The organism is Maritalea myrionectae DSM 19524, assembly GCF_000423365.1.
Classification (GTDB): Bacteria; Pseudomonadota; Alphaproteobacteria; order Rhizobiales; family Devosiaceae; genus Maritalea; species Maritalea myrionectae.
In genome coordinates this window covers 170,156-227,826 of record NZ_AUHV01000004.1, presented here as the reverse complement: position 1 = coordinate 227,826, position 57,671 = coordinate 170,156, and the positions used below count along the sequence as shown (strand labels likewise).

At 52.1% G+C, this 57,671-nt stretch carries 51 protein-coding genes (2 of these 51 running past the window's edge); 15 read left to right on the top strand and 36 right to left on the bottom strand.

What is annotated here, in order from left to right:
• Positions 1-64 carry the final stretch of a response regulator gene (locus G549_RS20185; protein WP_051213750.1) on the top strand. The gene continues 1,157 nt to the left of window position 1, outside the view, so the window shows 64 of its 1,221 coding nt (coding positions 1,158-1,221); the start codon falls outside the window, past its left edge; the stop codon is at positions 62-64.
• Between the two features lie 11 nt (positions 65-75).
• Here the strand turns inward: G549_RS20185 and G549_RS0112430 are convergent, their stop codons facing one another.
• The 5 genes from G549_RS0112430 to tpiA form a co-directional block, all read right to left on the bottom strand.
• Entirely contained in the window at positions 76-450 is a 375-nt protein-coding gene (locus G549_RS0112430) for a rhodanese-like domain-containing protein (RefSeq protein WP_027835302.1), read from the bottom strand.
• A 181-nt stretch (positions 451-631) separates the two neighbouring features.
• Positions 632-814, bottom strand: coding sequence for a DUF4169 family protein (locus tag G549_RS0112420; RefSeq protein ID WP_027835301.1), 183 nt, complete (start codon positions 812-814; stop codon positions 632-634).
• Positions 814-2,442, bottom strand: coding sequence for a CTP synthase (gene pyrG, locus G549_RS0112415; protein WP_027835300.1), 1,629 nt, complete (start codon positions 2,440-2,442; stop codon positions 814-816). The genes G549_RS0112420 and pyrG overlap by 1 nt, the downstream gene beginning before the upstream one ends.
• A 113-nt stretch (positions 2,443-2,555) precedes the next feature.
• Positions 2,556-2,969, bottom strand: a complete 414-nt coding sequence (gene secG / locus G549_RS21705; protein WP_084634161.1) for a preprotein translocase subunit SecG — start codon at positions 2,967-2,969, stop codon at positions 2,556-2,558.
• Positions 2,970-3,070: 101 nt separating this feature from the next.
• Complete coding sequence (gene tpiA, locus G549_RS0112405) at positions 3,071-3,823, bottom strand: triose-phosphate isomerase (protein ID WP_027835299.1); 753 nt, start codon at positions 3,821-3,823, stop codon at positions 3,071-3,073.
• Positions 3,824-3,962: 139 nt separating this feature from the next.
• Here tpiA and G549_RS0112400 point away from each other — a divergent pair, with 139 nt between their 5' ends.
• The 7 genes from G549_RS0112400 to G549_RS0112370 are packed head-to-tail and all read left to right on the top strand — an operon-like array spanning position 3,963 to position 11,494.
• Positions 3,963-5,834 (top strand): peptidylprolyl isomerase, encoded by a 1,872-nt coding sequence (locus G549_RS0112400; protein WP_036222579.1) that lies wholly within the window; start codon positions 3,963-3,965, stop codon positions 5,832-5,834.
• Positions 5,835-5,848: 14 nt separating this feature from the next.
• Positions 5,849-7,357: an anthranilate synthase component I gene (gene trpE / locus G549_RS0112395; RefSeq protein WP_027835297.1), complete on the top strand. Its 1,509-nt coding sequence runs from the start codon at positions 5,849-5,851 to the stop codon at positions 7,355-7,357.
• Entirely contained in the window at positions 7,354-7,959 is a 606-nt protein-coding gene (locus G549_RS0112390) for an anthranilate synthase component II (protein WP_027835296.1), read from the top strand. Before trpE ends, G549_RS0112390 begins: the two co-directional genes overlap by 4 nt.
• Before the next feature lie 17 nt (positions 7,960-7,976).
• Positions 7,977-8,999 carry an anthranilate phosphoribosyltransferase gene (trpD, locus tag G549_RS0112385; protein WP_027835295.1) on the top strand — a complete coding sequence of 341 codons (1,023 nt, stop codon included), beginning with the start codon at positions 7,977-7,979 and terminating at the stop codon, positions 8,997-8,999.
• Positions 8,996-9,799, top strand: a complete 804-nt coding sequence (trpC, locus tag G549_RS0112380; protein WP_036222575.1) for an indole-3-glycerol phosphate synthase TrpC — start codon at positions 8,996-8,998, stop codon at positions 9,797-9,799. Before trpD ends, trpC begins: the two co-directional genes overlap by 4 nt.
• Positions 9,799-10,281, top strand: a complete 483-nt coding sequence (moaC, locus tag G549_RS0112375) for a cyclic pyranopterin monophosphate synthase MoaC (RefSeq protein ID WP_027835293.1) — start codon at positions 9,799-9,801, stop codon at positions 10,279-10,281. Before trpC ends, moaC begins: the two co-directional genes overlap by 1 nt.
• A gap of 1 nt (position 10,282) precedes the next feature.
• Positions 10,283-11,494, top strand: coding sequence for a molybdopterin molybdotransferase MoeA (locus G549_RS0112370; protein ID WP_027835292.1), 1,212 nt, complete (start codon positions 10,283-10,285; stop codon positions 11,492-11,494).
• On the opposite strand, the gene G549_RS21445 is transcribed toward G549_RS0112370, so the two are convergent.
• A complete protein-coding gene (locus tag G549_RS21445; RefSeq protein ID WP_027835291.1) occupies positions 11,489-12,958 on the bottom strand; it encodes a GGDEF domain-containing protein in 1,470 nt (489 codons plus the stop codon). The two genes, G549_RS0112370 and G549_RS21445, sit on opposite strands and share 6 nt — an antisense overlap.
• A gap of 290 nt (positions 12,959-13,248) precedes the next feature.
• Between G549_RS21445 and G549_RS0112355 the strand changes: the two genes are divergently transcribed.
• The 5 genes from G549_RS0112355 (at position 13,249) to lexA (ending at position 18,167) form a co-directional block, all read left to right on the top strand.
• Entirely contained in the window at positions 13,249-14,142 is an 894-nt protein-coding gene (locus G549_RS0112355) for a metal ABC transporter substrate-binding protein (protein WP_051213748.1), read from the top strand.
• Positions 14,139-15,032, top strand: coding sequence for a manganese/iron ABC transporter ATP-binding protein (locus G549_RS0112350; protein ID WP_027835289.1), 894 nt, complete (start codon positions 14,139-14,141; stop codon positions 15,030-15,032). The genes G549_RS0112355 and G549_RS0112350 overlap by 4 nt, the downstream gene beginning before the upstream one ends.
• A complete protein-coding gene (locus G549_RS0112345; RefSeq protein ID WP_027835288.1) occupies positions 15,025-15,879 on the top strand; it encodes a metal ABC transporter permease in 855 nt (284 codons plus the stop codon). Before G549_RS0112350 ends, G549_RS0112345 begins: the two co-directional genes overlap by 8 nt.
• The gene (locus tag G549_RS0112340) at positions 15,876-16,721 is read left to right on the top strand and encodes a metal ABC transporter permease (protein ID WP_027835287.1); all 846 of its coding nucleotides are present in this window, start codon (positions 15,876-15,878) and stop codon (positions 16,719-16,721) included. Before G549_RS0112345 ends, G549_RS0112340 begins: the two co-directional genes overlap by 4 nt.
• 732 nt (positions 16,722-17,453) lie before the next feature.
• Positions 17,454-18,167, top strand: coding sequence for a transcriptional repressor LexA (lexA, locus tag G549_RS0112330; RefSeq protein WP_027835286.1), 714 nt, complete (start codon positions 17,454-17,456; stop codon positions 18,165-18,167).
• 27 nt (positions 18,168-18,194) lie between these two features.
• Here lexA and G549_RS0112325 read toward each other — a convergent pair whose 3' ends face one another.
• The gene (locus tag G549_RS0112325) at positions 18,195-20,339 is read right to left on the bottom strand and encodes a ComEC/Rec2 family competence protein (protein ID WP_027835285.1); all 2,145 of its coding nucleotides are present in this window, start codon (positions 20,337-20,339) and stop codon (positions 18,195-18,197) included.
• Positions 20,340-20,421: 82 nt separating this feature from the next.
• Between G549_RS0112325 and gltX the strand changes: the two genes are divergently transcribed.
• Together gltX and gltA are read left to right on the top strand one after the other, a co-directional pair.
• A complete protein-coding gene (gene gltX / locus G549_RS0112320) occupies positions 20,422-21,840 on the top strand; it encodes a glutamate--tRNA ligase (protein ID WP_027835284.1) in 1,419 nt (472 codons plus the stop codon).
• Positions 21,841-21,992: 152 nt separating this feature from the next.
• A complete protein-coding gene (gene gltA / locus G549_RS0112315) occupies positions 21,993-23,282 on the top strand; it encodes a citrate synthase (RefSeq protein ID WP_027835283.1) in 1,290 nt (429 codons plus the stop codon).
• A gap of 6 nt (positions 23,283-23,288) precedes the next feature.
• Here gltA and G549_RS20170 read toward each other — a convergent pair whose 3' ends face one another.
• The 29 genes from G549_RS20170 to nuoF all read right to left on the bottom strand — a co-directional run.
• The gene (locus G549_RS20170) at positions 23,289-24,389 is read right to left on the bottom strand and encodes a lipid-A-disaccharide synthase (RefSeq protein WP_051213746.1); all 1,101 of its coding nucleotides are present in this window, start codon (positions 24,387-24,389) and stop codon (positions 23,289-23,291) included.
• The gene (gene lpxI, locus G549_RS21440; protein ID WP_051213745.1) at positions 24,389-25,180 is read right to left on the bottom strand and encodes a UDP-2,3-diacylglucosamine diphosphatase LpxI domain-containing protein; all 792 of its coding nucleotides are present in this window, start codon (positions 25,178-25,180) and stop codon (positions 24,389-24,391) included. The genes G549_RS20170 and lpxI overlap by 1 nt, the downstream gene beginning before the upstream one ends.
• Positions 25,177-25,983, bottom strand: coding sequence for an acyl-ACP--UDP-N-acetylglucosamine O-acyltransferase (gene lpxA, locus G549_RS0112300; RefSeq protein WP_027835282.1), 807 nt, complete (start codon positions 25,981-25,983; stop codon positions 25,177-25,179). Before lpxA ends, lpxI begins: the two co-directional genes overlap by 4 nt.
• Before the next feature lie 3 nt (positions 25,984-25,986).
• Entirely contained in the window at positions 25,987-26,445 is a 459-nt protein-coding gene (fabZ, locus tag G549_RS0112295) for a 3-hydroxyacyl-ACP dehydratase FabZ (protein ID WP_027835281.1), read from the bottom strand.
• 22 nt (positions 26,446-26,467) lie between these two features.
• Positions 26,468-27,490, bottom strand: coding sequence for a UDP-3-O-(3-hydroxymyristoyl)glucosamine N-acyltransferase (gene lpxD, locus G549_RS20160; RefSeq protein ID WP_051213743.1), 1,023 nt, complete (start codon positions 27,488-27,490; stop codon positions 26,468-26,470).
• Between the two features lie 74 nt (positions 27,491-27,564).
• A complete protein-coding gene (gene bamA / locus G549_RS0112285) occupies positions 27,565-29,889 on the bottom strand; it encodes an outer membrane protein assembly factor BamA (protein WP_027835280.1) in 2,325 nt (774 codons plus the stop codon).
• A 220-nt stretch (positions 29,890-30,109) separates the two neighbouring features.
• Positions 30,110-31,210, bottom strand: coding sequence for an RIP metalloprotease RseP (rseP, locus tag G549_RS0112280; protein ID WP_027835279.1), 1,101 nt, complete (start codon positions 31,208-31,210; stop codon positions 30,110-30,112).
• Between the two features lie 23 nt (positions 31,211-31,233).
• Positions 31,234-32,025 carry a phosphatidate cytidylyltransferase gene (locus G549_RS20155; RefSeq protein WP_169449648.1) on the bottom strand — a complete coding sequence of 264 codons (792 nt, stop codon included), beginning with the start codon at positions 32,023-32,025 and terminating at the stop codon, positions 31,234-31,236.
• 56 nt (positions 32,026-32,081) lie between these two features.
• Positions 32,082-32,831, bottom strand: a complete 750-nt coding sequence (uppS, locus tag G549_RS0112270) for an undecaprenyl pyrophosphate synthase (protein ID WP_027835278.1) — start codon at positions 32,829-32,831, stop codon at positions 32,082-32,084.
• 11 nt (positions 32,832-32,842) lie between these two features.
• A complete protein-coding gene (frr, locus tag G549_RS0112265; protein WP_027835277.1) occupies positions 32,843-33,400 on the bottom strand; it encodes a ribosome recycling factor in 558 nt (185 codons plus the stop codon).
• Between the two features lie 24 nt (positions 33,401-33,424).
• Entirely contained in the window at positions 33,425-34,138 is a 714-nt protein-coding gene (gene pyrH, locus G549_RS0112260) for a UMP kinase (RefSeq protein WP_027835276.1), read from the bottom strand.
• 65 nt (positions 34,139-34,203) lie between these two features.
• The gene (gene tsf, locus G549_RS0112255) at positions 34,204-35,127 is read right to left on the bottom strand and encodes a translation elongation factor Ts (protein WP_027835275.1); all 924 of its coding nucleotides are present in this window, start codon (positions 35,125-35,127) and stop codon (positions 34,204-34,206) included.
• An 89-nt stretch (positions 35,128-35,216) separates the two neighbouring features.
• Positions 35,217-36,281, bottom strand: a complete 1,065-nt coding sequence (gene rpsB / locus G549_RS0112250) for a 30S ribosomal protein S2 (protein ID WP_027835274.1) — start codon at positions 36,279-36,281, stop codon at positions 35,217-35,219.
• Positions 36,282-36,467: 186 nt separating this feature from the next.
• Complete coding sequence (gene dnaE, locus G549_RS0112245) at positions 36,468-39,932, bottom strand: DNA polymerase III subunit alpha (RefSeq protein ID WP_027835273.1); 3,465 nt, start codon at positions 39,930-39,932, stop codon at positions 36,468-36,470.
• A 382-nt stretch (positions 39,933-40,314) separates the two neighbouring features.
• Complete coding sequence (locus tag G549_RS0112235) at positions 40,315-41,001, bottom strand: ABC transporter ATP-binding protein (RefSeq protein ID WP_027835272.1); 687 nt, start codon at positions 40,999-41,001, stop codon at positions 40,315-40,317.
• The gene (locus G549_RS0112230) at positions 40,994-42,349 is read right to left on the bottom strand and encodes an ABC transporter permease (RefSeq protein WP_027835271.1); all 1,356 of its coding nucleotides are present in this window, start codon (positions 42,347-42,349) and stop codon (positions 40,994-40,996) included. The genes G549_RS0112235 and G549_RS0112230 overlap by 8 nt, the downstream gene beginning before the upstream one ends.
• 3 nt (positions 42,350-42,352) lie before the next feature.
• Complete coding sequence (proS, locus tag G549_RS0112225) at positions 42,353-43,702, bottom strand: proline--tRNA ligase (protein ID WP_027835270.1); 1,350 nt, start codon at positions 43,700-43,702, stop codon at positions 42,353-42,355.
• A gap of 362 nt (positions 43,703-44,064) precedes the next feature.
• Positions 44,065-44,313, bottom strand: coding sequence for a DUF1467 family protein (locus G549_RS0112220; RefSeq protein WP_027835269.1), 249 nt, complete (start codon positions 44,311-44,313; stop codon positions 44,065-44,067).
• 5 nt (positions 44,314-44,318) lie between these two features.
• The gene (locus G549_RS0112215; protein WP_027835268.1) at positions 44,319-45,983 is read right to left on the bottom strand and encodes a ribonuclease J; all 1,665 of its coding nucleotides are present in this window, start codon (positions 45,981-45,983) and stop codon (positions 44,319-44,321) included.
• A gap of 15 nt (positions 45,984-45,998) precedes the next feature.
• Positions 45,999-46,763 carry a biotin--[acetyl-CoA-carboxylase] ligase gene (locus G549_RS0112210; RefSeq protein WP_051213740.1) on the bottom strand — a complete coding sequence of 255 codons (765 nt, stop codon included), beginning with the start codon at positions 46,761-46,763 and terminating at the stop codon, positions 45,999-46,001.
• Positions 46,763-48,211, bottom strand: a complete 1,449-nt coding sequence (gene nuoN / locus G549_RS0112205; RefSeq protein ID WP_027835266.1) for an NADH-quinone oxidoreductase subunit NuoN — start codon at positions 48,209-48,211, stop codon at positions 46,763-46,765. The genes G549_RS0112210 and nuoN overlap by 1 nt, the downstream gene beginning before the upstream one ends.
• A 9-nt stretch (positions 48,212-48,220) precedes the next feature.
• Entirely contained in the window at positions 48,221-49,741 is a 1,521-nt protein-coding gene (locus G549_RS0112200; RefSeq protein ID WP_051213738.1) for an NADH-quinone oxidoreductase subunit M, read from the bottom strand.
• Positions 49,738-51,777 (bottom strand): NADH-quinone oxidoreductase subunit L, encoded by a 2,040-nt coding sequence (gene nuoL, locus G549_RS0112195; protein ID WP_425528541.1) that lies wholly within the window; start codon positions 51,775-51,777, stop codon positions 49,738-49,740. The genes G549_RS0112200 and nuoL overlap by 4 nt, the downstream gene beginning before the upstream one ends.
• Entirely contained in the window at positions 51,777-52,091 is a 315-nt protein-coding gene (gene nuoK / locus G549_RS0112190; protein ID WP_027835263.1) for an NADH-quinone oxidoreductase subunit NuoK, read from the bottom strand. Before nuoK ends, nuoL begins: the two co-directional genes overlap by 1 nt.
• Before the next feature lie 12 nt (positions 52,092-52,103).
• On the bottom strand, positions 52,104-52,712 hold the full coding sequence (locus G549_RS0112185; RefSeq protein ID WP_027835262.1) for an NADH-quinone oxidoreductase subunit J: 609 nt from the start codon (positions 52,710-52,712) through the stop codon (positions 52,104-52,106).
• Between the two features lie 12 nt (positions 52,713-52,724).
• A complete protein-coding gene (nuoI, locus tag G549_RS0112180) occupies positions 52,725-53,213 on the bottom strand; it encodes an NADH-quinone oxidoreductase subunit NuoI (protein ID WP_027835261.1) in 489 nt (162 codons plus the stop codon).
• A 13-nt stretch (positions 53,214-53,226) separates the two neighbouring features.
• Positions 53,227-54,324, bottom strand: coding sequence for an NADH-quinone oxidoreductase subunit NuoH (gene nuoH, locus G549_RS0112175; RefSeq protein ID WP_084634159.1), 1,098 nt, complete (start codon positions 54,322-54,324; stop codon positions 53,227-53,229).
• A 10-nt stretch (positions 54,325-54,334) separates the two neighbouring features.
• The gene (nuoG, locus tag G549_RS0112170) at positions 54,335-56,431 is read right to left on the bottom strand and encodes an NADH-quinone oxidoreductase subunit NuoG (RefSeq protein WP_027835259.1); all 2,097 of its coding nucleotides are present in this window, start codon (positions 56,429-56,431) and stop codon (positions 54,335-54,337) included.
• A 12-nt stretch (positions 56,432-56,443) separates the two neighbouring features.
• Positions 56,444-57,671, bottom strand: partial view of an NADH-quinone oxidoreductase subunit NuoF gene (nuoF, locus tag G549_RS0112165; RefSeq protein ID WP_027835258.1) — the 3' portion only. It continues 80 nt past the right edge of the window; only the last 1,228 of its 1,308 coding nucleotides appear in the window; the start codon falls outside the window, past its right edge; its stop codon occupies positions 56,444-56,446.

The window sequence follows — 57,671 nt, the reverse complement described above, 5'->3', positions numbered from 1 at the left end:
GCAGACCACCAACTTCCGCACAAATGGTGGCGGTTTCGCCCCAATCTATATAACGGAGAACTAGAAGAGCTAGGTCTAGATCTCGACGGGACCGCCCGCTTCTTTCCAGTCGCCAAAACCACCAATATTGGTCACGGAGTTAAATCCCATATCTTTTAGGGTTTTCCCCGCCAGTGCAGCTTGGCCGCCTGCGCCACATACAAGATAGATATCGGCATCCTGCTTCAGTGCAGGGTTATAAAGCGGCGTGTTTTCGTCGGCTGCAAATTCGATAAAGCCACGTGGAATACGCACGGCATCCTTCACAGTGCCAGATTTTGCAATGTCGCCTGAATCGCGAACATCTACAAAAACAGCATTGCTTTTGCCGTGAAAGTTCTTGGCCTCTTCCGCTGAAATGCGCGGCACGACACTGTTTGCTTCTTCCAAAAAATGCTGAGCGGTTTTCATGAAATTTCCTTTGGTTTAAATGTGTACAAGCCAAATGCGTTTTATCCCGCGCAACCATTGCCGCCAAATCAAGTTATTGTGCGAACAATGGACTTGCGTGATTTTAATAAAACGAAATGACGGACCGAAAGTTCCATTTCAATCCCAAGAAACCGCTAAAAAAAAGGCCGCACAAGGCGGCCTATTTGTCTTTGTCTAACTTTTGCTGATCCAGCTTTTTCTGCGACAGCATATCTTGGGCTTCATGCAGCTTTTTGACTGACTTTTTTTGCCCATGCTTATGGCGATTGGCGGCGGCCAATTCTTCCTTTTCAGCCCGCTTCTTGTTTTTGCGCGCTTGTCGAAGATTGACCACCTCAGCCATTAAACCAACCGGCTTTGCTCAAGCGCCGCGTTCACAAACGAGCGGAACAAGGGGTGCGGTTCAAACGGACGTGATTTCAATTCCGGGTGGAACTGAACGCCGATAAACCAAGGATGGTCCGTGCGCTCAACAATCTCAGGCAACTCGCCATCAGGCGAAAGACCAGAGAACAAAAGCCCATTGGATTCGAGCACCTTGCGATACTCCATGTTCACTTCCCAGCGATGGCGGTGACGCTCTGAAATCCGTGTGGTGCCATAAATGTCTGCAACACGCGACCCACGCACCAATTGCGCATCATAGGCGCCAAGACGCATCGTGCCGCCCAAATCGCCTTCTTGGCTACGCTTTTCAAGTGCATTGCCCTTCATCCATTCGGTCATCAAGCCCACAACAGGCTCTTTGGCAGGGCCAAATTCGGTTGATGACGCATTGCCGATGCCAGCGGTGTTTCGCGCCGCTTCCACGCATGCCATCTGCATGCCAAAGCAAATGCCGAAATATGGCACGTCACGCTGACGAGCAAACTTCGCCGCCGCAATCTTGCCTTCTGCACCACGCTCACCAAACGCACCGGGCACCAAAATGCCATGCACACCTTCAAGGTAGGGCGACGGGTCATCCTGCTCAAATAGCTCCGCATTCACCCATTGCACATTCACTTTGACCTGGTTGGCGATGCCGCCATGCACCAAGGCTTCGTTGAGTGATTTATAGGCGTCCAGCAATTCGGTATATTTGCCGACAACCGCAATGGTGACTTCGCCATCAGGATTGTGGAACCGTTCTGAAATTTCGCGCCAGCGTGACATGTCAGGTGCTGGAGCATCCTCAATGCCAAAGGCCGCTAGAATTTCTGTATCCAGGCCTTCATCATGATAGGCGATGGGCACATCATAAATGCTCTTCACGTCAAGTGCTTGGATGACGGCTGTTTCCCGCACGTTACAGAACAGCGAAAGCTTGCGCCGTTCACTGGCCGGGATTTCACGGTCACACCGCACCAGCAAAATATCAGGCTGAATGCCAATTGAGCGCAGTTCTTTCACTGAGTGCTGTGTCGGCTTGGTTTTCAACTCACCGGCGCTGGGGATATACGGCATCAACGTCAAATGCGTATAAACCGCCTGCCCGCGCGGCAGCTCATTGCCCAACTGGCGAATGCTCTCGAAAAACGGCAAGGCTTCAATGTCGCCAACCGTGCCGCCAATTTCGCACAACACAAAGTCGAAATCTTCATTATCGGCCAAGACGAAATTTTTGATTTCGTCGGTCACATGCGGAATAACCTGCACCGTGGCGCCCAAATAGTCGCCGCGACGTTCCCGTGCGATAATGTTTTGATAAATTCGACCCGTCGTTATGTTGTCCTGCTGGTTCGCAGACCGCCCCGTGAAGCGTTCATAATGCCCAAGATCGAGATCCGTTTCTGCCCCGTCATCGGTGACAAAAACTTCACCATGCTGATAAGGAGACATGGTGCCCGGGTCCACGTTTAGATAGGGGTCCAGCTTTTTCAAACGCACTTTATAGCCCCGCGCCTGAAGCGCTGCGCCAAGTGCAGCCGAAGCCAACCCTTTACCCAAAGAGGAAACCACGCCACCAGTGATGAATATATACCGTGCCATGGGCTTTAACCTTACATCTGAACGGCTATGATTCGAAGCCGTAAAATTGCACATATCCAAAAAAAGACGGGGGACAAAACCCCCCGTCTAAACATTCCCAATTTTTCAACAGCTTACTGAGAAGGTGTCTCAGTTGGCGCGTCTGGCGCCGGCTCTTCTGCTGTGGGCACCGGCAGGTCGAGTTCGTTCTCGTCCGCTGGTGTATCACCTTGCAAATTGTTCAGCGCATCAAGCACAGTCACGTCGCCTTCAGTTTGGTCGGTCGCCCGTTCCAGAATGCTGTCGGCACGATTGTCGAGCTGCCCCAAAACAGTCAGGCCAATCGAGGTCGCAAAGAAAAGTGCCGCCAAGATGCCTGTGGTGCGGGTCAAAAGGTTGGCAGAAGAACGTGCAGACATGAAGCCGCCGCCTCCGCCGCCTCCACCGCCGCCCATGCCAAGGCCGCCGCCTTCAGAGCGCTGCATCAAAATTACTGCAATAAGCGCCACCACGATAAATAGGTGCGCCACAATCAAAACTGTTTCCATTTGGAAAACCGTAATCTGTTGAATACAAAATCAGCGTGCGTTCTACACACTATAGCGCCAATTGGCTAGACAAAATTGGCGTTTTTTTGACCCGTCCGAATTTAGAGCGCGGCGACGATGCCCAAAAAGCTCTCTGCTTTAAGGCTCGCACCACCCACAAGAGCGCCGTCCACATCCTGTGTATTCAACAGCGCGTTGGCATTCTCGGGCTTCACAGAGCCGCCATAAAGAATTTCAATGCTGTTGCCGCGTTCGCCATATTTCTCCACCAGCGTTTTGCGCAAGGCCACATGCATTTCCTTTACGTCCTCAGTCGAAGCCGTTTTGCCTGTGCCAATGGCCCAGATTGGTTCATAAGCGATGGCGATCTCGCCATCTTTGCTCAATTCATCCGGTGTCGATTCGGCAATTTGCTGTGTGACAAAGCCAATCGCCTCGCCCGCCTCGCGTTGCTCCAGCGTTTCGCCACAACACACAATCGGCTTAAGCCCCTGCCCCAGACCTGCATTTGCCTTGGCTTTAACTGTTGCGTTGGTTTCAGCGTGGCCCTCGCGTCGTTCTGAATGGCCCACAATCACAAACGTGCCACCAAGGTCCGCCACCATCTCAGCGCTAATATCGCCTGTGAACGCCCCTTTTTGCTCGCTGTGGCAGTCCTGGCTGCCAATGTGCAGGCTATCGCCCGCCAGCGCTTTCGCACCCGTAATCAATGTTGCAGGTGGACAAATCAAAAAAGTACCCTTGTCTTTAAAGGCCTCGAGCTGTTTGGCGATCTGCTCAATTTCACTCAAAGCGCCCCTCAACCCATTCATTTTCCAATTGCCGGCGATAAGTTTTTTGTTTTTTTCTGTCATGACAACCTTTCCAAGAACCAAAATTAAGTTTAACCCCAAATACAAACCATTCAACGTCTTGCGATTTTTGGTACACCCTGTCTATTATGCGCCGCTGGTGACCAGGGGTCCAAAACTGCAAACAACAAACGGATAGACTATGCTTGATACCTTTAAACGCTACTCGAACACATGGGTGGCTAAGATTCTGATGGCCCTTCTTATTTTAAGCTTTGGCTTGTTCGGTATCGCAAATGTCTTCACAAATCTAGGCTCCAGCTCTGTGGCCCGTGTAGGCAATCAGTCTATATCGGCTGTTGAGTTTGATCGCGCTTACCGCACCCAGTTGAACAATATTGCGCGCCAGACCGGCCGCCAGCCCTCGCCCGAAGAGGCTGTGGCGTTTGGAATTCCCGGTTCTGTGCTCAATCAATTGGCCAGCAACGCAGCGCTTGATCAAATGGTGGCTGATTTTGGTGTCGGCGCTTCTGACGAAATGGTGTCAGAAATGATTGCACAAGATCCAAACTTCGCCACCACTCTGGGCGTTTTTGATCGTCAGCAATTCACGCAAATGCTGCGCCAAAATGGCTATACCGAAAGCGAATACATCACTGCCCAAGCAGAATCGGTTCAGCGTTCCCAAGTTATTCGCGGCCTGATGGGCGGCGCGATGGCACCCAAAACCATCCTGCAAATCACCAATCGCGTGCAAAACGACACCCGCACGATTGATTATTTCACGCTTTCAAACAATGTGCTTGATCCAATCGAAGCGCCAACTGAAGAGCAGTTGGCTGCCTATCTGGAAGAAAACCAGGCTCAATATCGCGCTGAAGCTCAAAAGCAGATCGAAATTTTGGTGCTCACACCAGAAAGCCTGGCCCGTTCGCTTGAAGCATCCGACGAAGAGCTACGCGCGGAATATGAAGCATCAGGCGATCAACTGACCAGCGATGAAACCCGCAATGTCACGCTTTGGCGCTTGAAAGACGATGCGCAGGCGCAAACCTTGGTTCAAGGCGTTGCCGCAGGCCAGTCACTTGACCAAATCTTGGCCGCAAACAATTTCGGCATCACCGCAACCCCATTGGGGCAAGTCACTCGTGATGAGATTGCCGACGAAGCGATCGCAATTGCTGCGTTCGATGGCGATAAGGGCCTCACCATCGCTGATGCGGAGAGTGGCAAAGTGGCTGTAATGGTCCGCAATATTGTGCCTGAAACACAATTGTCATTCGAGGAAGCCCGCGACGAACTGGTCGCCCGCGTCAATGCCAAGAAGGCGCGTGATCAAATCCTCGACAAAATTGATGAGATCGAAGAACAGCGCGCCACTCTACGTCCCATCAGCGAAATCGCTGCGGATGTGGGGTTGAGCACACAAACTGTTGAGATCACCCAGTCCGGCGTCGGCATTACAGATGTTGCTGATCTGCCAGACGACGGCCAACAACGTTTGCTCACGGCTGTGAACAACGCCGAGGAAGATGCATTGCTTCCGGCGGTGACCATTGGTGGCAACGCCATGGCTTGGTTCGATTTGCTCGAAACCACCCCTGCCCGTGATTTGGCGTTGGACGAAGTGCGTGATGAGCTTGAGACCGCCTGGCTGGAAGATCAACGTGCCGAAGCGCTCGCCGAAAAAGCCGACAACCTTGTGCAAGAAGTCAAAGATGGCACGCCAATCTTTGATGTGGCGTCAAATGTGGGCCAAATCGCCCAGCCATCCTTGCCACTGACCCGTCGGGGCGATGGTTCATTCATCACTGGCAATGTAGCGTCCGCTGCATTTTCTGGCGGTGAAGGCTATGCCGATGCGGTACGCATGTCTGATGGCACCTATATTGTGTTCCAGGTGACCAACATCACGGCTGCAGAACCAGCCGAAATTGAGCAACAGAATTTGATTTCACTGTCTGACAGTGTTGCCGATGACCTTTATCAACAGTTCATCACCGCACGTCGGGATGATTTGGGCGTAAGCATCAACCAAGGCACCCTTAATCAGATCCTGGCTCTCGACCAATAAGATAGGGCAATAAAATGCAAAATACTGACTATGCCGCCTTCGCTTCAATTTATGAAAAAGGCGGCAGTCAGATTATGTGGCGTCGCATTGTGGCGGATTTGGAAACCCCGATTGGCACCTATTTAAAGTTGGCTGCGGGGCGCAAAAACACCTTTTTGCTCGAATCCGTCCATGGCGGTGCAACCCGCGGTCGATATTCAATGATCGGGCTTGAGCCTGATCTCATGTTCCGTATTCGGAACGGCAAAGCCGCCGTCAACCGCAATCCCAAATTTGCACCAGACGCATTTGATGAAATGAACGGTGCACCGCTGGATGCATTGCGCGAAATTTTGGCAGAATCCGCCCTGGAGCTACCCATTGATCTGCCGCCAATGTCAGCGGGTATTTTTGGTTATCTGGGCTATGACATGGTGCGGGAAATGGAAGACATTCCCGACACCAACGAAGACACGATTGGCGCGCCTGACGCGTTGCTGATGCGCCCCTCGCTTCTGGCAGTGTTTGATACGATCAAAGATGAGCTCTATTTCGCCACGCCCGTGCGCCCCCAGAATGATGTGACCGCACAAATGGCTTTTGAAGCCGCCAACGATCGGTTGGACGACGCCACACAACGCCTCAACCAGCGTGTGCAGCGCGGCGCACCAGAGGACATGGCAACGGCGCTCGATTTCCAATCCAACACCTCGCCAGACGAATTCAAAGACATGGTCGCCAAGGCCAAAGACTACATTGTCGCCGGTGATGTTTTTCAGGTGGTCCTGTCGCAGCGCTTCACCGCAGATTTTACGCTGCCCCCGGTTGCCTTCTATCGCGCCCTGCGCCGCACCAATCCGTCACCCTATATGTACTTTTTGGATTTTGAGGGCTTTGCCATCGCTGGATCCAGTCCTGAAATCTTGGTGCGGGTACAAGATGAAAAAGTCTCGATCCGTCCAATTGCCGGCACCCGCAAGCGGGGTGCCACACCAGAGCGGGATCGGGAATTGGCCGACGAGTTGCTCAGCGATCCAAAAGAGTTGGCAGAACATTTGATGCTGTTGGATTTGGGCCGCAACGATGTTGGCCGCGTTGCTGAAATCGGCTCAGTCGAGGTCACTGACCAATTCTTTCTCGAATATTATTCCCACGTCATGCACATCGTCTCCAATGTGGAAGGCAAGCTCAAAAAGGGCCTCGACAATATCGATGCACTTGCTGGCGGCTTTCCGGCGGGCACAGTTTCCGGCGCACCAAAGGTTCGTGCCATGGAAATCATCGACGAGTTGGAAAAACACCGCCGCGGTATCTATGCCGGGTGTGTGGGTTACTTTAGTGCCGATGGTTGGATGGATACCTGTATCGTCTTGCGCACTGCGGTTATCAAAGATGGCAAAATCCATGTGCAGGCAGGCGCAGGCATTGTGGCGGATAGCGATCCGAAACTCGAGCAACTAGAGTGCGAAAACAAGGCGCGTGCGTTGGTCAGCGCGGCACATGAAGCCCTGCGCTACGCCGATGAAGCGGAGATTGGCCAATGAGCAACATTCTCGTCATCGATAATTACGACAGCTTCACCTACAATCTGGTGCACCTGATCGGCTCAATCGACCCCGATATTGAGGTCCACCGCAACGACAAGATCACCCTCGAAGAAATTGCCGAAAAAATGCCAAAGGCGATTATCCTGTCGCCGGGCCCCAAAACGCCAGATGAGGCCGGTATCTGCCTCGATGTGGTGGCACGGTTCGGTGGTGAAATCCCAATCTTCGGTGTTTGCCTCGGCCACCAATCAATTGGCCAAAACTTTGGCGCGAAGGTCGTGCGGGCATCAAGATTGATGCACGGCAAGACCAGCAAGGTGCGCCACAATGGCGAAGGCATCTTCAAAGGCTTGAACAGCGATGGCATCGTATCCACGCGCTACCATTCGCTCACACTTGACCCGGATACCATTGGCGATAATCTCGATGTCACCGCCAAATCTGACGACGGCATGATTATGGCTGTGGCGCACAAAACGCTGCCGATCCATTCGGTACAGTTCCACCCGGAGAGCATTGCTTCGGAAAGCGGCACACAAATGATCGCCAATTTCTTGGAGCTTGCTGCCGAGTTCAACAATAGTCCGAAAAAATCATAATCAGCGAGGATGCAAAAATGAATATTAAGACCATTTTGAATAAACTTGCTGACGCTCAAGATTTGACCATGGACGAAATGCGCGCCGCCATGAATGTGATCATGTCCGGTGAAGCCACCCCTTCGCAAATTGGCGCTTTCTTGATGGGCCTGCGCGTTAAAGGCGAAACGGTGGAAGAAATCGCTGGCGCCGTCTCAATCCTGCGCGAGAAAATGACGCGCGTTGAGGCCCCCGATAATGCCATCGACATTGTGGGGACAGGCGGCGATGGCGTCGGCACTTACAATATTTCAACCGCAGCCAGCATCATTGTTGCCGCCAGCGGCACACCTGTGGCAAAGCACGGCAACAAGGCCCTCTCCTCGCGTTCTGGCAGCTCAGAAGCGCTGCAAATGCTCGGTGTAGAGCTTGACCTCAAGGCCGACCAGATTGGTCAGTGCATCAAAAAAGCGGGCATTGGCTTCATGTTTGCCCCCAATCACCACGCAGCCATGCGCTTTGTTGGCCCGTCACGGCAGGAAATGGGCGTGAGAACGCTTTTCAATATTCTCGGGCCACAATCAAACCCTGCCGGGGTAAAACAATATTTGCTCGGCGTTTATGATCGGCAATGGGTGCGTCCGGTTGCAGATGCATTGCTGAAAAATGGCGCCACCTCCGCCTGGGTCGTGCACGGCAGCGATGGCCTGGACGAACTCACCACCACAGGGCATTCATATGTTGCCGAAATCAAGGATGGTGAGGTGCGCGAATTTGAAGTGAACCCGGAAGATGGCGGGCTTCCCATCGCCAAGCTTGACGAATTGCTCGGCGGCACACCTGAGGAAAATGCTGCCGCGATGCGCAAACTATTTGACGGTGAAAAGTCAGCCTATCGCGATGTGGCGCTGTTTAACGCCGCTGCGTCCTTCATTGTCACAGGCCAAGCCGATAACCTTAAAGACGGCGTCAAACTGGCGGCACAATTGGTGGATAGTGGCAAGGTGAAAGAAAAACTGGCGCAATTGATCGAAGTTTCAAACGGAGTGGCGCAATCGTGAGCGTAGATATTCTCAAAAAAATCGAACTATATAAGCGCGAAGAAGTTGCTGCCGCCCAAAACCTGAAATCTATGGCCGAACTTGAAGCCATTGCCAAGGATCAATCGGCACCGCGCGGTTTTTTATCAGCGCTCAAGGCCAAAAAACAGGCAGGCAAAATCGGCTTGATCGCCGAGATCAAGAAAGCCAGCCCATCTAAAGGCTTGATCCGGGAAGATTTCAACCCGCCAGCCCACGCCAAAGCCTACAAGGCTGGCGGCGCAGCGTGCTTGTCGATCTTAACGGACACGCCCTCTTTTCAAGGCTCACCGGACTTTATGATCGAAGCCCGTGCCGCGGTTGACCTGCCTGTGCTGCGTAAAGACTTCATGTTTGAGCCCTACCAGATTGCCGAAGCGCGCGCGTGGGGGGCAGATTGCATTTTGATCATCATGGCCGCACTCACCGACGATGACGCCTTGCGTCTCACCGAGGCAGCCCTTGATTGGGGCATGGATGCCCTAATCGAAGTGCATGATGCGGAAGAACTGGACCGCGCGCTCAAGCTGCCATCCAAATTCATCGGCATCAATAACCGCAATTTGCGAACCTTTGAAACCACATTGAACACTACCATTGAGTTGGCGAAAAATGTGCCGGACGAATGCCTGCTGGTCAGCGAGAGCGGCATTTTCACCCACGATGATGTGCAAATGCTGAGTGAAAAAGCGGATGTCAGCACATTTTTGGTCGGTGAAAGCCTGATGCGTCATGACGATGTGGAAGCCGCCACCCGCGCGCTTTTGTTCGGAGGGGACTAATGGCTAAGGATCGCCTTACCCATCTCAATGAGCAAGGCGAGGCCAACATGGTCGACGTGAGCGGCAAAGCGCCAACATTGCGCCGCGCAACGGCTCAATCATCCATCACCATGTCACAGGCGGCGGTCGATGCTGTCAAAAAGGGCGACCTTAAAAAAGGTGATGCCTTAGGCACAGCGCGCTTGGCAGGCATTATGGCAGCAAAGAAAACATCGGACCTGATTCCGCTTTGCCATCCGCTCATGCTCAACAAAGTTGAGGTGGAAATTACACCTGCCGACGATGCACCGCGGTTTGATATTTCAGCCACCGTGTCCGTGGAAGGCAAAACAGGGGTCGAGATGGAAGCCCTCACCGCCGCCAGCGTCACAGCCCTCACCCTTTATGATATGGCCAAAGCGCTGGATAAGAGCATGGTGATCGGGCCGACACAATTGATGGAAAAAAGCGGCGGCAAATCCGGCGATTTCAAAAGGGATTAAAATGGCGCAACTCAAACCAGTTGATGAAGCCCTAAGTGAAATTCTGGCGCACGCCAAACCAATCTCGGACGAAATGATTGAGTTGACGCAGGCGTCCAACCGTACGCTTGCCGAACCAATTGTGGCGCTAACCAGCCAACCACCCTTTAATGGTTCTGCCATGGATGGCTATGCACTCAAGGCAAGTGATGGCACCAAAGGCACCGTTTTGAAAAACATCGGCGTGGCCGCAGCGGGTACACCGTTTGATCGCCCCTTGGCCAAGGGCGAATGCGCCCGCATCTATACGGGCGGCGAACTGCCGCAAGGGGCGGACAGTGTGATCATGCAGGAAAAGGTCACCATTGAGGGTGATCAGATCACATTGCAAGATGATGTGACAGATGGCCAAAATGTGCGTTTGAAAGGCAATGACTTTGCCAAAGATCAAACCATTGCTCAGGCAGGAAAATGCCTCAATCCATTTGATATTTCGCTCATTGCAGCCGCGGGCCACGGCCAAATCAATGTCACCCGAAAGCCAAAACTGCACATTCTCGCAACGGGTGACGAATTGGTGCAGCCCGGCCAACCGCTTGAACAAGGGCAGATTTATGCGTCCAACGGTTTTGGCCTCACACCTTTGTTCGAGTTGGCAGGCGCCACCGTCCAGGATTTTGGCGTTGCGATCGATGAACAGGCAAAACTGGAAGCCAAACTGCAAGCCGCATTAAAGGATGAACCAGATATTTTGGTCACCACGGGCGGCGCCAGTGTTGGCGATAAAGACTATATGTTGGCTGCCTTGCAGGCCATCGGTGCCGAGATCGATTTCTGGCGTATCGCTGTGCGCCCCGGCAAGCCGCTTATGTTCGGCCGTTTAGGGAAAACCCTAATTTTTGGTCTGCCAGGCAATCCTGTCTCAGCTTTGGTTACAGCAACCGTTTTTGTGCGTCCCGCAATCGCAGCTTTATCAGGACAAGCTGCCGACCCAAAGATCGTGCAATTGCCGCTGGCTGACCAATTGCCGAAAAACGGCCCCCGACAATTCTATCGCCGGGCACGACTGACCACACAAAAGAGCGGCTTAGCAGTTGATCCAATTCTTGAGATGGACAGCGCCCACCTCTCCTCATTGTCACAATGTGATGGATTTATCGTTCAGGCACCCTTTTGCGAAGGCAAGCAAACTGGCGCTTTGGTCGATTTTATGATGCTACCGTGGGCATTATGAGATTTTGACCAGATCATCGGCCGCATCCTTATTCATAAGATCGGCGCGCATGGACCGTCCTCTGCCGAGTTCCTTGGCCCGATAGAGCGCCTGGTCGGCACTGCGAATAACCATATCAGCGGTTTGCGCATCATCAGGCCACCAGGCCACACCAACACTGGCGCCCACATAAAGCTCTAAATCCTCAAAACAGATTTTGTCGCTGATCCGCTCAATCACGCTGTCGCAAAGCATCATGATGCCATCCTTGTCTGCAGCATCATCAAGCAGCGCGATAAACTCATCACCCCCAAGACGGGCCACAATGCCACGATCGCCAATAACTTCCTCAATGCGACGCGCCACAGTCCGCAACACTTCATCACCCGCATGGTGCCCATAGGTATCATTCACGGGCTTAAATCGATCCAAATCGATGCACAGCACGGCACAGGTCCCCAAATGATCTTCACCAATTTTGGTTTGCAATGCTTTATCAAAGCGATTTCGGTTTGGCAGTTGGGTTAAGCCATCATGCTCTGCCAGATAACGGTTCCGTGCCTCTGCTTTTCGGGTGCGATAGACCTGGCGGGCATAAGCGATTGTCACGCCGAGCATCACCAACGTGATCACAAACAGCATGGCCCCAAGCGCGGGCATGGATCGGGCCCAAATGCCATTGGACGGCGGCACGGAATTCCAGCTGATAAAAACATTCTTATTCGCATAGCCAGAATTTATCGTCACCAGATGCATCTCCGATGCGGGTGGTGTCAATGACACGCGAAATTCTTTCAGTTCAATCTCGCGCCCATATTCGGCGATCCGTTGCGCAGTGAACGGACGGAAAGTAACCAGAACATGCGGTGTCTCGTCCAATAACACCATCACGCCATCCGGGATAATCGCTTGGGCAATCACAATGCCGATCTCACCATCAATTTTGCGAATATCATGGGCATAAAGAACCGGGTCATCGCGAACTGGGTCACCTTCAATACGGTACGCGCCAGCCTCTTCAATTCGCCGTTCCATATATTTGTCTTGTGCGTGCGTCACAAGGTCCTGAACTTGCGCAAAAAATGCTTCCCCCTCGCCGCGCATGGTGAACAACTCGCCTTTGGCATGAAGCAACATCTTGCTGTCCGGTGAAACCAACATCGAGCGATCAATGCCATATTCTATTGGAAACCAACCCAACATCGCATCGGCAAAGAACACGCGATCGAAACCTTCACTAAGTGCAACAATGGTGGTGTCCCACCACGAAACTTCAGACTGGCGCTGGGCCACATCGCTAATTTCGCTCTCAATCATATTCAAGGCTGCGCGTTTTTCTGCCGCCAATTTCAAATCATTGGCTGCGTTGCCTGAAACATTCAGCACAAATAAACTTGAGATAACAAAAGCAATCACCAGCAACACAAAGGCGGCAAAGATACCGCCGATTGAAAATACGATTCTACTTGGATATCGTTTGTTCACGCTCGCCTCAAATCAGGATTTGATGTAGGGCCAGTTTGCCTTGATCAGTTTGCTTTTGAATTAACATCTCCTAATCGTTGCACTCAGGGTTAATGAAATAAAACTGCGCAAACCCCTGTCTTTCCGGGCTTTTCAACCGCAAGCTGTGTTCACCTTCTTGAAACAGACAATACACATGCAAAAAATCGCAAATAAACAAATTTGCAAATCATTCGCAACACTGTTGCGAACGCTTCTCAATTGCATTATAGCTTGTATAAATCGAATCCAATATATTCAGAGAGTTGCAAATGCGAACCTTGCTAAAACTGTTGCCTGCCCTCGCCCTATCGACAACGCTCACAACGGTCGCCGCGAATGCAGATGATAAATTCAAAGCTGTAACCACCTTCACCGTCATCGCAGATATGGCCGAAAATGTTGCTGGTGATCACGCCGAAGTGGTGTCCATCACCAAGCCCGGTGCGGAAATCCATAACTACCAACCAACACCAAAAGACATCATCAAAGCGCAAGACGCCGATTTGGTGATCTGGAATGGCCTCAACCTCGAATTGTGGTTTGAACAATTCTTTGAGAATTTGAGTGATGTGCCAAGCGTCGTTGTCACTGATGGAATAGAGCCTATGGGGATTGCGTCAGGTCCATATTCAGGCAAACCCAACCCCCATGCCTGGATGTCGCCGTCCGACGCCATGATCTATGTCGACAATATTGCCAAGGCATTTGCTGAGCACGATCCGGACAATGCCGCGCAATATCTCGAAAACGCTGAAAACTACAAGGCAGAGATTAAAGCTGTGGTCGCTCCAATCCGCGAAAAGCTCAAAAGCATCCCGGATGAAGAGCGCTGGTTGGTCACCTCTGAAGGTGCATTCAGCTATCTGGCGCGCGATTTTGATTTGAAGGAACTGTTCTTGTGGCCCATCAACGCCGACCAACAAGGCACCCCACAACAGGTGCGTGAGGTGATCGATCAAGTCCGCGCCAACAATATCCGCGCTGTCTTTTCGGAAAGCACAGTCTCCGACGCGCCAGCCAAGCAAGTTGTGCGCGAAACCGACGCGCAATATGGCGGCGTTCTTTATGTGGATTCGTTAACTGATGACAGCGGTGCCGTGCCCACCTATATTGATCTCTTAAAAGTCACCACCAGCACAATTGCTGAGGGCCTTACCCAATGAATGATATGCGCGCTTTGGCCAACGGTGGCATAAACGTCAAAAATGTCACCGTTACCTATCGCAATGGCCACACGGCCCTAACCGACGCCAGTTTTGAAATCCCACAAGGCACCATCACCGCCCTTGTGGGAGTCAATGGCTCTGGCAAATCCACATTGTTCAAAGCGATCATGGGATTTGTGCCAATTGCCGAAGGCTCGGTCAAATTACTTGGTAAAAGCGTGCAAGAAGCCTTGCGCGAAAACCTCGTTGCCTATGTGCCGCAAAGTGAGGAAGTGGACTGGGATTTCCCCGTCCTCGTCGAAGATGTGGTCATGATGGGCCGCTACGGCAAAATGGGCTTTTTCCGCATTCCCAGCAAACGGGATAAGGAAATGGTTGATGTGGCGCTTGATCGGGTCAATATGGCCCAATATCGCAAACGTCAGATTGGCGAACTATCTGGCGGCCAGAAAAAACGGGTCTTTTTGGCGCGCGCATTGGCGCAAGAGGGCGAAGTGATCCTGCTGGACGAGCCTTTCACTGGCGTCGATGTAAAAACAGAAGACACCATCATTAAACTGATGCGCGACTTGCGGGCCGAAGGCAAAGTGATGCTGGTGTCCACCCACAATCTAGGCTCGGTGCCTGAATTCTGCGATCGAACGGTGCTGATCAAAGGCACGGTCCTTGATTATGGCCCAACGGACGAAATCTTCACCCAATCCAATCTGGAAAAAACCTTTGGCGGTGTGTTGCGTCACTTTGTGTTGGGCGGTTCCGATCTGCACGATGATGAGGATACGCGCCAGTTTGCCGTCATCACCGATGATGAACGGCCTTTGGTCCTTTATGGCGAAGAGGACAAGATGCAAACCCAAACCAAAAACACGGATAAATCAGATGATTGATCTGTTGCTCGAGCCTTTTTCCTACGGATATATGCGCAACGCCATCTGGGTCACAGGCTTGGTCGGCGCGGTCTGCGCATTTCTCAGCGCCTATCTTATGCTCAAGGGCTGGTCGCTGATTGGCGATGCCCTGTCTCACTCCATCGTGCCGGGGGTAGCTGGCGCCTATATGTTGGGCCTGCCATTTTCGGTTGGCGCATTCTTTTCCGGCGGTTTGGCGGCTGCAGCCATGTTGTTTCTCAATCAGCGCACCAAATTGCGCGAAGATGCAATCATCGGCTTGATCTTCACGTCCTTTTTCGGCTTAGGTCTGTTTATGGTGTCGTTGTCGCCAACCTCGGTCAATATCCAAACCATTGTCCTGGGCAATGTGTTGGCCATTACACCGGCCGACACGCTGCAACTGGCCATTATTTCCGGAGTCACTTTGTTGGTGATGGGCACCAAGTGGAAAGACTTTATGGTCGTGTTTTTCGATGAAGACCACGCCCGTTCAATCGGCTTAAAACCTAACCTTCTCAAAATCGTGTTTTTCACGCTTTTGAGCGCCGCCACCGTTGCCGCGTTGCAAACAGTGGGTGCGTTTTTGGTGATCGCGATGGTCGTGACTCCAGGGGCAACTGCCTATTTGTTGACCGACAAATTCCCCACCTTAATCTGGCTGAGCATCGCCATTGGCGCCCTCACCTCAATCATCGGCGCCTATAGCAGTTATTTCTTGGATGGAGCCACAGGCGGCATCATCGTCGTGCTGCAAACCTCCTGTTTCCTTACCGCCTTCGTCTTCGCCCCGAAACATGGCCTGCGCGCGCAACGCGCCCGCCGCAACGCCGAGGTGAGCTCATGATGGAATGGTTTGACACGAGCATGATGGCTTTCCAATTTCCGTTTATGCAGCGCGCCTTTGTCATCTCGATCTTGGTGGCGATTCCCGCAGCGTTGCTATCCTGCTTCTTGGTGCTCAAGGGCTGGTCATTGATGGGTGACGCCATTTCCCATGGCGTCCTGCCGGGCATTGTTTTGGCCTATATTTTGGCCATTCCATTGGCCATCGGCGCCTTTGTGGCGGGTATGATTTGTGCGCTTGGCACAGGTTATCTCAAGGAAAACAGCCGCATAAAAGAAGATACCGTTATGGGTGTCGTATTCTCCGGCATGTTTGCCTTGGGCCTGGTGCTATACACAAAAATAGAAACGGATGTGCATCTCGACCACATCCTGTTCGGCAACATGTTGGGCACCAGCAATGCTGACCTGATGGAAACCGGCATCATTGCGCTGACCTTGACCATCTTGGTGATCGCACGTTGGCGTGATCTAAAGCTCTATGTGTTTGATCCGCAGCACGCGGCTGCGATCGGCCTGCCTGTGCGCTGGTTGCATTATGGCTTGTTGGCTGCCATCTCGCTGATTGTTGTCGCCGCGCTAAAAGCTGTCGGCATTATTCTGGCCATCGCAATTCTGATTGCGCCAGGCGCAATCGCCTATCTGCTCACCCGCAAGCTCGGCCCGATGCTGATCATCGCCACTTTGGTTGCCATATTCAGCGCTTTCTTCGGGGTCTTTTTAAGCTTCCAATTGGATAGCGCACCTGCGCCCACCATCGTGCTGGTCATGACGGCCCTGTTCATCTTGGCCTTTTTCTTCTCCCCATCAGCCCAACGGGCGCGCCAGATCACCAACGAATAAGGGGGCCGAAGCCCCCTTTACGATTACAGCCCGATATCTTTTCGGATATGCGCGCTCAAATCTTCAACATTGCACCGGCGAACCCTTTTTGCGTCCGCACGGCTGACGACTTGACGCCGGTTGAAGATTTGGCGCCAAGCCAATCCTAATCGCTCGAAAAAGTTGAGTGTTAAAGCGTGTTGTTTTTTCATGTTTCCTGACAAACGCGCAGCCGCGTTCGTTCCCCAAAATTGGAGTTAAAAGATGCGCGAAAGCGTGCGGAAACCCGCGCGAAAACGCACGATTAAAGATGAGTCCTCGGACGCAAAAAAGCGCCTAAGAAGGGTTGGTGTTGATCGAATGACAGCGAGGACGCAGTCTGAACGTCCTCAAAGGACGTCGGTTACTTGGAAACCGGCGTATTTAGCGCCGGGGTGCTGATTAGCGTATGATTATGGCTCATAATATCCCCTTTGCAGTTGCGGCACCGGGATGGCGCCTCAGTTAGAAGTTACAGCATCGCTCATACGCCGATGCTTTCAAAATGGCAATAGAGGGTGCGACACTTTGTACATCAAATCCACCGCCGTTGCATTATTGCAACATTAGGCACCATCGCGCTGGATTACGGCCCCAAGAATAAGGTCATGTAATCATGAAGAAAATCAGTGTGAAAACCAAGGGGCTTGCAGAACATACAAAGAACGGTTATTGTTGTTCAACATTTGTTCCGATTCTAAAAAAGGAAGTCCAATGCTGACCCGCAAGCAACATGAGCTGTTGATGTTTATCCATGAACGGATGAAAGAAAGCGGCGTGCCTCCCTCTTTCGACGAGATGAAAGATGCGTTGGATTTGAAATCTAAATCGGGCATCCATCGATTGATTACCGCCCTGGAAGAGCGCGGATTTATCCGCAGATTGCCCAATCGTGCCCGCGCGATGGAAGTGGTGCGGTTGCCGGACAGCATGAACCCCTCTCTTGGCGGCAAAAAGTCTAAGTTTGAACCAAGCGTCATTGAAGGCACGCTTGGCAAATCGCCTGAGCCGCGTCCCGCACAACCTGTGCATGAGGATTCACAAGCACCTGTGCATGTGCCCGTTATGGGGCGGATTGCTGCTGGTGTGCCTATTGAGGCCATTCAAACCCAATCACACACGATCGCTGTTCCGCCTGAAATGCTTGCTGGTGGCGAGCATTACGCGCTGGAAGTGCGCGGCGACTCGATGATTGACGCAGGCATTTTCGATGGCGACACCGTTTTGATCAAAAAGCAGCAAACCGCCACCAATGGCGAGATTGTTGTCGCATTGGTGGATGGTGAAGAAGCGACCCTCAAGCGGCTACGCAAAAAAGGCAATTCGGTTGCCTTGGAAGCGGCAAACGAAGCCTATGAAACGCGGATCTTTGGACCAGATCAGGTAGCGGTGCAAGGTCGCCTAGTGGGGCTGTTCCGCAAATATTAAGCTAGGTCGCTGGACCAGGCGTTGGTGCTAATGTTTCACCCGCCATGGACGATGGGCATCTGTCACACTGTGTTTGATGTGAATGTGACCATCATCACCAAAATATAGCGCCGCATTCCCAAGGCGGCGCACATCCCAATTGCGCACCAGATGGCTGCCTGTGCTGCACTCTTGATATAAATAGTCTTGCTCGATGATCAAATCGACCAACCCGCAATCCTCGATAACAGCAGCCTTTTGTCGGGCAAACAAAACAGTTTGTCCTTCTGGCATATGAACGACGCACCCCTGCTCATCGCAATTTCCGGCTAACTCTTGTTGCGCGAGATCAGCACCCAACCATTCCGCCCATACCCGCGTCGTGAAATTATTGCCAATCCGATCAATTTGCGCCCACTGCCCCATATCTGTTTTCACAAATGCCGAGCGCGTTTGTCCCGAAACCAAAATATCAGGCGTCGCCGCCGTGCCGAATAGGCTAATCACCATGCCGGCCACAAAGGGTGGCACAAAACGCCAAGCCGATTTGGCAATCAAAAACATCATCAATGCAACGCCACAAAGCGGCAGCACCCACCCCGCCAAAGGCGCAACATAGGTCCAATCGCCCCCAAGATTGGTGAAAAACCGTGCGATGATGATGACATAATCGATCCCCAATCCCGCCAATGCCAACACAGGCAACTCCAACCCGAATGGCATGAGAACGCAGGCAAAAATCAGCGCGGGCAAGATGAAAAACCCCACCAAAGGCACGGCAACTAGATTGGCAAACAAACCAAAGGGCGCAAACTGGCTGAAATGCACCGCCGCAATTGGCGCGGTCGCAATACCAGCCACCAAGCTCGTAAGGCTGAGTCCGCCCAGAAACTGGGCCCATTTGGGCCATTTGCGCGAATGAGCTTGTCCTTTACTCCATTCGTAGACCCCCACCAACGCCCCTACGGCCGCAAATGAGAGCTGAAAGCCCGGCTTAAATACCTCATTTGGATAGAGCAAAATCATCGCAATGCACACAAGTGCCACATTGCGCAGTGTGATGGCACGTCGTCCCGTAAGCACCGCCACAAACGCCACGATCAACATGATGGTCGCGCGTTGTGTCGCAATATTCGCGCCGGAAATTCCAAGATAGAACGTTGCGGCGCCCATGGCCGCAATGGCGGCAATTGATTTTGCGGGCATTTGCGGCGGGAACAGCGGCAAGGCGAGTACGAACCTTATGCCAAGAAACGCGCCCCCCGCCACCAGGCTTAGATGCAAGCCAGAAATGGCCAGCAGATGCGCCAGCCCACTCACGGCGATTTCGTCACGCAGTTCAGGCTCAATGGCAGATTGATCGCCAATAATAAGCGCCCGCGCAATCGCCGCATCTTGAGGCTTCATGCCGGAACTGAACCGTTGCGCAACCCCTTGCCTCACATCGAAAATGAAGTTCTGAACCAGCGACCACGCCGTTTGCTGACCATCGGACAAAACAACAGGATCCAACGTACTGCCATAAGCCCCAATGCCATCAAAAAAGCTGTGAAATTGAGGATCATATCCCCCCGGATAAACCGGTTTTGGCACAGGAATAAATCGGGCTCTGACCTCCAATTGATCGCCGATTGCAGGTTGGCGGGCAGGTTCAAAGTGCTTTTGCGCAATTGTTAGGCGAACAAACCGGACATCATCCAAGGCGCCGGGACGTATTGAGCCCAAATCAACCACCGCGCGCAAATTGCCGTCTGGTCGCAATTCGACCTGCCGAATTTCCCCATTGATCACACCTGCGCTGGGATAGGCCAACAGCGGCGTGCCACGCATCACAGCACTGGCTGCGATAAAAGTAATGCCAAAGGCGACTGCCCCGGCCAGAAAGAGACAATTGCGAAGAACAATATTGCGCCGCGTCAGCACCGCCCCGCCAAAAAGCACAAGGCATAATAGTCCATAAAGCCAATATGGCGGCTCAACGGAAAGCTGAGTGTAGATGCAAATGCCGAGGATCAAGGCAAAAGGCAGCAACACAATGCGGCGGCGTGCAAAATCGACGCCATCAACAAGGGGTCGGGAAACCGTGTGGTTATCCGAAGAAAATCTTGGTTGTTTACCCTGCCGCCAGAACAGTTTGTCTATGGCGGCGTTGCGGGTTGAATATGGCTCAAAATCAATATCTTTAAGTGACACGCAACATCCCGATCTTGCGCAATTCTTCACCTATGGTACACAGGCAAGCAATTTTCTCCAACTATTCCAAAATGAGTGCTTCATGAGCAAACAAATCATCACCCGCTTTGCCCCCTCTCCCACAGGCTTTTTGCACATTGGCAATGCCCGCACGGCCTTGTTCAACTGGGCGCTGGCCAAGTCCTTGGGCGGCCAAATGCTGTTGCGCATTGAAGATACGGATAAGGAACGCTCTACTGAGCCGGCCATCCGCGCCATCATTGATGGTTTGGATTGGATGGGCCTTGATTATGATGGCGAACCCATCATGCAATCGGAAAATATTGGCCGTCACAAGGAAGTCGCCCAACAATTGCTGGACGCTGGCCACGCCTACAAATGCTATTGCACTGCGGATGAGCTGAACGAAATGCGTGAAAAAGCCCGCGCGGAAGGTCGCAACGCTTTTTATGATCGCCGTTGGCGCAACAAAACAGACGCAGACGCGCCGGCAGGTCAACCTTATGTGGTGCGCATTAAAGCGCCACTTGAAGGCGAGATCGTCATCGACGACAAAGTGCAAGGTAAAGTGACGTTTAAAGCCGAAAACCTGGATGATTTCATTATCTTGCGGTCAGATGGTTCGCCAATCTATCAATTGGCCGTTGTGGTTGATGATCACGATATGGGCGTGACCCACATTTTGCGTGGTGACGACCACCTGACAAATGCGGCGCGTCAGACCGTCATTTACAATGCCATGGGCTGGGACGTTCCGGTAATGGCACACACGCCGCTGATCCACGGCCCAGACGGCGCAAAACTGTCAAAACGCCATGGCGCACTCGGCGTCGGTGAATATCGCAAAATGGGCTACTTGCCTGAGACCATCCGCAACTATTTTGCCCGCCTCGGCTGGTCACATGGCGATGAAGAAATCTTTAGCTCTGAACAGTTCATCGAATGGTTCTCATTTGAAGGATTGAACAAGGCCGGTTCTCGCATGGATTTTGCCAAGCTGGAAAACCTCAATGCTCACTACATCAAAGAGGCTGATGACAAACGCTTGTTTGATCTGATGGTTGGCCTGACGGACGAATTGAGCTTTGAGGTACAAAAGGCTGGGCTGCTTGCCCATGAGGAAACAGTGTTGCGGGCGCTGCCTTTGCTTAAACCTCGTGCCAAAACAATTCTTGATCTGATTACCGGTGCTGAGTTCATTTTTGCCCAACGTCCGCTACAGTTCGAAGAAAAAGCCCTTAAGGCACTTGATGACGATTCAGTAGAAATGCTGCGTGCGCTTCAGCCGGAATTGGCTGCAATTGAAAATTGGGATCACGACACAATTAACGACGTGATGCGCGGATTCGCAGACGCAAAAGAGCTGAAATTTGGCAAGGTCGCGCAACCATTGCGTGCGGCGCTTACCGCAAAAGCGGCATCGCCTGGCTGCTTTGATGTGCTCGAATTGTTCGGAAAAGATGAGAGCTTGTCGCGCCTTAAGGAGACAACTGGCGTATAAATACCTAGCCTTCTGAAAGTTTCAGGGTTGGCAACTTGCGTATTGGGACCAAATCCTTTACCCCAAAGCCAACCCTATTCTGGGTCGACGAGTTTAGCGTTAGTGGGGACGTAGGACTTTAGTCATTTTCTGAATCTTGAAGGAGGCCAATCATGACCGATCGGATTGCTAAATTAGAAATTGATGGCGAAAGCTATGAGTTCCCCGTCTTGTCTGGATCTGTAGGACCAGACGTTATCGACATCCGCACATTGTATGCCAAAACTGGCCATTTCACCTTTGACCCAGGCTACACATCCACAGGCTCAACCGAGTCAGCCATCACCTACATCGATGGCAATCAGGGCACATTGCTTTATCGCGGTTACCCCATCGAACAATTGGCCGAAAAGTCGAGCTTCTTGGAAGTCTCCTATCTTCTGCTCAATGGCGAATTGCCAAGCAAAGCCGAATTCGCAGAATTTGAAGAAAAGATCACGCGCCACACCATGCTGCATGAGCAAATGGTCAAATTCTTCGAAGGTTTCCGTCGCGACGCGCACCCAATGGCCATCATTTGTGGCGCTGTTGGCGCTATGTCAGCGTTCTATCATGACTCAACTGACATTACGGACCCAAAGCAACGTGTGATCGCCTCACACCGCTTGATCGCCAAAATGCCAACAATTGCGGCTTGGGCATATAAATATTCTGTGGGCCAACCCTTCATCTATCCGCGCAACGATCTCGGCTTTGCCGCAAACTTCTTGCGCATGTGTTTCGCTGTGCCAGCTGAAGAATATGTTGTGTCCCCAACCATGGCCCGCGCCATGGACCGGATCTTCACCTTGCATGCCGATCACGAGCAGAACGCGTCAACTTCAACAGTTCGCTTGGCTGGTTCATCACATGCCAACCCATTTGCATGTATCGCATCTGGCGTGGCTTCTCTTTGGGGCCCGGCACACGGTGGCGCCAACGAAGCTTGCCTCAACATGTTGCGCGAAATCGGCTCTGTTGATCGCATTCCTGAATTTATTGCACGCGCGAAAGACAAGAACGACCCGTTCCGTCTGATGGGCTTTGGTCACCGCGTTTACAAAAACTTTGACCCACGCGCCAAAGTGATGCAGCAAACAGCGCATGAAGTGTTGTCCGAGCTCGGTGTTGAAAACAACCCAACCTTGCAAGTCGCACAAGAGCTTGAGCGCATCGCCCTTGAAGACGATTACTTCATTGAGAAAAAGCTATACCCGAACGTCGATTTTTATTCAGGCATCATTTTGGATGCAATCGGCTTCCCAACCTCCATGTTCACAGCCATCTTCGCCATGGCGCGGACTGTAGGCTGGATTTCTCAGTGGAAAGAAATGATCGACGATCCAAAACAAAAAATTGGCCGTCCACGTCAGCTCTATACTGGCGCGACGACACGGGATTACACCGACATTTCAGACCGTTAGGCCGGTTTAAATATAGGATAATATCCGTTCAACAGGATCTTGACGGGGCGCCTCTGGCGCCCCTTTTTGCATCAGATGCCGGATTTCTTCAAATCCCGCTTGCTGCGCTTTTCGCGCCTTTTCATTTTCCGCCAACTCATGCGCCGCAGAAGAAAGATCGTCCACGCGTGGCGAGGTGCCCACGATTTCTGGCACCAACTGTCGGCCCAACAATATGTTTGGTAACCCAACCAATGGCCGGCCGGCTTGCTCATAATGCGCACCGAGCTTCTTATCGGCCACATAGAACAAAACATGCGGCACGTCAGCAAAGGCAAGCTCAAGTGTCACCGTGCCACTCACAGCAAGCGCCATTCTGGCCTGTGCAAGTGCACTCTCAAAAGCGTCGCGCCCGGATTCAATTTGAATATCAGAGCCAGCCAACTGTCGCTGCAACCCATCCCTCAAATGCTCAACGGTCACCAAGTCCGTATGCGAAAATCCTTCTAATCCATCCCGCACCGTATGCAATGCGCCAAGATTACGTTTGACTTCGCCCCGACGCGAGCCGGGTAAGAGCAGCAGGGTGTGCCTTTCACCACCAGCCGTTTCGATGTGGGGCGGCGCTAAATGTTCGGCACTATGCCCCACATAAGTGCATTTGGGACCATCCAGCTCCTTAAAAACCTTTGGTTCAAAAGGTAAAACCGACAGGATTTCATTATAGAGCGGCTTAATCTTTGCGGCACGCTCTGGTCGCCACGCCCAAACCGATGGCGCGACATAGAGCAAAATGGGCAGGTCAGGCAGTCGTTTGCGCACCCCAGCGGCTACCCGATGGGAAAACTCTTGCGAGTCCACCAAAAGCAGCACATCTGGTTTGGCCCGTACAATTGCATCAATTGTCTGCTTTAAACGCCACAGCAAGAGCGGCAAACGCATATAAACGTCGCGCCACCCCATCACCGCCAGATCTGACATCGGGAAAAGGGGTTGCAGCCCCTCTCGCGCAAGTGCCGGGCCGCCAACACCTACCAGATCAACCTGTGTCTGATGAGACAAACCTGCCACCAGATTTGCCGCCAACTTGTCGCCCGAGCTTTCGCCTGCCACAACAAATAGCCGCATCACACCCCACCTAAAATGGTTACACGATGCTGGTCGCAAAGGGCACCCAATGCGTCCTGGTCCAAAAGAAGTGTTTGACCTGCTTCCACAAGGATAACGGATATGCCCGCCTTCGCTGCACGTTCAATCGAGTTGCTGCCAATCGTTGGCAGGTCGCCCACACCGCTTTGCTGCGGTTTTTTGGCCTTTACAAGCCACAAATCCTTTGGAAGATCGGATGTCCGCCGCAGGTCTGCAACGCGATCCATCAGACCATCGGTGCCGCCAATATCTTCCCCTGCAACCGGCTGTTGCCCAGCAAAAACAACCGCCTGCCCAATGTCCGTTTCGCCAAATCGACGCGTGACGTTGAGAAGTTGCGCAATGTGGGTCGGCACAGTCTCGCGTACAGGACCATACAAATGTCCCTCACCCGCCAGCAAATCTTGAGCAAATTGATGCACGCCAATTGGCTGTGCACCTACGGCCTTCGCGACCCGTCCAAAGACCTGTTCCACGCCAATGTCGCTGGTGGCATCAGCCTCAGTCAAACCCATGGCATCTGCCATCCGGTGCCGACGCGCGGGCGACAGCTCAACGCGCCCGGCCACGCAAATATGGGTGGGCCCAAATTCTTTGGTTTCTGATATTGCGCGGGGGAGATCGTCAAGATCAAACTTTGGCAGCTCAGGCCAATGCACGGGAGACAAGGCCATCCCAATCACACCATCCGCACCAAAGTGTTTTTGCGCCGCCTGATAGGCGGCACGCGCCAACGCGCCCTCGCCCAAAAGCAGCGCAAGTTTGGTCATGAGCCTAGGTCGACGCCGTTTTTCGGCATACAGATTGCCCGTTCGGATGGTTTGCGCACAAACGCCACCACATCCTCAACCAACTGATGGTTTTCAAACAATTCTGCCGCGTCTTCCACGCGCTCACGCAACGTGCCTTCATTCGAAAAAATCATACGATAGGCCGCGCGAAGCGTGTGAATTTCTTCTCGGTCAAAGTTCCGGCGTTTAAGGCCAACCAGATTAAGACCCCCGAGATAAGCCCGATTGCCCAAAACGGATCCATAAGGGATCACATCATTTTCAACCATACTCATGGCCCCGACAAAGGCATGCGCACCAATCCGCACAAACTGATGCACACCGCTCAGCCCGCCAACAATCGCATGATCGTCCACCAAGCAATGACCAGCCAATGTTGATTGATTGACCATGATTACATGGTCGCCCAAATGGCAATCATGGGCAACGTGCGCGCCGGCCATCAACAACACATGATCGCCAATGCGCGTTTCCAACCCGCCGCCAGATGTGCCAGGGTTGATCGTTACATGTTCGCGAATGGTGCAATAGTCACCAATAGTCAGGCAGCTTTCTTCGCCAGAATATTTTAGATCTTGTGGTCGATGCCCCACCGAAGCGAAAGGGAAAATCTCCGCATTACGGCCGATAACAGTCCGTCCCTGCACAACCACGTGTGAATGCAGCACAGACTCTGCACCAATCTTGATCGGACCATCCAAAACACAAAACGGACCAATCACTACATTTTCGCCAAGTTCAACCTCGGGCGATACTACAGCTGTCGAGTGGATTTCGTTCATGCTCTATTCGTCACGCACAATCATTGCGCCAACCTCTGCTTCGGCCACCACGACGCCATTCACCATGGCTTTCGCATAATAGCGACCGACAGTCCGCCGACGATGAGACTTTTTGATGTGATATTCCAAAACATCGCCTGGTCCGGCGGGTTTGCGGAATTTCGCTTTATCAATCGTCAACATGAATACAGAGTATTTCTGGCCAGATTTCTGCTCTTCGGCGATAACGATGGCGCCCGCGGTTTGGGCCATACCTTCAATAATCAGCACGCCGGGAAACACAGGCGAGCCAGGAAAGTGCCCTTGAAACATGGGTTCGTTGAACGTGATGTTTTTTACACCAATCGCTGAATCATCCCCGTCAATCTCGATAATTTTGTCGACCATCAAAAACGGATAACGATGCGGCAAGCACTCCAAGACACGATTAATATCCAATGATGACAATTCTTTTTCAGACATTCCCGACCTCAAACTCCACGCGTCAATCGCGCCCCATTTTTTTTAACTTAGCCTGCATGCGTCGCCATTGCTTGACTTCAACCGCAGGATTACCCGCCAAAATAGTATCCGATTTTTGCGACTTGGACACAATCGAACAGGCCATAACCACGCATCTATCCCCCAGTTTTGCCTTATTGACAATAGAGGCGCGCCCACCAAACAGCACATTGTCACCGATTTCTGAAGATCCGGCAAACCCAGATTTCGCAGCAATCTGACAATTCCGTCCAATTTTTGTATTGTGACCAATTTGCACAAGATTGTCGATTTTGCTGTTTTCACCCACAATCGTGTCGTCCAATGTGCCGCGATCCACGCAGCTATTGGCACCAATTTCGACACCATTTTGTAAGATAACGCGCCCCAATTGAGGAATTTTTTGCGGCCCATCCGCGCGCGGCAAAAAGCCGAAACCTTCAACCCCAATGCGCGCGCCCGAATGGATCACGACATTGTCGCCAATGTGAGCACATTGTATGGAAACATTATCGCCAATCATCACATTGTGGCCAATCGTGACCCCACGACCAATGCTGCAATTGGGACCAATAACCGCATTGTCCCCGATTTCAACATCTGCACCAAAATAGACATTAGGTGCCAGGTGCACACCATTGCCCAGCGCTTTTGGTGATGTTTCCGCGCAATAACCCAATAGGCGCAGGCTGTCGCCGTAAAGCAAATCAAGAAGACCAGTAAAGGTCCGATAGGGATCGGAACAACGTAAATATAGAGCATCTGAAGCCTGGACGTCCGGCAGCTCAGCATCCTCTGCGACTAAAACCACGCCATGCACGCAGTCTGCAGCCACTTCCATATATTTGGAGTCGGCGATAAAACCTAACTCATTTTCGTGTAGGAAAGGCACGGTGCCAGCACCGGTAAGAACACGCTGCGCATCTTTTTTGTCGAGTTGAGCCCCGATTGCCCCTTCACCAATTGCCGAAAGCGCATCCGCTAAGCATACATTCTGCTTGATGGCATAAAAGCGCTGATCGACCATAAGTTAAGCCCCTTAAACAAAAAGGATCGCGGACAGTGGCCGCGATCCCCTAAATTTCATCTGACAATCTTCGACTAGAACAAGGTCGAAATCGTCAAAGCAAACACCTGCGTTTGGTCAGCAGTGTCTTTATCGATCACGTGGGCGAAGTCACCGCGTAGCGGACCGAATGGGCTATCCCAAATAACACTTGCACCGACTGAGGTACGTGTTTGAACACCAATGCCATCCACAATCAAAGCAGGGTCAATGCTGTTATGGCCAAGATATGCTGCATCGGCCCAAACAGCGCCTTTTAGGCCATAGCTTTCAGGAAGCACTGGAATTGGGAACTCAACCTCCGCAGAAACCGCCAGATACTCGGTAATACCCAAAGCGTTGTTTGCACCTTGTGGCCCAAGTCCACGTGAGGCAAAACCACGGATCAGGCTTGGACCTGCAACGAACGTTTCAGTTGGGTTCACATACCCACCGCCAAGCTCATTGATAATACCTGCCTGCCCTTTCAAGCTACCGATAACACCAGCATCAGGCAAAATTGGCATATAGTAGCTGCCTTTGACTTCTGACTTAAGCAGGTTGAAATCAACACCGACATATTGCTGGCTTACATTGATCGCGAAACCTTCGCTCGGTGAGCGTGCGTTATCCACATCAGTATAAGTCAAATTGTACCCGACAAAGGCTTTCGTCGCACTACCACCAAATCCGGTAATGTAGGCTGGCGCGTCAGCAGGGTTTCCATCTGTGCCATCTTGATAAGTGGTTTGATCCACCCCAACAAAGGCATTCGCCTGCAAATTATCAACAATAGGCGCGCCAACACGAAGCTGGAAGCCTGTGCTTTGAGTACCGTAGTTGTAGTATTTACCTTCATCCACCTGGCGTTGATACGCATCGACACCTGCAGAAATCTTCAAGCCCATGAAACGTGGCTCAGTGAAGGAGAAATCATATGTACGCGTACCCTGTGTCGCGCCAATCGAAATCCGAAGATCCTGACCACGACCCAAGAAGTTGCGTTCAGTAAGTGACAATTCGCCACCTACGCCGCCGTCAGGCGAATAGTTTGCGCCCAAAGCATAGTTACCAGTGGATTTCTCTTCGACCACAACGTTCACGATCACCTTGTCGGAAGCGCTGCCTTGATCCACAGACACATTCACCGTGGAGAAGAAGCCAAGCCCCATCAAAGCCTCACGGCCAGCCGCCAAGAATGTGCGGTTAAATGGATCGCCTTCAGCAAACTCAAACTCACGACGGATCACGAAATCACGCGTGCGGGTGTTGCCATAAACATTGATCCGCTCAACATAAAGACGCGCACCTTCGTCAACCAAATAGGTCACGTTGAAGGTTTTATTCTCAATGTTACGATCAATGCGCGGACGTACTTCAGCAAAGCTGTAACCCATATTGGCCGCATCTTTAGACATTTCAGCCGCGCTCTTTTGCAGCTTGCTCAATGAATAGCGACGACCTTCTTGCGTGCGCACGGCACCAGTAAGACTATCTGGGTTAAGGCCAGAAATGCTGGTTTCAATATTGATCTGACCGAATTCATAACGCTCGCCTTCATCAATGGTGAAATTAATGAAGTAAGCATTACGCTCAGCATCAAAATCTGCAACAGCAGATAGCACCTGCGCATCAGGGTAGCCGCGGTTGGCGTAGTAAAGACGGATCAACTCACGATCGACATTCAATTTGTCTTCGTCATAAACGTCATCACGGAACAAGAAGCTCAACAAGTGCGATTCACGTGTTTTGATCGCGGCGCGAAGCTGACCATCACCGATAGAATTATTGCCTGTGAAGCGGATCGCCGCAATGCCGGCCCGATCGCCCTCGTTAATAACAAAGGTTACTTTCACACGGGCACTGTCTTGTACATCAGAGCGCGCTGTCACAGTCGCATTATCAAAACCGGCCTGATCGTATGCCAATTCAATACTGCGAATGTCTTGCTCAAGCGCTGCTTCAGTGTAAACGCCACGTGAAGACAAGTTCACCATGTCTGAAAGCTGGGCATCAGAAAACTTCTGGTTACCCTCAAACAGCACACTGGAAATAATTGGGTTTTCAGACACAGCAACATTCAACGTGTTGCCGGACATATAAACCTTCACAGATGAGAACAGCCCGCTTTGGTAAAGCGAGTCGATCGACTCATCGATTAACTGGCTTGTTGCGCGTTGCCCCTGACGCACTGCCAAAAATGAAATAACGGTACTGTCGTCAACCCGTTGGTTGCCAGTCACCGAAATACGAGAAACTGTTTGGGCTTGTGCGGCTTGAACGCCCACAACCTCATTGAATGCACTTGGCATCAACGGTGCGCCAAATATCAAGAAAAGTCCCAGAATGAAACTCGGCAAAAGCTTTGCACGTACGATCATGTTTCTTGCAGCCTTTCTGCATTTGCGCAACAGACACGGCAAAACACCCGCCCCTCGCGACACTAACTCCATCATCCGTTTTACTATTTATTATCCCAAACGCAAGCCCAAATAACACTTTGAGTTACCAAAAGATTGTTGAAAGTGTCCATTTGCAACACTTTGTAATCATTTGATTCCAAATATGCTTTGGCGGATGCACCCGCGCTTGATGGGTCTCTTAAAAGATATCGTTGATCAGTGTAAAGACCATGAGAGACATTACCACGAATAACCCAAACCGAAACCCGATTTCCTGAATTTCACGACTCAGTGGGCGTCCCCGCACAACCTCAATGGCATAGTAAACAAGGTGCCCGCCATCTAACAATGGGATGGGAAACAGGTTGAATATGCCGATATTTAGGGACAATAAGGCGGTCAGGCTGATCAGTGAGAAGATGCCGATCGATGCGGCCTCACCGGAAATCTTGGCTATTTTAACCGGCCCACCGAGTTGCTCCACATCACCGCGGCCAACAAGCAACTCACCTAAAAATTTGAATGAGCGATCAATTATGAAGACAATCTCTTCAATGGTGATTCCGATCGCTTCAATCGGCCCAGGCCGCACAAAGCGCACTTCTTCTTGGGTCGCATCGCGTGATACACCCAAAAACCCGATTTCCGTGTTGTTTCCCAGCCGATCCTCTTGCATGCGTGATCCGGTTGTCACGCGCACTTCAATTTCGCGCCCATTCCGCTCAATCAAAAAAGGAATTTCACGATTCGGGCTGGTGGCAATGATCTTTTGGAAGTCGGAAAAACTGCGCACAGCATAACCATCAACCGCTAAAACCACATCATCAACCAGCAATTCAGACTGTGCGGCGGGTGATTCTGGTGAGATGCCATCAATGCGCGCTTCAATCGTGTAGCGCCCAAGCCCCAGCAACATGCAGTAAAGAATAACAAAGGTGAAAAGGATATTTGCCGCCGGCCCTGCCGCAACAATCGCGATGCGTTGCCACACATTCTTATAATAGAACAACCGCCCACGCTGCTCCGGCGGAATATCATCCAGTGCCTCGCCATCCGGCGCACTTGCCGCATTCATGTCACCCACGAACTTCACATAGCCGCCGAGTGGAATTGCGGAAATCTTCCAGCGTGTACCATGTTTGTCGTGCCAACCAATCAATTCAGGCCCAAACCCGATTGAGAAGCTTTCAATGGCCACATCATTCCAACGCGCAACCAAATAATGGCCCATCTCGTGCACAAAAACGATCACCACCAATACGATGAGAAACGGTACAAGAATGCCGATTAAACCTGTCATGAGTGCCTTTTTCTAAAACTGCACTACCAAATCAACACGCCCTGCGCGACCTGATCTGAAGCTGCATGAATGACGCCAATAAGGAAAAGCAATATGCCGCCAAATGTAAAACTGTCGATACGGTCCAAAATGCCGCCATGGCCAGGAATAATATCGCCACTGTCCTTGATTAGAAAGCGACGTTTAAGCGCACTTTCTACTAAGTCACCCAATTGAGCAACAACGCTCAACACCGCAGCAATGAGGATACCGATCCAAAAAGGACTGTCCGTCGCCATCAACCATACAATCAGCCCGCCAATCGTGCCAAAACAAAGCCCGCCAATAGCACCTGACCATGTTTTCGATGGAGATATCTCAGGGGAAAGCTTCACCCCGCCCAGCAAGCGCCCCACAAAGAACGCACCACTGTCGGTTAGCCAAATAACAACCGCCAGAAATACGGTTGCCCAAATGCCATTCACCGTGTCGCCGCGCAATGCCAGCACACAAATGGCGGATACGCCAAAAAAGATTGCGCCCGCCGCATAATAGGGCAGCCGCCACTGGCGCCAATCCACCGATAAAGCGGCAACGATGGCACCAGCAAAGAAAAACAATAAGCTCGCCGTGATTCCGGCAATCGGATAGATCACGGCCCCAACAGCCAGTAACCCCATGATCAAATAGGTGAAGCGGTTCATCTTGCCCTGCCCCACCATGCGCGACCATTCTTGATAGGCCAGCGCCACAGCAGCCGCCACCAAGACCGCCACAGCAATTTGTCCATAAATGATGGCGGCGGCAACAATTGGAATCAGCAAAAATGCGGACATGAGGCGCTGTCGCAAATCGCCCCAATTAGGGCCCGTTTTTTGGGGTGAGTGTTCGCTCATGCGCCCACGCCTCCAAAACGGCGTTTGCGCCCGGCAAACTCTTCCAACATGCGCACAAAAATTTCGCGATCAAATTCGGGCCAAAACTCGTCATAAAACACGAATTCAGCGTAGGCAGCCTGCCAGAGCAAAAAGTTCGAAATCCGCTCTTCGCCACTCGACCTGAAAATCAAATCAGGGTCTGGCATTCCTGCTGTATAAAGCTTTTCGGCAATGGCAGCCTCATCAATGTCAGCCGCGCTAATCTTACCCGCAGCGGCATCCTGCACCAAAGCCCGCACCGCATCCGTGATTTCTTGCCGCCCGCCATAATTGAACGCCACATTCAGCTGAAGGCCCGTGCAATGCGCTGTGCGGCTTTCCGCTTGGTCGATCATTTGTAAAATGGCTTTGGACAGCCCTTCACGGCGCCCAAGAATACGCACCCGCACATTGTGGGCAACAAACTTTGAAACATCTGAGGCCACAAAACGCTTCATCAGCCCCAAGATGGCATTGATCTCGTCTGCTGGCCGCGTCCAGTTTTCCGACGAAAAGCTAAATATGGTGAGATAATCAATCTCAAATTCAACTGCACAGGCCACGAGACGGCGCAACGCTTCAACACCAGCACGGTGCCCATCATTGCGGGGCTTGCCCTGTGAAGTTGCCCACCGACCATTGCCGTCCATAATCACACCGATGTGCTGCGGTAAAACCGCAAACTCGGATGCAATAGTTGGGGCGATGGCCGGTTCGTTGGACATTTACGTGCGATCTACACTTGCATGATGTCGGCTTCTTTCTTCGCCAACATGCTATCAACTTCTGACACTGTGTTGTCGGTCAGCTTTTGCACTTCGTCAGATTTCTGGTGCATTTCATCTTTGCTGATGTCGCCGTCTTTTTCCATCTTTTTCAGTGCATCCATGCCATCGCGACGGATGTGGCGGATGGCCACTTTCGCCTGCTCAGCATATTGATGCGCCACTTTCGAAAGCTCGCGACGGCGCTCTTCATTCAATTCAGGCAGCGCCACACGAATAACTGTGCCTTCGGCCATGGGGTTCAGACCCAATGAGGATTCGCGGATGGCTTTTTCGACCGCCTGGGTCATGCCCTTGTCCCAAACCTGCACGGACAACATGCGCGCTTCAGGCACAGAAACAGTCGCAACCTGGTTCATTGGCATCTTGGAACCATATGCGTCCACCATGATGGGATCCAAAAGGCTTGTTGTCGCCCGGCCCGTGCGCAAACTAGCAAACTCATCCTTGAGTGCAGCCAGCGACTTTTTCATACGCTGGTCTAAATTTGGCATAGAAAAATCTGTCATGTTCTAATCCTTCGATTTTGGCACTCATCCAACCCGCGTGGAAAAGGCCTTCCCCTCAATAATGGCTTGGACGCCGCCCGCGACATCCAAAGCATACACAAAAATTGGCAATTTGTTGTCACGCGCCAAAGCAAATGCAGCCATATCCATAACTTTTAAGTTACGCGAGATCACTTCATCATAAGAAATCTGGTCAAATCGCTTGGCGTCTGGATTTTTCGCAGGGTCAGCATCATATACCCCGTCAACCTTCGTCCCTTTGAAAAGGGCATCACATTGCAGCTCAACGGCCTTGAGAGCCGCAGCGGTATCCGTTGTGAAATAGGGATTGCCGGTGCCGCCGGAACAAATGGCGATCCCACCTTCTTCCAGCGTCTGACGTGCGTCACGCGCGGTAAAATGGTCAGCCACATCAGGCATAACAAGGTTTGAAAACACCCGTGCTTTGCCGCCTTGTCGGCGAATCGCGTCGCCCAATGCCAAGCAATTGATGACAGTGGCCAACATACCCATATGATCACCCACCACACGGTCAGCACCGCCAGCGGCAACAGACATGCCGCGGAAAATGTTTCCGCCACCGACCACGATGGCCACTTCAAATCCATTTTGGGTGAGATGGACGAGTTGCGCAGCAACTTCGTCTAGAAATTGGGATTCGATCCCAAATGAGCCGTCTCCGGCGAGCGCTTCGCCGGAGACTTTAATCAGAATGCGTTTAAGCGATTGAGAGGCCATTGCCGCCCTAACCTAGTCTAGAGTTGGGAACTTTAAAAAAAGATTCTTTGTTCCAGATCAGGTTATTAGTTACCAGCCGCGGCTGCAACCTCGGCGGCGAAATCGCTCTCTTCTTTTTCAATGCCTTCGCCAATTGCGAAACGTACGAATTCAACCAACTCGATTGGTGCGCCCGCTTCTTTTTCAGCGTTCTTCAGCACATCAGCAATTTTGGTTTCACCGTCAATCACAAAGGTTTGTGACAACAAGCAAACTTCTTCGTAATATTTGCGCATGCGGCCTTCAACCATTTTCTCAACGATTTCAGCAGGCTTGCCTGAACCAGCAGCTTGTTCCGCAAACACAGCGCGCTCACGGTCAACAACATCTTGGTCCAAACCTTCTGGCGCAATTGCCAATGGGTTGGTCGCAGCAATGTGCATTGCCAACTGACGGCCAACATTTTCCAAGCCATCTGTTTTGCCTGAAGTTTTCAAGCCAACCAAAATGCCAATGGCACCAAGATCGTCAACAACAGCGTTGTGTACGTAGCTACAAACAATGCCTTCATCAACTGAAACAGTTGCAGAACGACGCAATGTCATGTTCTCGCCGATTTTGGCAACCGCATTGGTCACCTCTTCAGCGATTGTGTGTGATTTGCCAGGGTAAGATGCAGCGGCAAGCTTCTCAACATTCTCGCCTTCTTCCAAAGCAACAGTCGCAATGTCTTTAACCAGACCTTGGAATTCGTCATTACGTGCAACAAAGTCAGTTTCTGAGTTAACCTCAACAACGGCACCTTTGGTACCTGAAGTGACAACGCCAACCAAACCTTCTGCAGCAACACGACCAGCTTTCTTCGCCGCTTTGGCCAAACCTTTGGTGCGCAGCCAATCAACGGCAGCTTCCAAATCACCATTGGTTTCGTTCAGCGCTTTTTTGCAGTCCATCATGCCAACGCCGGTCTGCTCGCGCAATTCTTTCACAAGTGCAGCTGTGATCGCCATTTTAAATCTCCTATGTTGCCAGCCCTTATGCGGGCTGGCCCAATCGAAAGTCTTGTGTTTAGCGGGTAAACACGCAGATTTTATGAAGCTTACTGAGCGCCGAGTTCTTTGGCTTGGTCGATCCAACCATCACGCTCAATGCGGCCTTTAAAGTTCAAACGATCATCAACATTCGCGATGTCTTCTGCGCTAAAGGCAGCGATTTGCGCAAAGGTGTAGATGCCAAGATCATTCAACTTTTGCTCAAGAACCGGGCCAACACCTGAAATCTTTTTCAAATCGTCCGCATCGCCAGCAGGCTTGTCGAACAATGGTGTCGCGTCAGCTTCTGCAGCTTCTTCGGCTTTTGGGGCTTCAGCAGCAGGTGCCTCGGCAGGTGCTTCAGCAGCAGCGGCGGGTGCAGTTTCTTCCAAAACTGGTTCGCTCACTTCAACAGCTTCACCCAGATCTTCGCCGAATGAAACAGATGAACGTGAAATACCGTCCAAAGCAGCTTTTGAAATCAATGAGCAGTAAAGCTCAATCGCGCGGGCCGCATCATCATTGCCTGGAATTGGCAAATCAACAGCTTCTGGGTCGCAGTTTGTATCTGCAATCGCTATCACTGGAATGCCCAAGCGACGTGCTTCGTTCAGCGCCAAAGATTCTTTGTTGGTGTCGATCACGAACAAAAGGTTAGGCACATTGCCCATGTCTTTGATGCCGCCCAAATCGCGCTCAAGACGATCACGCTCACGCGAACGCTGCAAACGCTCTTTCTTGGTCAAGCCTTGCATGCCTTCAGATTCTTGATCTTCAAGTTCACGCAAACGAGCAATTGACTTTGAAATGGTCTGCCAGTTGGTCAGCATGCCGCCCAACCAACGTGAGTTCACATAATACTGAGCAGATTGACGTGCAGCTTCAGCCACAACAGGCGCAGCTTGACGCTTAGTGCCAACGAACAAAACGCGGCCACCTTCTGCAACAGTGTCAGACACCATTTGCAAGGCTTTATACAAAGCAGGCACAGTTTGCGCCAAATCAAGAATGTGAATATCGTTCCGTACACCAAAAATGTATTGTTCCATTTTTGGATTCCAGCGGTGTTTTTGGTGTCCGAAGTGTACGCCAGCTTCGAGCAATTGGCGCATAGAAAAATCAGGAAGTGCCATCGGCCTTCTCTCCTTTTAACCGGTTATAACCTCCGCAAAGAGCTGCAACATATTTTGTCACCGGATGGCGGCCTCTTACGGGCAGCCGTCTTTGCGTGCGAATTGATGAGCGGTCGATACAGCAATCCCCGCACATTGGCAATAGCAAATTGTCGGTAAAATCAAGAAAGCGGCGAAAAGCCTGATTTAGCTTGGCCCAGCGCTCACACGGGCATCAGCAACACCGGGCATCACTTTGAGTGAGTTGGCCAGTTCCGGCGTTAAGCGATACCCTCCGGGCAGCTCAATCTCAAACTCGTAATTGTGATCCTGATCCATCACGACAATGGCCACCTGCCCCTCGCCACCGCGTTGCAATTGCTTGGTGAGATGGGGAATGCTTTCTTTGCTGGTCAAATGCAGCACCAGTTTGTTGGCCATCTTGGCGATGGCGCGTTCAATCGGATGCAAATTAATGAGCCGCAACCGCACACCGTCCGGCTGCGCATCGGCTTCTAACTCAACTACGATTGAATTGCCCACAGTCAGCACATCGTCAAAGCGGTCCAACTGTTCGGAAAACACCAAAATTTCAAACGTCCCGGTTGGATCAGACAATGTCAGAATCGACATATTGGAGCCCTTGCGGGTCTTGCGATCATTCCGCGACGCAATTGTCCCGGCCATGCGCCCGGCACTGGCGCCATTGCGCGCCGCTTTCTCAAACGCCTGCCAGGTCTGCGCATACCCTTCGGTATAGATCGACTGATATTCGTCCAGCGGGTGCGCTGACAGATAAAAGCCAATGGCGGAAAACTCGCGTTGCAGCCGTTCCGAGTGCGTCCAGCTTTTTACGTTCTTGGCCGGCTTGATCGGTTCGGGCGCCGCCGCGGTGAACATATCCACGATGCCTTCTTTACGATTGCTCGTGGCGCGCTGGGCTGTGCTCAACACCGTTTCGGTCAATGAAGCAACTTCCTCACGCCGATAGCCAAGATCGTCAAATGCGCCTGCATGGGTTAGCGTTTCAAACGCCCGTCGATTGACAATTTTGGGGTCGATCCGCTCGGCAAAATCCGCCAAATCAGTAAACGGACGATCCCCGCGCACCTCGACAATATGCTCCGCAACATTGCGACCCACGCCTTTAACCGCACAAAGGCTGTAATGAATAGCATTGCCTTCAACAGTGAAAATCACCTCAGATTTATTGACGCTCGGCGGATTAACCTCAATCTTAAGTCTTTGCGCTTCACGTTTGAAATCATTAAGTTTATCGGTATTGCCCATATCCAAGGTCATGGAGGCCGCAATAAACTCTTTCGGATAGTGCGCCTTCAAATAGCCGGTCTGATAAGACACCAGGGCATAAGCCGCCGCGTGGGATTTGTTAAAGCCATAGTTCGCAAACTTCGCCACAAGCTCAAAGATATTATCCGCTTGCTGCTTGATCAGGCCATTTTTAACGGCCCCCTCCACAAAGCGCACCTTTTGCTTGTCCATCTCGGCTTTAATCTTTTTACCCATGGCACGGCGTAGCAAATCCGCCTCACCCAATGAGTAACCAGACAAGACCTGCGCGATCTGCATCACCTGTTCCTGATAAACGATAATCCCATAGGTTTCTTTCAGAATATCGGTCAGGCTCTCATGCAAATAGTCCGGAGTCTCGCGTCCGTGCTTCCGCGCACAGAAGGTGGGGATATTATCCATCGGCCCCGGACGATAAAGCGCCACAATCGCGATAATATCCTCAAAACGGTCAGGCTTGAGGTCGAGAAGCGCCCGCCGCATGCCTGGACTTTCCACCTGAAACACGCCAACCGTTTCGCCTTTGGCATAAAGATCGTAGGTTTTCTCATCTTCAATCGAGATGTTCTCAATCGAAAAATCACCGCCATCGCGGTTGATCAGCCGTTCCGCATATTCGATGACCGTTAGGGTCTTTAGCCCCAAAAAGTCGAACTTAACCAGCCCGGCCTCTTCCACCACTTTCATATTATATTGCGACACCGGCATATCAGAGCGCGGATCGCGATAAAGCGGCACCAATTGCTGCAATGGCCTATCACCAATCACAATGCCTGCCGCGTGGGTCGAGGCATGTCGATAAAGCCCTTCAAGCTTTTTGCCCATTTCCAGCAATTGCGCCACGGTCTCATCTTCATCGCGCATGGCCTGCAAGCGTGGCTCGCCATCAATCGCTTCGGTCAGCGTAACCGGATTAGCGGGGTTCGAGGGCACCAACTTGGAAATGCGGTCCACTTGCGGATAGGGCATTTGCAGCACGCGCCCTACGTCACGCAGCACAGCCCGCGCTTGTAGCGTTCCGAAGGTGATAATCTGCGCAACCTGCTCCGCACCATATTTCTGCTGAACATAATGGATCACCTCCTCCCGCCTTTCTTGGCAGAAGTCGATATCAAAGTCGGGCATGGACACACGTTCGGGGTTCAAAAACCGTTCGAACAGCAATGCATAGCGCAAAGGATCAAGGTTGGTGATCGTCAGCGAATAGGCGACCAATGACCCCGCACCAGACCCCCGGCCCGGCCCCACGGAAATGCCATGCTCTTTCGCCCATTTGATAAAGTCGGCAACGATCAGGAAGTAACCGGGAAACTTCATGCTTTCGATCACGTTCAACTCGAAATCGAGTCGTTCGCGATATTCATCTGCCGTCATGCCAGGTGCAGGACCATCGCGCTCCAAAATGCGCTCAAGACCCTCTTTCGCCTGCCGCGTCAGCTCCTCGGCCTCGGCCTTCACCGCCTCGTCAGAGCTCATCCCTTCCGGCGCCGCAAAGTTCGGCAAAATCGGCGCCCGCTTCATTGGCCGATAAGTCACGCGCTGGGCAATCTCAAGAGTGTTGTTGATTGCTTCGGGCAAGTCCGAGAACAGCGCACACATCTCCGCCCGCGACTTAAAATAATGCTGATCCGAAAGCTTGCGCCGCTCTGTCTGGGCCAAAACACTGCCTTCAGCAATCGCCATCAGCGCATCGTGCGACTCAAAATCGTCACTTTTTGGGAAAAAAGGCTCGTTGGTGGCAACCAATGGCACATCATGCGCATAGGCATAATTGAGCAGTTGCGGTTCTGTTTTCGCCTCGGTGTCTTTGCCGTGCCGTTGCAACTCAATATAGAGCCGGTCCCCAAAAATACGGCGCAAATTGTCCAGCCGCGACAACGCTTGCTGATCATAACCTTGCGCAAAAAGCGGATCGATCCCGCCTTCCATTCCACCTGTCAAACAGATAAGGTCTTCGTGCAACCCCTCATCAAACCAAGCAATCGGCGCTTTAAGCGCAGCTGCATCGCCCAGCAGATAGGCCCGCGACACCAGTTCTGACAGATTTTGAAACCCCTGCTCGGTTTGCGCGATCAACACCAAGGTCTCCTTGGCGAATTTTTTGCGCTCACGCCCCGGCATATCAGACGGCGGCTCAAACTCTATCGGTAACTCGCAACCTACAATCGGCTGCAATCCCTTTTCGGCTGAAATCTCAGAAAATTGTAGCGCGCCAAATAGGTTGCCCGTGTCCGCGACACCAAGCGCCACCTGCCCGTCGGCAACGGCCAAATCGATCAGCTTTTTCAGCTGTATCGCCCCTTCCAGCAATGAATAGGACGAATGGGCATGTAAGTGGATAAAATCAGGTGTCGCGCTCATGGGGTGACTTTGACATAACGCGCCTATTTTCGCCAAGCAAACTTGTGCGATTTACACAGGCGCGTTTTCGCCTCTTGCCTAAAACCCACCCATGCGTGTGAGCACATCCATCCACATGAGACTTGCAGCACTAAACCCAGCCAAAGAGAAAAGAGCCATCACATCTTTAATCAAAACCAACATTGCAACCTCCTATGTTTCTTATTTGTTCTTATATATTCTCTTTTTGTTCTCGTCTAGTGTGCAGGACGTGTGCATAGCCTGTTGATGAGTTTATGGTTAATGGGGACAACTTGCGGAGAGGTTGTGGAAAGCGTGTGGATAAACTGTGGGCAAATGTGGAAAAGCCAGCAGCGCCGTCAGGCAGCGCTGCCGCCAAAGCCTAAAGCGTGGTGGGCACCACTGCCCCGCCCTCAAGGGTGACGATGCGATCTGCCCGCCGTGCAATGTCATGATTGTGCGTGGCAATCAGACCGGCCGCTGCATGGTCTTTAATCGAATTGGCCAACAAGTCGAAAACAATACCACTGGTGTCAGGGTCCAGATTGCCCGTTGGCTCATCGGCCAGGATCAAACCCGGATTGTTTGCCATCGCGCGGGCAATGGCCACACGCTGCTGCTCACCGCCGGAAAGCTGTGCCGGGCGATGATCGCCCCGCTCCACCAAACCCATATGGGTCAGCAAATCTTGCGCACGCTTCTTCGCCACATCTTTATCCACCCCAGCAATCAATTGCGGGATCATGATGTTTTCATCAGCCGAAAATTCAGGCAACAAATGGTGGAACTGGTAGATATATCCCACATTTTGCCGGCGCAACAACGTCCGCGACCGGTCGTTCAGCGTATGTGCGCTCGTGCGGCAAATGTTGACGTCGCCTTGGGCGGGTCGCTCCAACAGTCCACAAACGTGCAATAAAGTCGATTTCCCCGCCCCAGACGGGGCCACAAGCGCAACAATCTCGCCCGCAGCAATCTCAAGATTAACATCGACCAGAATATCGAGCCGCGTCTCGCGCTCTAAATAATGGTGATGCACACCATGAAGCGATAATTTCAAATCAACCATAGCGCAACGCCTCAACTGGATCATATTGTGCCGCGCGCCACGCAGGATAAAGCGAAGCAGCAAAACTCAATACCAATGCAAATGACACCACAAACGCCACCTCAAACGGATCGGTTTTAGATGGCAGTGTTGAAAGGAAAAACACCTCGGGTGGGAAAAGCGTGATGCCAATGGTCTCAGATACCCAAGCTCGAATAGCCTCCGCATTCGACGACAAGATCAAGCCCGCAATCAAACCCAAAAATGTCCCCGCAAACCCGATCGCGGTCCCCGTCATACAAAAGATACGCATAATAGAGGCGCGTGTCGCACCCATGGTCCGCAAAATGGCGATGTCCGTGTTCTTTTCTTTCACCAGCATCACTAGTGACGAAATGATGTTGAACACGGCCACCAAAATGATCATCGACAAGATGACGAACATCACAACGCGCTCAACCTGAAGCGCCGAGAAAAACGTCTCGTTCCGGCGTTGCCAATCCGAAAGGATCATCGGCCGCCCTGCCGCTTCTTGAATAGGCTCGCGCATATTGTGGATGGAATCTGGATCGTCGAGGAAAATCTCAAGACCGGTCACCGAATAGATCCGTTCGTAGGATTCATCGATCTGCTCATCCGTCGCGTCCAGCGGCAGCGGCTCCAGTCCCTCTTTCAGCTCATCGCGAAACAGCTTGAAATAGCTTTGCGCCAATTGCAGCGGCATATAGACGAAATAGCTGTCAAATTCGACCATTCCCAACTCAAACACCACATCTACCGGATAGGTGCGGATTTGGGGCGCCGTGCCAAAGGGCGTTACCGTGCCTTCGGGCGTAATAATGGTAACACTGTCGCCAACAGAGACGCCAAGATTTTGCGCCAGGCGCATGCCGATGGCCACGCCTTTGCTTTCATCCCAATTGTTAAAGCCACCCAAAACCGCGGATTCGGCAAACAACGGCATCTTTTGGATATCACGTTCATTGATACCGCGCACAGCCACGCCGGTGGAACGCCCGATGCCAGAAGCCAAAGCCTGCCCTTCAGCGAAGGCAATTACTGCTTCAACCCCGTCCACACTTTCAATTTTTGGAATGACACTCTCAAAATCCTCGAACTGCTCTTCAAGCGGAAACGCGGTAAAATGCCCGTTCAACCCAAGGATTTTGTCCAGCAATTCTGCGCGAAAGCCGTTCATGACAGACATCACAACGATCAATGTGGCCACGCCGATGGCAATGCCAGTCAGCGTCAGCGCTGCAATCACGGAGATAAATGCCTCTTGGCGGCGCGCGCGGAGATAACGCCACGCGACCATAAACTCAAACCGCGAAAAGGGGCGGTTCTGGGGCTGCGTGGCGTCGCTCATAAATTAAACGTCCTGTCTACGTTCCGGCACAATGCGCTCGAGAAGAAAATCAACGGCTTGCTCAAGCGAAACATTGGTCCGCTCGCCCGTTTTACGATTTTTAATCTCAACTTCGTTATTTTTAAGGCCACGTGGTCCAACAATCATTTGATAGGGCAAGCCGATCAAATCGGCTGTGGCGAACTTGCCGCCTGCGCCCATATCGCGATCATCGTACAAAACTTCAATGCCCGCATTATCCAGCTGCTTGTAAAGCGCATCACATTGCGCCACGCAGCCTTCGTCACCGGTTTTCAAATTGATCAACGCCAGTTCAAACGGGGCCACCGACACAGGCCAAATAATGCCATCATCATCGTGACTGGCTTCAATGATGGCAGGCACAAGGCGTGTGAGCCCGATGCCGTATGAACCCATATGCACAGGCACTTCTTGGCCGTTAGCGTCCGCCACGGTTGCGCCCATAGGCTCAGAATATTTGGTGCCGAAATAGAACACTTGTCCCACTTCAATGCCACGCGCCTCAACTCGACGATCTTCGGGCACTTCCGCCTGGAACTTGTCCATATCGATCATGTCTTCGGTGGCCGCATACATTTTGGTCCAGTCGTTGACATAAGAAGTCAGGTCGCCGTCATAATCCACATCCTTTGGCGGGATGGGTTGATCCAGCAAGGCTTTGTCGCAGAAAACGCCACTTTCGCCCGTATCAGCCAACACGATAAATTCGTGGCTCAGATCACCACCAATGGGGCCGGTTTCAGCTTGCATTGGAATCGCCGTTAGGCCCATGCGGTAATAGGTGCGCAAATAGGCCACAAACATGCGGTGATATGATTTTACAGACGCCTCTTTGTCCAAATCGAACGAATACGCATCCTTCATCAAAAATTCCCGGCTGCGCATGGTGCCAAAGCGCGGACGAATCTCATCCCGGAACTTCCACTGAATATGGTAGAGGTTGAGCGGCAGGTCTTTATATGACTTCACGTTTGACCGAAAAATCGACGTAATCATCTCTTCATTCGTCGGGCCATAAAGCATGTTGCGTTCATGACGGTCGGTCACGCGGAGCATCTCTTTGCCATATGCATCATAGCGGCCGCTCTCGCGCCAAAGGTCTGCGGGTTGCAAAGTTGGCATCAGCAATTCAATGGCGCCTGCCCGATCTTGCTCCTGCTCAATAATTGCCTGCACCTTGCGCAACACCCGATAGCCCATCGGCAGCCATGCATAAAGGCCACTTGCCTCCTGCTTCAACATTGCCGCACGCAGCATAAGGCGGTGCGAAACAATCTCGGCTTCCTTCGGTGTTTCCTTCAATACAGGCAGAAAATATTTTGACAGACGCATGATCTATTCTTGCTTTCTCTCGACTCGTCAAATGGGATTAACAGGTGGCACAAAACGCCATAAGTGGCGTGGATGCAAGGCTTTTCAGTTGAATTTTTCCCATTCAGACGCTGCCGTAAACCAAAATTCCAATTTTTCAGCTTTTGCCGCTAAAAACCGGGTGACAGGACCATTTTAAGTTGTTAGGGTCCAATCCCAATAAGAGGGCTGTTGATCAAATCCGGCCCCGTATACGCTGACAAGGTCTAGGGAGGAACGTTGGCTTCGCTTTTAATAGCTTGAATAAGTCCAACGAATTGTCGCGAAACTATATAAACAGGGCTTCGGCCCTGTTTTTTATTGATTCCAAGATGTTACGACAATTACTTCCAGTAATACTGCAAGGCTGGCAGGCTGATCGCCCACTGCGTCACAAACAGTAAGGCGAACGCCACCACAGTGGCGCCCAACATTTTCTTGATCAAATTTGGCTTGATGGGCGACGCGGCTTCCGATCCGCGGTCCACTTCAACATCCTGCTCTACATGCGAGCGTGTGCCGATGGGCAGCGCCACAAAAAAGCACAACCACCACAAAACAAAATAGAGGGCGATTGAAGAGACCAGACCCATGTGACTTACACCTTATGGACAAAAACTTTGACGATGGGCTTTTTACCCCAAAATTGATTCACTTCCGAGCGGACAGCTCGTCGCACGGCTTCAGCAAGCACATGAACAGCCCCGCGCTTTTTCGCGGGCATTGAGCGGATCACACCATCAATGGCTTTATCAACCACCAAGTCGAAATCTTCATCCTCGTCTTCCAACTGGGGCAAGCCATAAAGCTCAACCTGCGGTGCTTCCCGCATTTGCCCTTTGCCATCCACCACCATGGAAACAGCAATAAAGCCCCCGAAGGCCAGTTTGCGCCGCTCGCGCACGCCGCTCTCTTCCGGGGAGCACAAAATATCCCCATCCAGATACACACGGCCCGATGGCACTTCGTCCACCAAGCGCTCAGCGGATGGGTAAAGCATGGCCATATCGCCATTGCGGATCGACAGCACTTTTTCAATGCCAGCTTCGCGCCCCAGTTCCGCCTGCGCTTCCAAGTGAGCGGCTTCGCCGTGCACAGGCACCAACACACTTGGCTTCAACCATTCATAAAGCCGGCGCAGCTCGCCACGGCGCGGGTGGCCCGAAACGTGCACAAGTGCGTCCTTATCGCTAATCACCTTCACGCCCTGATTGATCAGCAAGTTCTGGATGTCCAAAACATCCTTCTCATTCCCCGGAATCGCTTTGGAGGAGAAGATCACCTGATCCCCTTTGTTCAAGGTTAAGGCGTGGTGGTCGTCGCGCGCGATCCGTGCAATCGCCGCCCGGGATTCGCCTTGCGATCCGGTGCAGATCAAGCAAACCTTCTCACGTGGCAAATAGCCAAACGCGTCCTGGTCCAAAAACGGCTCAATACCCTCAAACATGCCAAGGTCACGGGCGATCTCTGATGTCCGGTGGATCGCGCGACCGGAAGCCACCACATGGCGTCCCGCCTTTTGCGCCGCACGCGCGATAGAGATCATCCGCCCCACATTTGAGGCGAAGATCGTCACCGCCACACGCTGCGGCGCGTCCAACATGAGTTTTTCAAGGCTCTCGGCAACCTCGCCTTCGCCTGGGCTTTCGCCTTCACGCACAGCATTTGTGCTGTCACAGATAAGCGCCAGCGGTGCGTCCATCGCCCCGATTTCACGCAAGCGTTTTTCGTCTGTCGGCGCATTGCCCACTGGCGACGGATCAAGTTTCCAATCGCCCGTATGCAAGGCACGGCCAGCTGGTGTTTCGATATAGAGTGCTGAGCTTTCCGGAATCGAGTGCGCCACATTAATCAACTCGACCTTGAACGGTCCAAGTTCAAATGTGTCCCCTTGCTGCACAATTTTGACCGGCACTTCATAGCCAAAATTGTTGGAGCGCCCTTTCGCTTTCAGCATCGCTGCCGCAAAAGGCGAGGCATAGACATCGCATTCCAACTGCGGCCAAAGATCCATCACGCCGCCATAATGGTCTTCGTGCGCGTGGGTCAGCACCATGCCGACAATATTGTCGGCTTCATCTTCCAAAAACCGCAAATCAGGCATCACCAGCTCGATGCCGGGCAAATCCGGGCCAGCAAAGGTCAGACCACAATCAACAATCAACCATTTCCGGTTGTCCGGCGCGCCAAAGCCGTAAAGACCGAAATTCATACCGATCTCGCCAACGCCGCCTAAAGGGACAAAAACCAACTGGTCCTGCATAAAATCAAACTTCCATTACAAATTGAATATCTCGCCGGCGGTCACGATGCGCTGTCGACCCATATGATCAACAATCAATCCACCTGTCGGGTCCACCCCTTCAAGTCGCGCTTCATAGCTTTCCGCATTGGCATTAATCCGCATGACTTCTCCCATCTTATACGCATGGGAAAGCCAATCGGCTCGAATTTCGGCAAAATTATTGCCACGCGCCCACTGCCCCAACCGTTGGGCAACGGCATCGGACAGAAAAGCAAAAAAATGGGCCGGCGACGTATTCAGCCCCAGGGATGCAAAGTCACTCGCCGGGTGGTTGGATTGATCCGGGTGAAATGCGAGATTTACGCCCATTCCGATCACCACAAATCGGCTTTGCCCCTTCATACCGCCTTCCAGCAATAATCCGGCGCACTTTTTGCCATTGATCATCAGATCATTTGGCCATTTCAACTCAATGGTAAGGCCATCCACGCTTTGCGCCGCTGCGACGGCACAAACCGCATCATAAAGCGCCAGCGCCATCACAAACGACAATTGAGCCACATATTCACTTGGCGCCGGTTCAGTCAACAGCAAAGAGGAATAAAGGTTCCCCGGCGGCGAGTGCCAAAAGCGCCCGCGCCTTCCCTTGCCGTCCTCTTGTTGGTCAGCCACAAGCCAAACGGGGCCAATGGCCCCGTTTAAAGCGTCTTGCATCAATGTGGCGCTGGTGGATCCTATCGTCGGCACATGCCGTAGCTGAAATCCATCCAAGCGGGCACGTTCACCAAGGCTAACCACTAAAAGAGGCTACCCGCTGCTGTTTGCGCCCACTGGGTCAACGGCACACCGAGGGTGAAATAATAGGTCACGATCAAAAAGCCTGAAATCGCAATGATAAGGCGAAGGGCAAGCGCTGACTCTTCAAATTGATGCACAACTTCATCGAAATACATCACTTTGATCACACGCAGGTAATAGAACGCACTCACCGCACTGGCCAACACACCGATCACCGCCAACACAAACAATTGCGCTTCAATTGCAGCAAGGAACACTTGCCACTTGGCGAAGAACCCGGCCAATGGCGGCAAGCCAATCAAAGAGAACATGATGATGGCCATACCCGCTGCCACAAATGGGCGCGATTGGGCCAAGCCCGCCAAGTCATCAATGTTTTCCACATAGCCTTCGTCATTCTTCAACGCCAGGATACAGGCGAACAAACCAAGGGTCATGGTCAGGTAGATCGCCATATAAACGGCAACGCCTTCCACGCCAATTTGCGACCCGGCAGAAAGCCCGACCAACGCAAAGCCCACATGGCCGATAGATGAATAGGCAATCAAGCGTTTGATGTTCTTCTGGCCAATCGCAGCGAAAGCGGCTAGCACCATCGAAGCAATTGAAACGAAAATCACAATTTGCTGCCAATCTTTCGAGATTGGCTCAAACGCATCAAACACCACCCGCACAAACAGGGCCATCGCGGCCACTTTTGGAGCGGAAGCAAAGAAAGCTGTCACCGGTGTGGGTACACCTTGGTAAACGTCTGGCGTCCACATGTGGAACGGCACCGCTGAAACTTTAAACGCCAACCCTGCCATCACAAACACAAGGCCGACAATCAAGCCCAGTGAGGGCTCGCCGAGTGAGATCGCCCGGGCAATTTCGTCTAGCTGTGTATGGCCGGTAAAGCCATAAACCATGGAGGCACCGTAAAGCAGCATACCGGAAGACAATGCGCCAAGCACAAAATACTTCAAGCCCGCTTCCGTCGCTTTGCTGGAATCGCGCTTAAACGCTGCGATCACGTAAAGTGACAAGGATTGCAATTCAAGGCCGACATACAATGAAATCAGATCGTTGGCTGAGATCATCATCAACATGCCGAGCGTGGCCAAAATCACCAACACCGGATATTCGAACTTGTTCAGCCTGTGCTCATCCGCGCTGTAGACCGAGATCGCGAGAGCAAAGGCCGACCCGATCAACACCAGCACTTTCATGAAGCGTGCAAACGCGTCCTGCACGAAAGCACCATTGAACAACACGCCATCCGCAGGAAGCGCCACTGCAGCTATTGCGGCGAGTGCCAAAAGGCTCATTGCAATGCCAAGAACAATTTGGTTCGCGTTTTTAGATGAAGTGAACACACCAACCATCAGCAAAACGATCGCCCCGATCGCCAGCATCAATTCAGGAATGGCTGGAGCAAGATCTAGATAAGAAGTCAAATCAGAATTCATTATATCCCCCTAGTGCGCAACGTCGGCAAGGACGCCGATTTGCCCCAGGCTCATTTGATATTGGTTGACCAACTGCTCCACTGAAGCGGCTGTCGCATCCAAAATTGGTGCTGGATAGAAACCGAAAAAGATCGTGAGAATGATCAAGGGCACAATCACCGCCATTTCGCGCGGATTCATGTCCAAAATCGCTTTCAAATTCTCTTTTTCCAATACGCCGAAAATCACACGGCGGTATAGCCAAAGCGCGTAACCTGCGGACAAGATCACACCAAACGCGGCACCAAAGGCCACCCAAGTGTTCACTTGGAAAATCCCCATCAAAACCAGGAATTCGCCAACAAAGCCGCTGGTGCCCGGTAGGCCAACATTGGCCATGGTGAACACCATAAAGGCAAAGGCATATTTCGGCATACGTTCAACCAGGCCGCCATAGGCATCAATCCGGCGCGTGTGCATCCGGTCATAGATCACCCCGACGCACAGGAACAACGCGCCCGACACAATCCCGTGCGAAATCATTTGGAAGATCGCGCCTTGGATGCCCAGCATATTGCCGGCGAAAATACCCATGGTCACATAGCCCATATGCGCCACAGATGAATAAGCAATCAGCTTTTTAATGTCTTCTTGAACCAACGCCACCAAAGAGGTGATGATGATCGCCGCGATCGACAGCACAAACACAAAGTTCGAGAAATAGGCTGATGCTTCTGGGAACATCGGCAACGAGAACCGCAAGAACCCGTAGCCACCCATTTTCAGCAAGATCGCCGCCAAGATCACAGAACCCGCAGTTGGCGCTTCAACGTGCGCTTCTGGCAACCAACGGTGGAATGGCCACATCGGCATTTTCACAGCAAGTGAAGCAAAGAAGGCTAGCCATAACCAATATTGCGATTCCGAGGAGAATTCGAACTGCAACAGTTTGGCGATATCCAACGTACCCGCCTGCCAATACATGGCCATCACAGCCAACAGCATCAGCACCGAACCAATGAAAGTATAGAAGAAGAACTTGTAGCTCGCTTGAATACGCTTCTTGCCGCCCCAAATCCCGATAATCAGGAACATGGGGATCAAGCCGCCTTCAAAGAAGACATAGAACATGGCCAAATCAAGCGTGGCGAACACCCCGATCATCAAGAATTCGAGGATCAGGAAGGCCACCATATATTCGCGAACCCGGTTCTGAACAGATTCCCAACTGGCCAACACACACATTGGCATCAACAGTCCGGTCAAAACGATGAACAGGATCGAAATCCCATCAACGCCCATGCGGTAGCCGATGACATCATCGCCAATCCAGCTGTGATTTTGCACAAACTGGAAGCCAGGATTTGTGGAGTCAAACATGGCCCACATCACCAGCGAGAACACGAAGGTCACCAAAGTGGTGGCCAGCGCAATCCGGCGCATATTGTTTTTGGCCAGATCGTCATTGCCCGGCACAATCAATAGGAAAAAGACACCGACCAACGGCAGGAAAGTCAGAATCGATAGGATGTTGTTATTTATAATATTCATCCGAGTAGGCCCCCTGCAGCAATCGCCCAGGTAATCAGTGCGGCAACACCAATCAGCATTGCCAATGCATAGTGATAAAGATAGCCAGATTGCAGTCTTACAACTTGGTTGGTCACGTCTTTAACGCGCCGGGCCAAGCCACCAACAATCACACCATCGACGAACCAGTCATCAAACCCGCGCCACAACACGCGGCCAAGCCATTTGGCCGGACGCACAAAGATGAAGTCATACAGTTCATCGAAGTACCATTTGTTGAGCAAGAAGGCATAAAGCCCTGAATGCTGTTTCGCCAATGCCTTCGGCAAATCTGGTTTTGAGATGTAGAACCACCAGGCCATGATAAAGCCGATGATCATCGCAAATGTTGCCGATAGCTTCACCCAAGTTGGCACATGGTGCGCCGCATCGATGATTTCTGCATCCACAACAATTGAACCAAGGAAGAAGGCTTGAACGTGATCGGCATGGCCAAAGAAGCTGTCATAGAACACAATACCTGAAAGCACCGCGCCAACTGCCAACACATAAAGTGGGATCAGCATGACATTCGGGCTCTCATGCGCATGGTCAAAAACTTCTTTTGACGCGCGTGTCTTGCCGTGGAAGGTCAAATGCACCAAGCGCCATGAATAGAAACTTGTGAACAAGGCTGCGATCACCAGCAGGTAGAACGCGAAGTTCCCAGCTTCTGTGTGCGCGCCGTAAGCGGCTTCAATAATGGCATCTTTAGAGAAGAAGCCAGCAAAGCCGAGATTTGGCAACGCATCAGAGACAAGATGGAACGGCAAGCCAACACCGGTCAGCGCCAACGTCCCGATCATCATCATCCAATAGGTCACGGGCACCTTGTTTTTAATGCCACCCATTTTGCGCATGTCTTGCTCGTGGTGCATCGCATGGATCACCGAACCAGCCCCTAAGAACAACAAGGCTTTAAAGAAAGCGTGTGTGAACAGGTGGAAAATACCAGCTGAATAAGCCCCTACCCCAAGTGCCACAAACATATAGCCAAGCTGCGAACAGGTTGAATAAGCAATCACGCGCTTAATATCATTCTGCACCAAGCCAACAGTCGCCGCGAAGAACGCTGTAATCGCGCCAATCACTGTCACAACGGTCAATGCAGTTGGAGAGGCTTCAAACATGGGCGACAAACGCGCCACCATAAACACACCAGCTGTCACCATGGTCGCCGCGTGGATCAAGGCCGAAACAGGTGTCGGGCCCTCCATCGCGTCCGGCAACCAAGTGTGCAGCAGGAACTGAGCCGATTTACCCATCGCCCCGAGGAACAACAGCAAGCAGATCACGGTCATCGCGTCCCATTGGCCCCAAAGGAAGTTGATGGTCTGCCCATCCATGTCCGCCACATGTGCAAACGCCGTGTCGAAATCAATGGTCCCCAGCATCATCACAGCGGCAAAGATGCCGAGGATAAAGCCAAAGTCACCCACACGGTTGACGATAAAGGCTTTCATTGCCGCCGCATTGGCGCTTGGCTTTTGATACCAGAAGCCAATCAACAAATATGACGCCAAGCCAACGCCTTCCCACCCAAAGAACATTTGCAGGAAGTTATCGGCCGTCACCAGCATCAACATCGCGAATGTAAAGAGTGACAAATAAGCAAAGAAGCGTGCCCGGTGGGGATCTTCATGCATATAGCCGATCGAATAAAGGTGCACCAAAGACGACACAGTGGTCACAACCACCAGCATCACCGCGGTCAGCGTATCCACGCGGATCATCCAGTAAAGATCCAGCCCACCGGTATCGATCCAACGGAACAAAGTGATCTTGACCGCTTCCGCCGCCATAAAGCCGTGGTCGGCAGCCGTCTCTGCACCGTGCGCCGCTTCGCCACCGGAACCAAAAAAGATCCCTGCAAACACAACCCAGGACAACAGCGCTGAAACCATCAACAAACCTGTGGTCAGATATTCAGCCGCCTTGTGCCCGATGGACCGGCCCAAAAGCCCAGCCACCAAGGCCCCAATCAACGGGAGAAAGAGAATGGCATGATACATCGTCATTAACCCTTCATCACGTTGACATCGTCCACGGCAATGGAGCCACGGTTACGATAGAACACCACAAGGATCGCCAAACCAATCGCCGCTTCGGCCGCCGCAACGGTCAAAATCATCAAAGCGAACACTTGGCCAGCCATGTCTTGTAGGTGGGCGCTGAACGCCACAAAATTGATATTCACTGCCAAAAGGATCAATTCCACTGACATGAGAATGATGATCACATTCTTACGATTCAGAAATATGCCAAATACGCCAAGCGTAAACAAAATGGCCGCCACGGTCAGAAAATGACCAAGTCCGATATCCGGTATCATTTAGGCCCCCAATTAAATCCCTTTGCCGCTCTCGACGCTGACAACTTCGACAGCATCTTCGCGTTTGCGCGCAACCTGCGCATTAATATCTTGCCGCTTCACATTTGGTTTATGCTTCAGCGTCAACACAATTGCCCCGATCATCGCCACCAACAAAATCAGCCCGGCAGCTTCAAACAAATAGACGTAGCGGGTGTAAAGCATGTTGCCCAAAGCTTCGGTGTTGGACATGCCCTCCACAAATGGCACCGCGCTCGAGCTCGCCACCTCCGGGGTCACCACAAATGACCCGGCCACCAGAATAAGCTCAATCAGCAACACGCCGCCAATCAAGGCACCGACGGGCGCATATTGCAAAATGCCCTGGCGCAACTGGGCGAAGTCTACATCCAGCATCATCACCACAAACAGGAACAGCACCATCACCGCGCCCACATAGACAACGATGAGCAACAGCGCCAAAAACTCAGCGCCCGCCAGCATGAAAATGCCAGCACCATTCACAAAGGCGAGGATCAAAAACAGCACAGAGTGCACTGGATTCCGCGAGGAAATCACCATCACTGCAGAGATGATCGCCACCGTTGCAAACAAATAGAAAAATGCAAGTTGAAGGGTCATATCATCAAGCTCCTAGCGATATGGCGCGTCGGCAGCGAGATTGGCAGCAATCTCACGTTCCCAACGGTCACCATTTTCCAAAAGCTTCTCCTTGTCGAAATAAAGCTCTTCGCGGGTTTCAGTCGCAAATTCAAAGTTTGGCCCTTCCACAATCGCATCCACCGGACACGCTTCCTGGCAAAAGCCGCAATAGATGCACTTCACCATGTCGATGTCGTACCGTACCGTGCGGCGCGTGCCATCGTTCTGGCGCGGGCCAGCTTCAATGGTGATCGCTTGTGCCGGACAAATCGCTTCACACAATTTGCAGGCAATGCAGCGCTCTTCCCCGTTGGGATAGCGGCGCAACGCATGCTCACCGCGAAAACGTGGGCTTACTGGCCCTTTTTCAAACGGGTAGTTGATGGTTGGCTTCGGTTTGAAGAAATAACGCATTGCCAGAAAGAATGTCGAAACAAACTCTCTCAGCAAAAGCGAATTGAGAAACTGAATTGCTCGCATGTGTCGTTTCTCCTTAAGCCATTCCGCCGTGCCAACCCCAGCCTGTCAGCTGAAGCACAAAGGCCACGACGAAAATCATTACGATGGAAATCGGCAAGAATACTTTCCAGCCCAAACGCATCAATTGGTCATAGCGATAGCGCGGCACAAAAGCCTTCACCATCGCAAACATGAAGAACACCAGTGAGGTCTTCAAAACGAACCAAACCGCACCAGGGATCCAGTTGAACGGCGCTGCATCGATTGGCGGCAGCCACCCACCCATAAACAGGATTGTTGTAAGCGCACACATCAACACGATGGCCACATATTCACCCAACATGAACATCATGTAAGGGGTGGAACCATATTCCACCATGAAACCAGCAACCAACTCAGATTCCGCTTCCGGCAAATCAAATGGCGGACGGTTTGTCTCAGCCAGCGCCGAAATAAAGAAGATGATGAACATCGGGAACAAAGGCAGCCAGAACCAGTTGAGGAATGACAACCAAGGTACGCCCAACATGTGTGCCAAGCCCATTTCTTGCTGCGCATGTACAATGTCGGTCAGGTTCAGCGACCCAACACAAAGCAACACAGTGATGATCACAAAACCAATCGAGACTTCGTAAGACACCATTTGCGCGGCAGACCGCAGCGCGCCCAAGAACGGATATTTCGAGTTGGAGGCCCAACCACCCATGATGACGCCATAAACACCGAGCGAGGAAATCGCCAGGATGTAAAGCACGCCCACATTGATGTCGGCCATCGCCCAGCCTTCGTCAATCGGCACCACGGCCCAAGCCGCAAGCGAGACCAACACGGTGATGAATGGCGCCAACAAGAACACAACTTTGTCCGAACCGGCCGGAATAAGGGGTTCCTTAAACGCAAATTTCAGCAAATCGGCAAAGCTTTGCAGCAAACCAAAGGCACCAACCACGTTGGGACCACGACGGATTTGCACAGCCGCCCAGATTTTACGGTCAGCCAGCAGCACATAGGCCACAAACACCAACAACGTTACCAGCAGCAAAAGTGCCTTCCAAACAAACCCGATTTGTTCGCCCAACCCCAAAAAGGGCACGCCGAGCAAATAATCAAGTGATGGGAGTAACCAATCCATAATTCAGCCCCTACTCCGCAGCTTCTTTAACTTGCCCAAGTGCCAATTGCGAACATTCGGCCATCACTTTGGATGCCCGTGCAATCGGATTGGTCAAATAGAAATCTTCAATCGGTGAACCCAAAGCACCGGGTTTAATCTTCGCTGGCACTTTCGCCAGTTTGGCCACATCTGCAGCCTTTGTTTCCACGGGGCCCTCAACAACAGCCAAATGCGGCACATCAGCATAAAGCGCTGCACGCAGTTGGTTGAGATTGTCGAACGGCAAGGTTGCACCCAAATGTGCGCTCAAAGCCCGCAAAATCGCCCAATCCTCTTTGGCGTCGCCCGGCCCAAACACAGCGCGGTTCGTGCGCTGCACGGTGCCTGCTGTGTTCACATAGGTCACGCTTTTTTCGGTGTAAGCGGAGCCCGGCAAAATCACATCTGCCGCATGGGCACCGCGATCACCGTGCGAACCGATATAAACAACAAACGCATCCTCATAGGCGCTGAGGTCGTAGCTATCTGCCCCCAACAAGAACACGACATCCATGTCGCCTTTTTTGCCAGCTGCCTGCATCTTCGCCGCATCCATGCCGCCACGCTCAGGCACAAAGCTCACATCCAGGCCTCCAACACGACCGGCTGCATTGTGCAACACTGCAAAGCCGTTCCATTCGTCGCTCAATGCGCCATTGTCAGAAGCGATCTGTGCACTCAAGGCCAAGACATCTTTAGCAGTTGCGCCACTCAATGCGCCCTCGCCCACAATAATCATGGGGCGTTTCGCCTTGCTCAACACTTTGGCAAACTTGTCGTCGCCTGCGGCCAAAGCCGCCAAGGCTTCGGTGCCAGTGCCCAAATAGGCGTAATCATATTTCAGATCAGCATTTTCGCCGATCACCGCGATTGGGGTGCCGTTTTGGCGCCACGCTTTGCGGATACGGGCATTGACGAGCGAGGCTTCTTTGCGCGGGTCACTGCCCACGATCAAAATCGCGTCCGCATCTTCTATGCCAGCAATGCCTGCATTCATGATGTAGCTTGCACGGCCCTTGGAAGGTTCGATTACCGAACCAACTGGACGACAATCAAAGTTTTTCACGCCGATTGCGGTCAACATGGACTTCAAAGCATACATTTCTTCAGCACCAGCCAAGTCGCCGGCCAACGCGCCGATTTTCGCTGGATCAGCTTTTTTCACCGCGCGAGCGATGGTCGCAAATGCGTCATTCCAATCGGAAGCCTGCAACTTGCGGTTCTTTTTCACGTAAACTTTGTCGAGACGTTGTGATTTCAAGCCATCCCAAATGAAGCGTGTCTTATCTGAAATCCACTCTTCATTGATCGCTTCGTTCACACGTGGCATCACGCGCATCACTTCACGGCCACGGCTATCCACACGAATGTTAGAACCAACCGCGTCCATCACATCGATGCTTTCGGTCTTGTTCAGTTCCCAAGGCCGCGCTTGGAAGGCATAAGGCTTGGAGGTCAACGCACCAACGGGACAAAGGTCAATCACATTGCCTTGCAGCTCTGATGTCATCGCCTGCTCAAGATAGGTGGTGATTTCTGCGTCTTCACCACGGCCGATCAGGCCAAGCTCAGAAATGCCAGCCACTTCGGTGGTGAACCGCACACAACGTGTACAGTGAATACAGCGGGTCATGATGGTGTTCACCAATGGCCCGATATATTTGTCTTCCACCGCGCGCTTATTTTCCTGATAGCGCGAATTGTCCATGCCGTAAGCCATGGCCTGGTCTTGCAAATCGCACTCGCCGCCCTGGTCACAAATCGGACAATCCAGCGGGTGGTTGATCAGCAAAAATTCCATCACGCCTTCGCGTGCCTTTTTCACCATCGGTGTGTTGGTGAACACTTCTGGCGGTTGCCCTTCTGGCCCGGGGCGCAAATCGCGCACGCTCATGGCGCAGGAAGCCGCCGGCTTTGGGGGGCCACCCTTCACTTCCACAAGGCACATGCGGCAGTTGCCCGCCACAGAAAGACGCTCGTGATAACAAAAACGTGGAATTTCAGCACCAGCTTCCTCACACGCTTGCATCAGCGTGTAGTGATCTGGGACCTCAATTTCATTACCGTCTACTTTAATATTGGCCATGCTCTTGCCGCCTTATTCCGCTGCAACAGAAGGCACAGCACCTTCTGCTTTCGCATTGTGCGTATATTGATCAATCCGCGCTTCAATTTCCGGACGGAAATTACGGATCAACCCTTGAATTGGCCATGCTGCCGCATCGCCCAACGCACAAATTGTGTGTCCTTCAACCTGCTTGGTCACTTCAAACAGCATATCAATTTCACGCTTTTGCGCTTCGCCACGCACCATGCGTTCCATCACACGATACATCCAGCCGGTGCCCTCACGACATGGAGTGCACTGACCACAGCTTTCGTGCTTGTAGAAATAGGAAAGCCGCGCAATCGCTGCGATAATGTCGGTTGATTTATCCATCACGATCACCGCTGCGGTGCCCAATGAAGACCCAACTTCTTTCAGCCCATCAAAATCCATGATCGCATCACGCATTTTGTCACCAGGCACACAAGGCACAGAAGAGCCGCCGGGGATAACCGCCAGCAAATTGTCCCAACCGCCGCGAATGCCACCGCAATGCTTGTCGATCAATTCGCCAAAGCTGATGCCCATTTCTTCTTCAAATGTCGCCGGCTGATTGACGTGGCCAGAAACACAGAACAATTTTGAACCTGTGTTGTTCTCTCGGCCAAGCCCTGCAAACCAAGAACCACCGCGGCGCAAAATTTCCGGAACAACGGCAATTGATTCCACGTTGTTCACAGTGGTTGGCGAACCATAAAGCCCCATGCCCGCAGGGAATGGAGGCTTCAACCGTGGTTGGCCCTTCTTGCCTTCAAGGCTCTCCAGCAATGCTGTTTCCTCGCCGCAAATATAAGCGCCAGCGCCATGGTGCACGATGATATCGAAATCCCAACCATGCACATTGTTTTTGCCGATCAATTTGGCTTCATACGCCTGGTCAACAGCCGCTTGCAGCCGTTCACGTTCGCGCACAAATTCGCCGCGCACATAAATATAAGCAGCATGCGCGTCCATCGCGCGGCCAGCCAACAAGCACCCTTCCACAAGGTGATGCGGATCGTGGCGCATAATTTCGCGGTCTTTACAGGTGCCTGGCTCTGATTCGTCAGCATTCACCACCAGATAGTGGGGCCGACCATCATTTTGCTTGGGCATAAAGCTCCACTTCAAACCAGTGGGGAAGCCAGCGCCGCCGCGACCACGCAAGCCGGATCCCTTCACCTCTTCGGTGATCCAATCCCGGCCTTTATCAATGAAGCTTTTGGTTTGTGACCAAGCG

Bases quoted from the DNA above. Each gene is read 5' to 3' on its own strand.
- G549_RS0112200 (WP_051213738.1), bottom strand. From the start codon at position 49,741: ATGAATATTATAAATAACAACATCCTATCGATTCTGACTTTCCTGCCG.
- gltX (WP_027835284.1), top strand. From the start codon at position 20,422: ATGAGCAAACAAATCATCACCCGCTTTGCCCCCTCTCCCACAGGCTTT.
- trpE (WP_027835297.1), top strand. From the start codon at position 5,849: ATGCAAAATACTGACTATGCCGCCTTCGCTTCAATTTATGAAAAAGGC.
- lpxI (WP_051213745.1), bottom strand. From the start codon at position 25,180: ATGACCAAACTTGCGCTGCTTTTGGGCGAGGGCGCGTTGGCGCGTGCC.
- G549_RS0112400 (WP_036222579.1), top strand. From the start codon at position 3,963: ATGCTTGATACCTTTAAACGCTACTCGAACACATGGGTGGCTAAGATT.
- rseP (WP_027835279.1), bottom strand. From the start codon at position 31,210: ATGACAGGTTTAATCGGCATTCTTGTACCGTTTCTCATCGTATTGGTG.
- uppS (WP_027835278.1), bottom strand. From the start codon at position 32,831: ATGTCCAACGAACCGGCCATCGCCCCAACTATTGCATCCGAGTTTGCG.
- G549_RS0112350 (WP_027835289.1), top strand. From the start codon at position 14,139: ATGAATGATATGCGCGCTTTGGCCAACGGTGGCATAAACGTCAAAAAT.
- G549_RS0112355 (WP_051213748.1), top strand. From the start codon at position 13,249: ATGCGAACCTTGCTAAAACTGTTGCCTGCCCTCGCCCTATCGACAACG.
- G549_RS20170 (WP_051213746.1), bottom strand. From the start codon at position 24,389: ATGCGGCTATTTGTTGTGGCAGGCGAAAGCTCGGGCGACAAGTTGGCG.
- proS (WP_027835270.1), bottom strand. From the start codon at position 43,702: ATGCGTCTGTCAAAATATTTTCTGCCTGTATTGAAGGAAACACCGAAG.
- pyrH (WP_027835276.1), bottom strand. From the start codon at position 34,138: ATGGCCTCTCAATCGCTTAAACGCATTCTGATTAAAGTCTCCGGCGAA.
- lexA (WP_027835286.1), top strand. From the start codon at position 17,454: ATGCTGACCCGCAAGCAACATGAGCTGTTGATGTTTATCCATGAACGG.
- nuoI (WP_027835261.1), bottom strand. From the start codon at position 53,213: ATGCGAGCAATTCAGTTTCTCAATTCGCTTTTGCTGAGAGAGTTTGTT.
- secG (WP_084634161.1), bottom strand. From the start codon at position 2,969: ATGGAAACAGTTTTGATTGTGGCGCACCTATTTATCGTGGTGGCGCTT.
- G549_RS0112220 (WP_027835269.1), bottom strand. From the start codon at position 44,313: ATGGGTCTGGTCTCTTCAATCGCCCTCTATTTTGTTTTGTGGTGGTTG.
- tsf (WP_027835275.1), bottom strand. From the start codon at position 35,127: ATGGCGATCACAGCTGCACTTGTGAAAGAATTGCGCGAGCAGACCGGC.
- tpiA (WP_027835299.1), bottom strand. From the start codon at position 3,823: ATGACAGAAAAAAACAAAAAACTTATCGCCGGCAATTGGAAAATGAAT.
- nuoL (WP_425528541.1), bottom strand. From the start codon at position 51,777: ATGACGATGTATCATGCCATTCTCTTTCTCCCGTTGATTGGGGCCTTG.
- trpD (WP_027835295.1), top strand. From the start codon at position 7,977: ATGAATATTAAGACCATTTTGAATAAACTTGCTGACGCTCAAGATTTG.
- G549_RS0112345 (WP_027835288.1), top strand. From the start codon at position 15,025: ATGATTGATCTGTTGCTCGAGCCTTTTTCCTACGGATATATGCGCAAC.
- G549_RS0112430 (WP_027835302.1), bottom strand. From the start codon at position 450: ATGAAAACCGCTCAGCATTTTTTGGAAGAAGCAAACAGTGTCGTGCCG.
- G549_RS0112185 (WP_027835262.1), bottom strand. From the start codon at position 52,712: ATGACCCTTCAACTTGCATTTTTCTATTTGTTTGCAACGGTGGCGATC.
- G549_RS0112370 (WP_027835292.1), top strand. From the start codon at position 10,283: ATGGCGCAACTCAAACCAGTTGATGAAGCCCTAAGTGAAATTCTGGCG.
- nuoN (WP_027835266.1), bottom strand. From the start codon at position 48,211: ATGAATTCTGATTTGACTTCTTATCTAGATCTTGCTCCAGCCATTCCT.
- gltA (WP_027835283.1), top strand. From the start codon at position 21,993: ATGACCGATCGGATTGCTAAATTAGAAATTGATGGCGAAAGCTATGAG.
- frr (WP_027835277.1), bottom strand. From the start codon at position 33,400: ATGACAGATTTTTCTATGCCAAATTTAGACCAGCGTATGAAAAAGTCG.
- G549_RS0112235 (WP_027835272.1), bottom strand. From the start codon at position 41,001: ATGGTTGATTTGAAATTATCGCTTCATGGTGTGCATCACCATTATTTA.
- pyrG (WP_027835300.1), bottom strand. From the start codon at position 2,442: ATGGCACGGTATATATTCATCACTGGTGGCGTGGTTTCCTCTTTGGGT.
- G549_RS0112390 (WP_027835296.1), top strand. From the start codon at position 7,354: ATGAGCAACATTCTCGTCATCGATAATTACGACAGCTTCACCTACAAT.
- lpxA (WP_027835282.1), bottom strand. From the start codon at position 25,983: ATGAACGAAATCCACTCGACAGCTGTAGTATCGCCCGAGGTTGAACTT.
- bamA (WP_027835280.1), bottom strand. From the start codon at position 29,889: ATGATCGTACGTGCAAAGCTTTTGCCGAGTTTCATTCTGGGACTTTTC.
- G549_RS0112230 (WP_027835271.1), bottom strand. From the start codon at position 42,349: ATGAGCGACGCCACGCAGCCCCAGAACCGCCCCTTTTCGCGGTTTGAG.
- dnaE (WP_027835273.1), bottom strand. From the start codon at position 39,932: ATGAGCGCGACACCTGATTTTATCCACTTACATGCCCATTCGTCCTAT.
- rpsB (WP_027835274.1), bottom strand. From the start codon at position 36,281: ATGGCACTTCCTGATTTTTCTATGCGCCAATTGCTCGAAGCTGGCGTA.
- lpxD (WP_051213743.1), bottom strand. From the start codon at position 27,490: ATGGTCGATCAGCGCTTTTATGCCATCAAGCAGAATGTATGCTTAGCG.
- nuoK (WP_027835263.1), bottom strand. From the start codon at position 52,091: ATGATACCGGATATCGGACTTGGTCATTTTCTGACCGTGGCGGCCATT.
- moaC (WP_027835293.1), top strand. From the start codon at position 9,799: ATGGCTAAGGATCGCCTTACCCATCTCAATGAGCAAGGCGAGGCCAAC.
- G549_RS0112340 (WP_027835287.1), top strand. From the start codon at position 15,876: ATGATGGAATGGTTTGACACGAGCATGATGGCTTTCCAATTTCCGTTT.
- G549_RS20155 (WP_169449648.1), bottom strand. From the start codon at position 32,025: ATGTCCGCATTTTTGCTGATTCCAATTGTTGCCGCCGCCATCATTTAT.
- G549_RS0112215 (WP_027835268.1), bottom strand. From the start codon at position 45,983: ATGCAGGACCAGTTGGTTTTTGTCCCTTTAGGCGGCGTTGGCGAGATC.
- fabZ (WP_027835281.1), bottom strand. From the start codon at position 26,445: ATGTCTGAAAAAGAATTGTCATCATTGGATATTAATCGTGTCTTGGAG.
- G549_RS0112420 (WP_027835301.1), bottom strand. From the start codon at position 814: ATGGCTGAGGTGGTCAATCTTCGACAAGCGCGCAAAAACAAGAAGCGG.
- nuoH (WP_084634159.1), bottom strand. From the start codon at position 54,324: ATGGATTGGTTACTCCCATCACTTGATTATTTGCTCGGCGTGCCCTTT.
- nuoG (WP_027835259.1), bottom strand. From the start codon at position 56,431: ATGGCCAATATTAAAGTAGACGGTAATGAAATTGAGGTCCCAGATCAC.